This window comes from Porphyromonas levii, from assembly GCF_018206105.1.
Lineage (GTDB): Bacteria > Bacteroidota > Bacteroidia > Bacteroidales > Porphyromonadaceae > Porphyromonas_A > Porphyromonas_A levii.
Genome location: NZ_JADRGN010000018.1, coordinates 1 through 42,655 on the forward strand (window position 1 = coordinate 1; position 42,655 = coordinate 42,655).

The window sequence follows — 42,655 nt, forward strand, 5'->3', positions numbered from 1 at the left end:
TTTCCCATCGTTCACCAAACTTCTATCAGCAAGAAGCGGCATGGAGTAGTCATGAAAACAAAATAGCATAAGCTATTACAGACAATGGATTTGTCTTATAACAAATTAGTGCAGTGTACGACAGGCTCGGTTGAGGGCAAAGCACGAGACCATGGATAGGGAGCTACGCAAAATAGTCCCCCTTCCTCCCCTCACGCAGTGCGGCAGAGCCGCACTGCGTGAGGGGAGGAAGGGGGAAGGAGGCACGCCTTCACCACGCCCTCCTTCGTCGTGGATCTTATAGCTCCACTCCTCAGTTCAGACGAGGCTAACGAAAACTGCGCTAATGTAATCTGATAATATTCTATTTATCAACATGTTGCCCTTTTAATATTTACACCACCGAAGAACGCATTATCTAGAATCATCCTTCCAGTATATAAAATAACCCTCTATCCCTACGAATACATTTGCCTCCTTTGTAATAGTTCATTCGTATTCAGTGGACGTAATGAAGAGAATTGGGGAAGCTATCCAACTTTCATTGCTGCCTCTCCCCCAAAGTAGAAGTCATACACATTGTATATATAGAGCATAACAAAATAAAGACCCGAGCAGGACAATTACTATTGTCGCTACTCGGGTAGTTTACATTGCCTCTTCTCCGTATGCCGACCTCATGCCCATAAAGGGACTTGAGTCATTTAGCACAAGAGAGACTTTCCCTGAATCTATCGCTTATCCGAGGGAACTAGGGATGGTTCAGAGAGGATCAGGGAGATTGAAAGTATCGCCTTCTTCGAGTGTTCCCACCTTATACCCCTTACTGAGCCATGCCATACGCTGCTTTGAAGTACCATGGTTGAAAGCATCTGGCACGGTATAGCCTTGCGCTTCCATCTGTAGCTTGTCATCGCCAATGGCATGTGCCGCATTGATACCCTCCTCTAGGTCTCCAGGCTCCAGCGAACCGTACCTCGCATTATCGTGGTGTGCCCACATCCCTGCAAAATAATCGGCTTGTAACTCTAGGCGTACACTCACCTTGTTGGCATCCGTCTTACTCATCTGAGCCATCTGCTGGTGCGCTTGGTCTAGGATGCCCAATAGATGCTGCACGTGGTGTCCCACTTCGTGCGCAATCACGTAGGCATAGGCGAAGTCACCACCTGCTTTGAGCTGCGTCTTCATCTGCTTAAAGAATGAAAGGTCGATATATACCGTTTGGTCTGCCGAACAGTAGAATGGACCGACCTGAGACGAAGCACCGCCACATCCGCTCTGCACCGCATCGGTAAACATTACGAGCTTTGGTGGCTGATATTGTAGCCCTTTCTCGGCGAATACCTTAGTCCACACATCTTCTGTACCAGCGAGAACGACTTTTACGAGTCTAGCCAGTTCCTCCTCCTCAGCCGTAGGCACATACTCCTGGGTTGTCCCTTGCTGTCCTTGTATTATCTCTCCAGCGCCCTCCTTGAGTACGTCAAGAGGGTTGCCGCCCATAAACCAAGTAATCAAGCCCACAATGATTAGGCCACCTATACCCATCGAAGCACGCTTGACGCCCTTTCCACGGCGATCCTCTACATTACTACTCTCTCTTCGTCCATCTAGTTTCATATAACTCTATCTAACTCATGAATGATTCTACTGAGACAAAGATAAATAAAAAGCGCATACCCTCCCACGCTTAGGAAAGAACACATGACCGCCATCGTGATATATCACAGTGGTGTATAGTGGTTAGATGATGCCGACGGAGAAGTAGACCATTACTCCTGCCAGCACGATATAACCGATGGCGTATGGTAGTGCTGAGGCAAGAATCTTGCCATCCTCGCCCTCCATGCTACATGCGGCTGTTGCGATAGCGATACTCTGAGGTGAGATAATCTTACCTCCTGTTGCTCCCGCTGTATTCGCAGCCACCAACCAATTGTGGTCGGGGTAGCTGATTTGGGTCGCTACATTGGATTGTAGTTTACCAAATAGGATATTGGAGGAGGTATCGCTACCCGTAACGAAGGTACCAATAGCACCAATCAGTGGCGCGAAGAGCGGATAGAGACTTCCTGTAGCTGCTGCAAGTGTAGAAGCAATCACCACAATCATACCAGCATAACCCATCACAGAAGCAATAGAAACTAGGCTAAGAATCGTGACTATGGTCTTTCTGAGCCCTACTACCGTCTTGGCGAGTATCTGCATCAGTTCCTTGAAAGAGAGCCCCTGGATAAGTCCTCCTATTACGCTACCAAGGAAAAGCATCAGACCAGCATTGGAGAGCCAACCGAAAGTAAAGAATTTGCCCTCCGGATATATAGGTAGGTGTACTTGGCTCACGAGGTGGCTCTTCAGGAAAGCACTCACTGGAGGTACTAGTGGTCCACTCAACACAATGAATACTAGGATGAAGAAGTAGACACTCCAAGCACGCAGGTTGGCGCCTAGTGATGCCTTATTGCCCTCCTCTCTCGTGCCCTTCTTGGTAAAGAGCTTTGCGTAAAGGATAATCACGAGTATTGCTGCCACGCTACCGAAGATTGCCGGTGTCTCCGCCCCTAGGTAACGTGCCGATACGTATTGCACCACGAGGGATACCACTCCCACGAGAAGTGCCAGCACGATATTTTTCACAAGCGCTTTGCGGCTACTATCGGTGAGGAATAGGATTATGAAGGGCAATATAATCATCAGGGGTGATAGCTGTAGTACCACCTTGGAGGAGATATCTAGTAGATCCTCATGCGTAGCGGCACCATTGGCTGCCACTTCGTTGGCGAGTGTTGTCACCGGCACGCCTACAGCACCAAAGCCTGTGGGCACACTATTGGCAATCAGCGATACAAGGGCGCTAAACCCTGGCTTAAAGCCTAAAGACATCAGGATAGCAGCGGGGATAGCAACAGCGGTACCGAAGCCCGCCATACCCTCGAGAAGCCCTCCGAAGCCCCAAGTGAGGAGAAGCACCGTGATGCCCTTATCATCGGAGAGCGAAGTGAACTGTCGTTTGAGGAGCTCTATATCGCCACTCTTGAGTAGGATATTGTAGCTATAAATAGCCATCAGTATGATGATAAGGATTGGGAAAGTAGCTTTAAGTAATCCCTCCACCACAGCCCACCACACACCGCCTTGGGTGTAAGCAGCAGGGGCGAAGTCCAATCGCTCAGGCAGGAATAGTGCTACCAGCACGGTAACTACCAGCGTAATAAAAGCGCTCTTGTGCCCAGGCATCTTGAAGCCCAGCATCAGCACAAATAGGAGGATAATCGGGAGGATTGCAAATAATATGTCCATATTACACCTTTGTATATATTACGTGAGTAGCACTATTGTTTCCTTTGCTCCATGAGCACCCTTTACAAGTGCTTGTTCGATATCTGCCGTCTTGGATGGACCAGAGATAAAACCTCTATACTCAGCAGGGTGGTTGGCAGGGACGCGCTGGTAGGCTTCGTGCATTGTATTTACCAGTTCGTTCCTATCCAGGAGTATCAGCATCGCTTCCGAGATGAAGTAGATAGCACGTTGGCGATAGCTCTGTTCGAAATAGACAGCGCCATTTTCGCAGACGCCAAACTTGCCTCTCATTACCACTAGGTCGGTGCCATTGAGTTCGGCTGGAGTTGCGATGTCGTCGGGGTTATAAGTAGCTACACCCACCTCAGGTAGGTTGCAGGCAATGCGCTGAGCATCGGGGTAAAGGCGTCGGATAGCTTGGTCTATGGTCTCTCCCTCTTGGAGGAGCTCAGCTCTACCTCCTACTCCTGCCGAGATATCGATAAACTGCTGTAGCTTGTCGATATACGACGTGTGGTTGATATTTATCTCGGGCAAAGGATAGCGCTCGCCTGTATGCCGACGCAGGCTATCCAAGATATATTGTTTACTATTACTCATAATGTTGGATTACTTCTTGTGATTTTCCTTCCACCAGTTATTGAACGACTGCTTGGCAAACTTCGGTAGCTCTCTTGCCTCTCCCCACGCATTGAGCTTATTGTACAAGAGTGGGCGAGGTAGTTTATTGGCAATAGGTGCCAATCGGAGTGCGGTATTGAAGAGCCCAGGGCTATTTAGCACTGGTGTCATGGTCTGAATCATCAGTTTCTTTTCCTTATTAGCCTCTCCGAGCCTATCGAGCTTCTGTCTCCATACATAGATCTGCTCGCCTAGATCCACCTTTACAGGGCAGACATTAGAGCAGGAGAGACAGAGCGAGCAAGCAGAGACATTGCCCGAATGCTCGTGTGCATCATGGAGCATCCCTAGGTTGATACCTATAGGACCAGGGATAAAGTAGCTATAGGAGTAGCCACCACTACGACGATACACTGGGCAGGTATTCATACATGCGCCACAGCGGATACAATTGAGTACCTTGCGGTGCTCAGGCTGAGCGAGAATCTCCGAGCGCCCATTATCTACTAGTATAAAGTGCTGCTCCCCACCCTCATGAGGTCGACCAAAGTGTGCAGTATAGGTCGTACTGGGCTGTCCTGTAGCCGAACGTGCCAGCAATCGGGTGAATACAGCTAGGCTATCGCGGTTGGGAATTAGTTTGTCTATACCGAAAGCAGAGATATTGAGCTTCTGGCACGCCATACCCATATCGGCATTGCCCTCGTTGGTACAGACCACCACCTCACCTGTCTCAGCAATGGCGAAGTTGCCACCAGTCATTGCGGCATCGGCATTGAGGAAGTCCTGCCTGAGCGATTTGCGCGCTTGGTGGGTGAGGTAGGTAGGATCCGAATTGCCCCTCTCGCTCCCAAGTTTATTTTCGAATAGTTGTCCCACGGCTTGCCTCTTGATGTGGATTGCAGGCATCACGATATGGCTTGGATGCGCGCCCATTAATTGCAAAATGCGCTCGCCGAGGTCGCTCTCCACTACATCTATCCCCCTCTCCATCAGATACTCATTGAGCTCGCACTCCTCCGAGAGCATGGACTTGCTCTTGACCATCTTCTTTACTTCGTGCTTCGCCAAAATCTCATGGATAATTTGGCGATACTCCTCCGCATCCTTAGCGTAGTGCACAAAGCATCCATTGGCAGTTGCCTGTGCCTCGAACTGCTCTATCAGTTCGGGCAGATGCGACGTACTGTACATCTTGATATCATGGGCGAGTTGGCGGAGCTCCTCCCACTCTGGGATGGCCTTGCTCAGGCGGTCGCGCTTCTGTCGTACGAGCCAAAGGGTCTCGTCGTGCCACTGCGCATTATCTTTATTCTCTTGGAAGGCTTTGGCAGCCTTAGCGTGACGTGTACTCATAAGTTAGCTGTTAGGATTTGTAAGAAATGGATAGTCTGGATAGGTAGATGCTCACGATCGATGACGCCCTGCATGTGCATGAGGCATGAGCTATCGGCACCTGTGATATACTCTGCACCTGTGGCCATGTGGTCACGTACCTTGTCGTGCCCCATACAGCCCGATACATCAGGCTCCTCCACAGAGAAGAGTCCTCCGAAGCCGCAGCACTCATCGATGCGCTCTGGCTCCTTCACCATGATGCCTTCTACCTTTTCTAGTAGCGCACGTACCTTATTGAAATACGGCATGGTACGCTCCGATGGTGCCGAGAGCCCGAGCTCGCGTACACCGTGGCAGCTATTGTGGAGGCTTACAGTATGAGGGAAGCGACTAGGGAACCGCTCAGGCTGTACGATATCGTGGAGGAATTCTGCGATGTCGTATATATACTGAACCGAGTGACACTCGTGCGGCTCACGCCCTAGTATACCAGGGTGGAACTCCTTGACAAAAGCAACGCAACTAGCTGATGGACCTACGATATAATCATACGCCAAGAAAAGTCGTTCGAAGCGCTCAGCCAACTGAAGCGACTTTCCTTCGTATCCACCATTAGCCATAGGCTGCCCGCAGCAGGTCTGGTCGAGTGGATAATCTACATCCAATCCCAACGATTTGAGTAACTTGTAACACGCGATACCCACCTCTGGGTACACAGCATTGATATAACAGGGGATAAACAACCCTATCTTTTTCCCTTTCAATTCATTATTCATATTCAGCAGTGATGATTCATTAAATATAGGCGACCATTCTCAATATCCCCAAATGTAGGTATTTTCTAGAAAATACAATAGAAAATAGCAAATCAAACGATGTATATTTCTATTTATCCTAATATTATAGGACAAATGCCAAACATATCTGGGTATTTACTTGATAACAGATAGGACTTCGGCAAGGGATAACGACTGTGGAACTAAAATAGGGCATATAGGGGGAGCGCTGGATACCACCTTTGTCTATTAGGGGGGAAATGGGTATTTTTGTTTGGTATGAATGATAGGGAGGGCTAACTGAGACGACAAATTGATAATGAAGCAGGTCAAGCGAATAGGTATTCTATCTTCGGGCGGTGATGCGCCTGGTATCAATGCCACCATTAGAGCGGTGGCAAAGACAGCGATAACAGCACACGGCATGGAGGTATTGGGATTTCAGGGTGGTTTTACCGGCATCACCAATAAGAACTATGTAGAGCTCAATATGATGAACCTCTCTAGCCTACTCAGTATGGGGGGCACTATTCTGGGCAGTAGCCGCGACAAGGCTTTTCGTAAAGCATTACTCAAGGATAGCGCTGCACTGGAGGAGTTCAAGAAGTCTTGGAAGGAGCTAGGGCTCGATGCTATTGTCTGCATCGGGGGGAATGGCACGCAGAAGACTACTGCAGTAGTCTCCGAACTTGGCTTCCCTGCAGTGGGTATCCCCAAGACGATTGATAATGATGTGTATGGTACAGACATCACGTTTGGATTCGATACCGCAGTAAGCATCGCGACCGAACTAATCGACCGCATCCATAGCACAGCACAGAGCCACAACCGCGTGATTGTGGTGGAGGTGATGGGGCACGAAGCAGGGTGGATAGCGCTCCACTCTGGTATGGCAAGTGGTGCGGACGTTATCCTACTGCCTGAGCTTGGTTGCGAACTCGATATCGTCTTCCGTGCTATCCGAAAGCGCTATGAAGAGGGGAAGAACTATGCGATTATCGTGGTAGCGGAGGGCGTTGTATTTGATGAGCAGAAGGAGATCCCAGAAGAGCAATGCGAGTCGGCAGGGCGCTACCTCTCCCGTAAGCTCCGAGAGGAAGCGGGTATCGATAGTCGGGAGACTGTCCTCGGTTATGTACAGAGAGGCGGAGCGCCCTCATCGTTCGACCGCAACCTCTGTACCCGATTTGGCGGGCACGCCTCTCAGCTCCTTGCCGATGGGATATCGGGCGTTATGGTGAGCATGAAGGGAGGTAAGATTACCCATGTACCGCTTAGTCAGGTAAGAGACAAGCTCAAGCTCGTACAGCCCAATGATGAGCTCATCCGCGAGGGACGCCGTATGGATGTCTGCTTCGGGGTGGACTTCGCTGATATTCGCACTAAGCTAGAAAAATAGTAGAGATAGGGACGTACCATGCTTGAGATACAATTTAAGATACCCTATCATATAGGTGTAGCAGGGCAGGCACTTCAGTGGGTGGGGCGCATCAACGGCTCCGAGATGACCTTCAACCTGAAGCCCGATGATGCTAACTACTATTGGATCCTACTCCTCAGTGTACCAGGGGAGTCAACGACTGAATTGATTTATAGTTATCGTGTAGTGCAGGGCGATTCTATCATCCGCACCGAACCCCCTCTTGTGCCGCACTCTCTTAGGCTCTCGCTGGCGCAGGGTGAGACCAGCGGTAGGATTGCTATCGATGACCGATGGATAGATACCACTGCAGAGCACCGAATGAGCGACGCTCCCCTAGCCGAGCTACTGGGGCGCACCGACCTTTCGCGCCTTAGGATACCCTCTTTCGATACGGGGTCGGGCGATGTCTTCCTCATCCATAGTTTTCAGGAATACAAGGGAGAGCTACTCGTAGTAGGTGCTGACCCCTCTATCGGGGCTTGGTATCCGGAGAAAGGGCTGACGCTTGCCCTGAGTCGTAAGGGCTATCTCCTCCAATTCCCTAAGCGGGTAGCCACTGAGTACAAACTGGTGTGGCGGCTTCCCTCGGGCGAAGTACGCTGGGAGCTAGGCGAGAATAGGTACTATCAGCCGGACGATGACGGTATCTTTACCTTCGGTCACCTCGATCTGCCGCACTTCGAGGGCGCAGAGCCTATGCACCGACAGCTAACGGGGACGGCGGTACCGCTCTTCTCCTTGAGAGGAAGGCATACCCAAGGGGTTGGCGACTTCACTGCCGCCACTGAGCTACTTGATTGGATGCAGCGTACTGGGCAGTCTGTCCTACAATTGCTCCCTATCTACGATACCACCTTCACCCGTACCGACCGAGATTCCTACCCCTATAGTGCCATCACCACTTACGGCATTCATCCTATCTACCTCGACCTTCGGGCATTGCCAGGCTTTGCCGAAGCGCCTGAGAAAGAGGAGTGGTTGCGCACCGCTCGAGCGCTAGAGGCGGAGCCCAAGGTGCAGTTTGCGAAAGTCTTAAGGTTCAAGGAAGAAGTGATAGAGTGCCTATTCCAAAGATGGAATGAGCGCCCCAAGAGTCGGCAGTTTAGCCATTTCTTCCGTACAGAGCAGGCACAGCTATTACCCTATGCCCTCTTCTGTGCCATCCGAGACCGCTACCCCGACACCCTCGTGGCGCATTATCCCTACTACGCTGAGGTATTACTCAGTTGGGAGAAAGATAAGAGCTATCTAGGGGAGAACCTAGAGGAGGCTGTATTACGGTGTGCTTTTGTACAGTATCACTTGTATAAACAATTGGGGCAACTAGTGGAGGAGGCGCACAAGCGAGGGATATTGATTAAGGGCGATCTCCCCATTGGTGTAGCACGTAATAGCGTAGATGTCTGGGTCGAACCCCATCTGTTCCACCTCCATCTAGATGCAGGGTCTCCGCCCGATGCCTTCTCCCCTACAGGACAAGACTGGGGATTCCCTACTTACAACTGGGCGGAAATGGAGCGGGAGGGCTTCGCATGGTGGCGTAGACGGCTACAGAGTATGAGCCGTCACTTCGATGCCCTGAGGATAGACCACATCCTTGGGTTCTTTCGTATCTGGAGCATCCCAGCAGGGTCGGGCGATGCCTCGCTCGGGTGGTATGTCCCCGCTCTTGGCTATACCGCTGAAGAGGTTTCGGGGGTGGCAGACTTCTGTAATAGAGATGAGCAAGGGCTCTACCACCCGCTTATGGAGCCCCAGCAGCGTAAGCGTTATGCGCTCCTCTCTCACGAGCTGAAACAAAAGATAGCAGCTCTCTCCGACGATTACTACCATCACAGGAACGAAAGCTTATGGCGAGAGACCGCACTCAAGAGGCTTACCAAGGTGATGACCGCCAGCGATATCTTGCTGTGTGCCGAAGACCTTGGGGTGTTGCCCAAGAGTATTCAAGAGGTGCTCTCCTCTCTAGAACTCCTCTCGCTCGAGGTGCTCAGGATGCCTAAATGCCTTGGCAAGCGCTTTGTGGAGCCACAGGATATCCCATGGTTATCGGTGCTCACTACGGGGACGCACGATATGGCTTCGCTTAGGTCTTGGTGGGCATCCCTTTCGAATAGTGAGCGCCAAGAACTAGCGGAACTGTATCACTTTACAGACGAGGTAACGCCTCGGGGTTTGGTGAAAGCCTTACTCCGAGAACCTCGGGCACTCCTTTTGATATTGCCCCTACAGGATTGGTTCACGCTTACAGGCTATGGCGCTGAGATTGATCCACAAGATGAGCAAGTCAATATACCCGAAGACCCTCGCCATGTATGGAATTACAGGGTTCCCCTGCCCCGCTAATAATAATAGGAACGCCTCTGCAGTCTAGTCGCTAGACCCTAGAGGCGTTCCTATTATAAGGCTATTGCAAGAAACAACATTCTCATTGTTGCGAGCGATCCCGTAGTGATATAGTCTCTATGCCCTAGGTTACTCGCCCTTAATTGTATTGATCTTAAGCGCTTTGAAGAGGTTTACAATCACCAGTGGTGCCACCATAAGGCCACCCACATACCACCAATGCTTAGCATCGAGCATCTGTAGGTGGAAAATCTCACGAAGCCAAGGCACGAAGAGTACCACCAGTACTAGGGCAATCGAGATCAGCATAGCCCACAGGATAGATGGATTGCGAAAGGGTGAAGTCTTGAAGCTAAACTGTGTGTCGGAGTGGAGGTTGCGGATGTGAAGTATCTGAGATACACAGATCGCAATAAATGCCATCGTCTGCCCCATTGCTTGTCCGCCATCTCTGTAGCCAATGAGGAAGGCTGCCAGACCAATACCACCTATCATAATCCCTTGGTAGATGATTCGCCAGATAAACCCTTTGGTAAAGAAGCCCGCCTGATTATCTCTCGGTGGGCGCTGCATAATGTCTTTGTCGATAGGGTCTAAGCTAATCGCCAGTGCGGGTAGACTATCGGTAACCAGGTTAATCCACAGCAAGTGGATAGGGAGAAGTGGTGTGCCGAGGTTGAATATCGTGGCAATAAAGATGAGTGCGACCTCTCCTATATTAGTAGAGAGAAGGTACTGAATAGACTTTACGATATTCTTGTAGATACGGCGTCCCTCTCGCACCGCTTGCACGATGGTTGCGAAGTTGTCATCGGTTAGTATCACATCGGAAGCCCCCTTAGAAACCTCCGTGCCAGTGATGCCCATTGCCACTCCGATATTGGCTGTCTTGAGTGCTGGGGCATCGTTTACACCGTCTCCCGTCATTGAGACTATCTCGCCATGTTTCTGCCAAGCCTCTACAATCTGTACCTTATGTTCAGGCGCTACTCGGGCATAGACCGAAGTATGTGGTACCGCCTCATAAAGCTCTTCAGGCGAAAGCTGCTGAAGCTCCTCCCCAGTGAGCACTTGGTCACCTTCATTGAGAATCCCCATCTCGGCGGCTATGGCAGTAGCTGTTACCTTGTGGTCGCCCGTAATCATCACTGGCTTAATGCCAGCACTACGGCACTCTGCTACGGCATCGATAGCCTCAGGGCGTGGTGGGTCGATCATCCCAAGCAGTCCTATAAAGGTGAGTCCCTGCTCCACAACCTCTGGCGTAGGCTCTGTAGGCACACTAGAGACCTCGGCTGTAGCCACAGCCAATACCCTCAGAGCCTGCTCAGCCATGGCGATATTGCCCCGCTTGATCTGCTCCCGAATATCATCGGTGAGTGGTAGGCGTTCGCCATGGGCGTAATAGTGTGTGCACACCTCGAGTACCTCGTCGGTACCGCCTTTGAGGTGGGTGACGAGTTGCCCCTCTGGTGAACGATTGATCGTGGACATACGCTTGCGGTCGGAGTCGAATGGCACCTCTGCCTCGCGCTTATAGGTGGCTTCCAGCTCGTTTTTATTCATCCCTATCTTCTCCGCGAAAGCGATGATGGCTGTCTCTGTAGGGTCGCCCGAGAAGCGGTTCTCGGCATTCGGATCATCCGACATATGTGCTTCATTGCTCAGCGAACCGGATAGAATCATTTGCTTCATAGCCTCGCTCTCAGGGAGATCCCCCTTAGAGACATCTAGTTCTTCATCGAGTGTCCATAAGCGCACTATGGTCATTTTGTTTTGCGTGAGGGTACCTGTCTTATCAGAACAGATAACCGAAGCACTACCTAAGGTCTCTACCGAAGGTAGGGTGCGCACAATCGCATTTTGCTTGGCAAGGCGCTGCACACCCATGGCGAGCACGAGGGTAGAAATCACCTGTAGTCCCTCGGGGATAGCTGCTACGGCAAGCGAGACAGCCATCATAAACATATCCAGAATAGAATTACCGTAGATGATACCGAGGGCAAAGATAACGACACAGATACCCAGCGCTACGTAGCCCAATACTCTGCCGAGCTGATTGAGGCGCACTTGCATAGGCGTAGCTTGTACATTGGCACTCTCCAGCATGCCAGCTATCTTGCCCACCTCAGTATTCATACCCGTATGCGCCACGATTCCCTTACCGCGTCCGTAGGCGATAAGACCGGTAGAGAAAGCCATATTATTCTGATCCCCTGGGGAAACCTCTTGCTGAGCTAGGATAGCTTGGGCATCTTTCTCTGTTGGTACCGACTCGCCAGTGAGTGCCGACTCTTGTATCTTGAGGTTGACACTCTCTATCAGGCGCATATCTGCGGGTACAATATCGCCTACATCGAGAATGACTATGTCGCCCGGTACGATCTCCTCCGAATTGATTTCCTGTACATTGCCACCCCTGAGGACCTTGGAGTGAGGAGCACTCATGGCATTGAGTGCTTCGATAGATACCATCGCCTTATATTCCTGCCATGTGCCGATGATAGCGTTCACGATAAGGATGGCTAGGATAATGATACTATCGGTATAGTTACCCGTATGCTCCAAGATACTGACCACAGCCATCACGACTGCCGCAGCGATGAGTACGAATACAAGGCTGCTATTGAACTGCTGTAGGAATAGGCGCCAAAGAGGAGTCTGTTGCTTCTGGTTCAGTTTGTTGGGACCATATTGCTCCCGTCTCGTCTCTACCTCATTAGCTGATAGTCCCTGCTCTACCGATGTCTCCAGATGAGTAGCTACCTCGCTAATAGGGCTATTATAAAAGTTCTCTGATTTCATATCTATTTATTTATCCTTCAATATTATGCTTTCCTGCAAAGGTACACTAAATAAAATTGCTATCAGATAATAGCCCTCTATTCACCAACAGTATTCCAATTATTTATGAGCGTAGTAGCTCAATAGATTAGACATTATCTTCGGGAGGGCGATGTGAGGAGTTTATCTCGTTGTCGCCAATCGGGGAGAAGCCGATCCATCGCCTGACGGAAGGAGGCTCCGTGGTTGTGGATATGAAAGTGCAACAACTCGTGCACCACGATATACTCGATCACTTCGGGTGGGTAAAAAGCAAGGCGCATGGCGAAGTAGACCTTCTTGGTATGGGGTAAGCACTTGCCCCAATAGCTACGCACGGCTTTAATATCTGCCCTCCGTACTTCCACTTGGAGGATTTTAGACCACTTGGAGAGAAAGAGGCTTAGCTGCGTCTCTAGATAGGTCACATCCTTGTCTTCGATGGTCTTGGAGTGCTCAGCCATCACCATTTCCCCTTTGGCAGCAGCCTGAGCTATCCAACGTGCCTTGGCGGCGAGGACTTCGGCAACCTCCGCTTCGGTAGCCTGTAGTGGGGCGGACAAATGCACCTGTCCCGTAGTGTGGGATAGGCGCAAGGTGAAGTGCTTCACCGCCTTCCAAGTCACGACTACGGGACAGGTGCCTGAGAATAAAGTCTTGATCACAGATTTACCGGAGGATAGAGGGTATTCCACCATGTAGGGTCATCGTGGAGCCAGCGTTGGAACCAAGCCATAGCGCTTTGCATCCAGCGGAGGCGCTTAGCTGGGTCGTAAATACCATGATCCTCGCCATATATCTTGATAAACTCTACCTCCTTACCAAGTATCTTGAGGGCATTGTACATCTGTACGCTCTCTCCGATAGGCACATTGACATCAGAAGTACCATGAAGCAGGAGGATAGGGGTATTGATTTTATCAGCATTGAAGATGGGGCTTTGCTTAGCGTACAGCTCTGGATTGTTCCAAGGGTAGCTGCCGTAGCTCGCTACCGTACTGTAGCCGATACCCCAGGTACCTTCGCCCCAGTAAGAAGCGATATTGCTAATACCTGCGTGGCTAACAGCAGCTGCAAAGGTATCGGTAACGGTCTGCAGGTACATGGTCATAAAGCCACCATAGCTAGCACCGATACAACCAATCTTATCGGCATTGACGTAAGGATGCTGTGCACAGAAGCCCTTCACAGAAGCGATAATCTCATCTGCCGTACGCTGTCCCCAGGCATTGATGTGCCTAGCAGCGTACTCCTGACCCCAGCCAGTAGTACCACTAGGGTTGAGTGTGAGGACTACATAGTCTTGGGCAGCAAACATAGGGAGAGAGTAAGAACCCTCAAAGGTGCGTGCTGTAGGAGAAGTACCGCCATAGTAGTAGACAATCATAGGGTACTTCTTATTGGTATCAAAGTTAGGTGGCAGGTAGAAGCGCCCTGGCACTACGTCACCATTAGGCATCGTAAAGCTCCACTCTGTAGCGGTGCCTAGCTGTAGGTCTGCCATCTTTTTGCTGGCAAGATCATAGATAAGACGCTCGCGCCCATTGCGAATCTGGTAGAAGCGGTCGGAGTTGAGCATGCTTTGTCCAGAGTAAGTAATGAGGGTGCCTCGGTTGTCCACTGCGAACCGGCGTACCACCTCCTCTTTGGTAGGCACCTGAGTGATGCGTCCTGAGCGGAGGTCTACACGGTAGAGCGATACGTAGTCTTTGTTTTCGGCTGTGAAGTAGGCTTCGAACTTATCGAAGAGTGGCTCCACGCTCTTTACACTTGGGTCGAAGTCTCTAGTGAGTGCCTTGGCAGTCTTGGTCTGTCGGTCGTAGAGGAAGAGCTGGTAGTCGTAGGTATTGGCGATGCCATCTTTAGGCAGATTGCGCCCTATGCCATTGAAGGCATTGGCAGTACCAGTGATAAGGAGGTAGCGAGGGTCGGAAGTGTAATTGACCGAACTGATATCGCTGGTATTGCTAAAGAGGGTATCGACCTTTAGGGTCTGGAGATCCATTGTCATATAATCGCCAGCCGAGAAAGGTATCTCTGTAGTGTTGTGGTTGTTGCTGAAGATGATCTCCTTGCTATCCTTAGAGACGCCCTGCAGTGAAGTATCACGGTACCCATAGGTGAGAGGCTGATAGATGCCAGTACGGAGGTCGAAAATAGCTAGGAAGTTACGGTTACGGTAGCTACCCGTGGTATCGTAACGGTCCATAACACGCTCTACAAACTTCTTATTCTCTGGACCCTTGTCGGTCGTGACGTAGATGAGTTTGTCCTCGGTAGGGGTGAAGAAACAATAGCCATCGCTGGGGATAGATGGGTGAAGTACTTCAGTGAGCATAGTAGAGGGGTCAAGGGCGATCAGGCGCTTACCGGTGTCGCTATCCATAGTCACCCACAACTTATCACTACAGGGCATCCACTGCGCAGAGATATAGGTACCATCGAGGTGTGCAATAGGTTTGTCCCCATCGTAGAGGAGGACTGAGTAGACTGGCTTATTATCGACCTTCTCACTAATTGTGAGGGTCGAGTATCTGCCTGATGGGGAGACAGTGGTACCACCTACGCTTTCGCCAGTAAGCATATACTGGATGCTAAGGTAGCTGTGGTCGTCGGTAGGGAACGTAACCTTGGTGTGCTTACTCTCGGGCACAAAGCGAATACGCCACTTAGCCTGCCCGCCAGCATTCGATAGCAGACGAAGCCCTAAGGTATGTGATACACTGGGTTGTAGTTGTACGGGGAGGGTACGGGTCGCCTTTTCGTCGGCCTGCCCTATCTGTTTGCCGTCGAGGAATAGGCGGAAAGGGGCATCGCTCTCAATAATCAGCTTGCCTTTCTCGAAGTTAGTACTTAGGAGCGAGACCAGGTAGGTCTGGATGCTCTTCTTGCCATCGTGGAGGGTGGAGTCGGTAACCATGTAGCCCTCCTTTGTAGCCGAGACATCTCTCAGTAGGCTGTTATCCAAGCGGGTCTGAGGGAAGGTAGCTAGCGTGCTCGTCATATCGAACGCCTGGCCACTAATGTTGACACTATCGCTCATAAAAGGAGCGTTGGCTACCACTGGTTCGAAAGCTCTGTACTTCCCGATGGTCAGGGTATCGCTCTGTGCTGCGGCACCAACCGCAATAAGTGCGCACCCTAGGATTTGGATGATTCTATTCATGCTGTATTATAATGTATAAGTTAGTTGTGTGCCGTTCCAATGTCGGATATCTAGCGGTTGTTCGCTGATTCCGAATAGTGTGGAGCCGCTGCCACTCATAGCAGCGTAGATGGCTCCTGCCCTATAAAGCATCTCTTTACCCTCGGCAAGCGTGGGGTGATGGGCAAATATATGTGGTTCGAAGTCGTTGACTAGCCTATGGCGCCACTGATCCAAAGGGAGCTGAAGTGCCTCAGCCACATCTTCCCCTTGCTCATGGGGCTGCACGCCGCCATAAGCCTCAGCGGTGGAGACATGAATATCACTGAGAAGTAGGGTGAGGACTTTGCCGCTCAGGTCTACCCCATAGGGTGTGAGTACTTCGCCTATGCCCTCTGCCATCTGTGGCTCGTCCCGAAGGAAGAAAGGGCAATCGGCACCCAGTCGGGTGGCGAGTGGGTGGAGGTCGTCGTAAGAGAGCCCGAGCTGGAACTGCCTATTAAGCAGCATCAGCATATTAGTAGCGTCCGACGAACCGCCCCCAAGTCCGGCGCCAGTGGGCACCCGCTTACGCAGGATAATCTCTACCGGTGGTAGCTCGGGGCGCACCTCCTGAATCATCCTATAGGCACGCACCACGAGGTTGTCCTCAGCTGGCTCTCCCCAAGTGCCGAAGTCGTAGCGCATACGATCGGCAGGGAGGATCTCCAGACTATCACGTAGCGGAATCGGATAGAGTAATGTCTGCAAGTCGTGGTACCCATCAGCCCGCTTGCGAAGTACCCGAAGACCGAGGTTGATCTTGGCTTTAGGAAATACAATCATAATACGAAAGTGCGGAGCAGAGCTATCTCGCTAGCCCAGAGGTCAGGGTTTGGTGTCTCGAGGATAATAGGGACATCGTCGGTACGTGGGTCATTCATGATAAGCTCGAATAGGGTCATACCCATCACGCCTTCGCCTACCGAGGCATGACGGTCTACACGGCTCGCTAGTGCTTTCTGTGAATCATTGAGATGGATCCCACGAAGGTAGCCTAGCCCCACTACCTTATCTAGTTCCCTAAAGGTCTCATTATACCCCTCCTGTGTACGGATATCGTAGCCTGCCGCTAGCGAATGGGCGGTATCGATACACACACCCACACGGCTCTTATCCTCCACCTGGTCGATGATCTCTGCCAAGTGCTCGAAGCGGTGCCCCAGATTAGTGCCCTGCCCAGCGGTATTCTCCAGCACGGCTGTAACGCCCGAGGTCTTGTCGAGTGCGCGATTGATCTCCTCGGCTATCTGAGCCAGACAAGCGCTTTCGCTCATCTGCTTCAGGTGACTTCCTGGGTGGAAGTTCAGCATCGTCAGTCCTAGCTGCTCGCAGCGTTGCATCTCGTCGAGAAAAGCATCCCTACTCTTCTTGAGGTTCTCCGCATCGGGATTCCCTAGGTTGATTAAGTAGCTAGCATGCGGCAGGATATACTTCTGCTCGAACCCTAGTTCTACCATCAGCTCCTTGAACTTCTCTATCTCTGCCGCCTCCATAGGTTTGGGGTACCATTGCCTTTGGTTGCGAGTAAAGAGTGCCAACGCATTGGCGCCAATCTCCTTGGCATTGGTGAGGGCATTTGATACGCCACCCGAAGCCGATACGTGAGCACCGATGTATTTTGTGCGCATAATTATCTTAGAAAATATCAAATTCGTCTACCATTGCAACAATATTCGTACCCGCTTGGTTCGTTCCCGAGAGCCGAACAAAACGGACTTCCTTGGGCTCCGATAGCTTGCAATACTGAGGAATAGGGTTATTCACGATGTTGCCAAACTCTCCGCTCTTAGCGCTGTCCCAGTGCTCGCCATCGGCACCCACCGATAGATCGTAGTGGGTCATCAACTTGTTGCCCTCTCCTTTGGGGGAGTAGACAAAGCCATTGACCATAAGGGTATTGCCGAGGTCGATGGTCAGCCCATCACCGTCTACCTTCTGCCAGCCATCCTTCGCTATAAGGGTCACTTGCGAAGCATCGACCGTAGGCGTTACCTCGGGCACTTGGTGCGCAGACACACTATATATATAGGCCATACCTCGGCTTTCTAGGAGCTTGAGCCTTAGCTTGGAGGCACGGAAAGGCGCCTCGCTCAGGATAATCCTCTTGTGACCTATCGTAGTACCCTCGCCTACCTTCGTCCAGCCGTTACCTATCATTGCCTCTAGCTCGAAGTGCTCTACATGCTGCCCCTTGGCAATATCCTCTTGGAGTACCACGGCAGAGATTAGCTGCTCCTCGTCTAGTTCCCACTCGGCATAAGTACCTGCTTCGAGGGTAAGTGGCTCGAAGCCCACTACTGCATTCTGTGCATTGAAGTCTCTTACAAAGTGACCAAACTCCCTGAGGCGAGCGACATCCTTATCGTCGAGTCGCCCCTCCCTATTGGGCGGGATATTGAGGAGCAAGGAGGAGTTCATACCTACCGAACTGAAGTAGATATGCGCCAATTGCTCCAGACTCTTAGGCGCTTCACTCTCGTGGTAAAACCACCCTGGACGGATGCTCACATCCACTTCGCTAGGATACCAAAATAGCTCCGTTGCCTCCTCGAGCATAGCACGGCTACCTAGGTCTTGGCTCACGGCATCTATGCCAAGAGCTTCCTCTATCTGCTTGCTCCTATCTAGCGAACTTGGCGGTAGTACGGTAGCGCTCCACTCTGTCTCCCTCCCTAGTCCACGCTCATTGCCTACCCAGCGTACGTCACGCCCCATGATCGCTGTAATCGCATTGGGCTGCAGCTCACTGATCAGCGAAACCACCGCATCCCAATCGTACTCCTGCCGCTTACCATTCGGACCTTCGCCATTGGCACCATCGAACCACACCTCATCTACTTCGCCATAATTGGTGAGTAGCTCTCGGAGCTGCTCCAGATATACTTTATTGTAGGCTTCACCTGCACCATAGGTAGGGTGATTACGATCCCAAGGCGAGAGGTATAGCCCGAGTTTCAACCCATACTTCCTACACGACTGAGCGAGGTCGCCCACGACATCGCCTTTACCCTCGCGCCAAGGCGAACTCGCCACACTGTGCTCCGTGGTCTTGGTAGGCCATAAGCAAAAACCATCGTGGTGCTTAGCGGTGAGTATCACCAGCTTAAAACCCGCCTCAGATAGCTCCTTACACCACTGGTCGGTATCGAGTCCCTCAGGATTGAATAGTGCTGGATCCTCGGTACCATCGCCCCACTCCCTATCGGTAAAGGTATTGATACCAAAGTGGATAAAGGCAGTGATCTCCAGCTTCTGCCATGCCAATTGCTGAGGTGTAGGCACGAGCCTACTGGCTAGGTCTACCTTCTCCTCGAAAGACATCGATTTGGGAAACTCCAGATGCTTCTCGTAAGTCGTTGTTGTCTCCTTCTGCGTTCCGCAGCTCGCCATGAGTAGCGTAGCTGCCATCATCGCGCATGCTTTGCCTAATCTATTCATACTATATCTTTATTCTCAGTAGTCGCCTTGTTCTGAGCGGCTACCCTCTTCATATACCTTAGTACCAAAACGATAGCAGGGAGGGCAATCAGAATCACCCACCATATACCATCCACTTTGTCGATATCCGGCAGGAGAAGGGCTAGGAGGTTATTGAGGAAGTGGAAGAGTATCGCCATCCACAGTCCTCCATAGATCGCCACATATCCGAGCATGCCACCTATCAGTAGACGACCAGGAAAGCCAGTCCACTGCATGTGCACCGCACTGAATACGAGTGCCACTATCCAGATAGCAACATGCTTATTCTTCATCTTGGTAAGCAACCACCCCATGAGTGCGCCCCTGAAAAATAGCTCCTCGCCAAAGGGCGCTGCCACCACTGTACCTAGCCAAATGAGGATGCGTTTCACGGGCTCACGCTCCGTCATAATCTGCTCGTACTGCTCTGTGGTTGCCCGCTCTAGTTCCTCGAAGAGCGCCGGCACGGGTAGAACCTCCATGGCAGAGGTCAGCGCAGCTACCCCAGCAAGCGTGCTGATAAGTAGCAAGAGCATCGGCGCAATATTGCGAGGGACAACATCCTGAGTCCTCAAATGCCACACCTCTTCCATGTGGCTCCGTCGGTAGTAAGTCTCCACCAACCATGCTGGTAGTGCAAAGAGAACAAAGCCCTGCAGCAAAAGCCCTGCATACATAGCCATTTTGGCATCCGATAGCAGCACCAATGCCGGTATCATAATAACGGTGAGCACAATCCCCATAAGCACTAAAAACCCCCAGAGGGAGAAGAAGTAGCCTCCCTTGGGTGTCGCACTGGGGTTATAACTATTCCCTATCCATTCCATACTATTCACGTATTTTGAAATCATTAGCCACAAACTTACCAAAATCTCCTCTTCCATCCACCCATTGCGCTGTACCGCAATCCAGAATAGGCATAAGCCCCCCTAAACCGAAGGTAGCCCCTAAACCGGAGTTAGCCCCCAAACCCCCTAAAGGGGGCTTTTGCTCCGCTCCTCAGTTCAAGCGATGCTAACGAAAACTGCGCTACAGTTTCATCCCATTAACAGTCAGTAATAGAGAACATTAGCGCGGTTATATCTCATACCTTTTTCTAATACCCTATATCAGCAAAATTTATTCCTAGGAATAAATTTATTTATCTGTACAAATAAATATATTTATCTCTAGGAATAAATTTCGCTGATATAGGGTATCAGAAAACGGCATGAGCGATAACAATTTTTGGGAGGGCTATAGTCATGAGAAGAGTAAGCCCCCAAACCCCCTAAAGGGGGCTTAGCTCCTCTCCTCAGTTCAGGCGTGACTAACGAAAACCGCACTATTGTTTCACCCAATCCCCAGCCCTATAACAATAGGATACATTAGCGCGGTTTTCGATAGCCTCGGTTAAGGGCAAAGCCCGAGGCCGTGGAGAGCTAAATACCGTTACTCACGCATGAGTTGCTCGATATCTACGGTCTTCTTATTTTGCTTACGCCTAGCGTGTATCAGTTTATAGACGGCTGGTACCACTATCAGCGTGAGGAAGGTAGAGACTGCCATACCTCCGATGATTACCCAAGCCATACCGTTGCGAAGCTCTGCGCCTGAACCCTTGGAGAGGGCGACAGGGAGCATACCTATAATGGTAGAGAGGGCTGTCATCAAGATAGGTCGGGTACGGATCCTTACTGCCTGAATGAGGGCATCGTCCATGGTCTGACCTTCTCGGAGGGCTTCATTGGTAAAGTCGACCAGAAGGATAGCATTCTTCGCCACCAGACCAACAAGCATCACGACTCCCAGCATCGCATAGATACTCATGGCGGTATTGGTAAGCGCCAATGCCAATAGCGCGCCTACGATAGATAATGGTATGGAAATCATCACCACAATAGGGTCGGTCCAGTTATTGTACAAAAGCACCATGGCTAGGTAGATGAGCATAAGCGATAGGAGAAGGGCAGTGGTCAAGACACTCATAGAGTCCGACATCTTTTTCATGTCTCCTGTAGCTTGTATCTTTACGCCCTTCGGCATATCACTCTCTTGTAGCTTACTCATAAACTCCTTGGAGACGGCTCCTGCAGGTACGCCATAGACCTGAGACCTTAGGGTGACCGAACTATTACGGTTGTAGCGTTCGAGTCGGCTAGGACCTGTTCCCAGCGAGATGTCGGCGAACTGTGCGAGTCGCACATTCTCACCACGAGGATTGACGAATCCCATATTCGCTACATCATCTGCCTGCTGGCGGTAGGACTTATCGGCGCGGATATTGATAGCATAGTCATCATTGCCCTGGGTGTACTTCAGCTGGTTGTTCCCTTGGAAGTGCATCTGCATGAGTACGCCCACATTGTCAAGCGTGAGCCCTAGCTCTGCCATCTTATCGCGGTCTACCTTTACGATAATTTCGGGGGTGGCATTCTCTACCGATAGTCGCTCTTGCATCACGCCCGAGATAGAGCCAAGGATTTGTAGCGCCTTATCGGCATACCCCATCACGGAGTCGTTGTCGCTACCAGTGATGATATACTCAATGGCTGCCTTGGCAGCTGTACCGGTGAGGTTGACACTAAATATATTTACCTTGGCATCCACAAGATAATCCGAGAGCGGTTTGCGAATACGGGTAATGTACTCCTCTGTCCCTTCTTTTTGCTTATGCAGTTTTACATTGAGTTCGGCGAGGTAAGGCGTTCCCTTGGTGCTCTGGGTATTGTCGCTGGTGAGTCCTACCATGGTTACGACTTCTTCCACCTCGGAGCGCTGCATAAACCAGTTCTCGGCCTTGAGGACGAGGGCATTGGACTCCTCCATGGAGATGTCTTTAGGCATCTCGAGCTGGACGATAAACTCTCCGCGGTCTATGTAGGGCTGGAACTCGAAGTTGATAAACCCTAAGGGGAAGAGTGCAAGTACGGCTACTGTAATCAAGCCCACAATAAGAGCGAGCTTGCCTTTGTGCTTCAGCCCCCATTCAGAAATATTGGAAATCCAATGGGCGAACTTCGAGATAGCCTTCTCGAAGCTAAGTAAGATGCGCTCGAAGAAGTTCTTGCCCGTAAGTTCGTAGATATTACCATACCTAGAGGTAAGGAGCGGCACCAAGGTGAGCGCAGCCAAAAGGCTGAAAAGGATGGCTATGACGATAACGGCACAGAACTGCCGTAGGATGTCAGAGACCAAGGTATCGGTGAAGATAACGGGAAGGAAGACGACCACCAGCACCAAGGTGACGGAGACCACCGTTAGCCCGATCTCTTTCATCGCATCATAGGTCGCCCGCACTCTATTCTTGCCCATCTCGATGTGGCGGTACACGTTCTCAATCACCACGATTGCATCATCCACAATGACACCTATCACGAGTGAGAGTGCGAGGAGCGACATGAGGTTGAGTGTGAAGCCGAAGAGCTTCATGCCGATAAAGGAGGAGATAAGGGAGACAGGTACGACAACCATTACGATGAGGGCGTTCCTAAAGTTGTGTAGGAAGAATAGGATCACCACCGATACCAGTATGATCGCTAGTAGCAAATCGATGAGTACGGAATTGATAGACTGGTGGGTGAAAGTGGTAGTATCCTGTGCCACATTTATCTTTAGCCCGTCATTGGCGTAGTCCTCTTCGAGCTGCGCAATCTTATCATTGACTTGCTCGCTCACCTTGATGGCATTGGCATCGGACTGCTTGAGGATATTGATAAGGATAGCATCCTGACCATTGACGCGCCCTATCTTCACTGGATCCTTGATATCATCGATCACCTCAGCGATATCACCTAGACGAACCAAGGCGCCTGTCTGTGTAGTCCGGACAACGAGGCTACGAAGCTCCTCAATAGAGGTAATCTTACCCGAAAGGCGGATGGCTGTCTGGGTCTCATCGTTATGGAGATAGCCGGTAGGGAAGTCGAGATTCCCCGCACGGATAGCGCCCTGTACCATGAGTGGGGTGAGCCCAAACTCTCTCAACTTTGCCTGATCTAGGTTGATTTGTATCTCGCGCTCAGTACCGCCGACTAGTCCTATCTTGGCTACGCCATTGACATGCGATAGCTCGGGCACTATACGCTTATCTACCAGCTGGAAGAAGTCGGTAGGCGCCATATTGGAGACCGCCGAGAGGATGAGTATTGGCTTCTCATCTACCGAAATCTTGGAGATAGTAGGGGAGAGGATATCTCGTGGCAGCTCCATGCGCTTGGCATTGATGAGGTTCTGCGCATCGGTCATGGCTTTATCGATATTCGTACCAAAGTTGAACGACACTAAGATCATGGACATCCCCTCGAAGGAGAAGGACTGAATATTATCAATGCCTTCCATGCTCGAGAGGGCATCCTCTGCCTTGCGTGTGAGCGAAGTCTCGACCTCGCTAGGGGAGGCGCCTGGGTAGATAATCTGCACATTTAGCACCGGCGGAGTAAACTTTGGCATCAGTTCCGCGCTTAAGCTCTTATAGCTTAGGTAGCCCAATACGGTCAGGAGTATAAATAGTACGGTGACGAATATAGGCCGCTTGATAGATAATTCTGTTAGTTTCATATCGCTTCCCTCCTATGTCACTTCACGTTCTTCACCGGTGTACCATTAGTGATATTGATAAGGCCGGCTATCACTATGCTATCGCCCTGCTGTAGTCCCTCAAGCACCTCGATACGGTTGCCGATGATGCCGCCAGCGACGATAGGCTTTTTCGTGGCTACGCCATTCTGTACCACATATACACTAGCATCTTTTACGCTACCGCTGATGGCACTGCGTGGGATGAGGATGCCTGTCTTCTGCGCTTCATTTCCGAACGAGATACCTACGTACATACCAGGGAGTAGGTCCAGCTCTTTCTCCGTAATGGTGACCTCTACAGGGAAGTTGAGAGAGCGATCCGCTTTGTCGCTTACGAAAGTCACCTCTCCAGCTATCGTCTTGCCTGGATATAGGTCGCTAGTCACCACGACAGCCTGACCCTTGGTGACGCCAAGTCTTTGCTTTTCCGTGAGGTAACCATTGACCTTCAGCTGAGAATCGTCGATGATATCGAAGAGCTTGGCTCCGGGATTGAGGAAGCTACCGACCTCTACATACCGCTTGTAGATCTTACCCGACATTGGCGCCTTGATAGAGGCATCTGAAAGGCGTCTACGGCTAGCGATGTAGCGGCTCTCGGCAGCCACCATCTGGGTATGGATAGCGGCGAGCTGCTGATCCGTGACACCGCCTTGGGCGTTGGCGTTCTTAAAGCGCTCGTAATCCTTCTGTGCGGCTTCGTAGGCTACGCGGGTGGATTCGACATCTGCCCGAAGGGTCTCCGCATCTAGCTGTATCAGCACTTTGCCCTTCTGCACTTGGTCTCCTTCGTTGGCGTAAATCTGCATCACACGACCGCCCATATCGGAAACGAAAGAGAGGTCGTGCGCAGCCTCGAGCACGCCATTGGTCTCGAAGTTCGTAGCATAGGAGCTACTATCCACCACCTCGGTACGCACCGCTACTGCCGATGCTTCGTCCTCCAGCATCTGTGTTTTGGAGGCGGTAGATCTCTTATTGAGTATAAGGATGAGCACGACGAGTGCCACGATAAGTATACTCGCCACGATATAAGTTATGCGTTTCATAAGTACTTGTATTTATTTATTGTCATTAGTTCCCTTATCTCTCCATTGGCTTTCTTGAGGTCGATGTACGCCTTCATATACTCATTGAGGGCATTGGCATACGACATCTGTGCTTGTATCAGTGATTGGCTGGCATTGAGTACGTCCGATAGCGAAGCCACACCGAGTACATAGTTATTCTGTGCGATATCAAAGACTTGCTCGGCTAGCTGCTGATTATCTTTCTGTAGTGCAATCGTTCGTCGGGTATCGCTTAGCTTGAGCTCAGCATTCTTATGCGCCATACTGAGGGATTGCTCTAGTATCTTGATATCCTCTTGGGCTTTCATGAGTTCGAGATTGCTCTCCTTAACCTTCGAACGGCGACTAAAGCCGCTGAAGATAGGAATCTTTAGGCTTAGCCCAATCATCGCAGTAGGATACCAGTAGTTGGTTTCCCCTCTGAAAAACTCATCGCAGACACCATTGTACTGCGCATTGAACATCAGGGATATCGTAGGCATATACTCGTAGATGGCTGCTTTCTTCTGGAGCTTCGCCATCTCTTTCTTCTCTAGTAGTAGCTTGTAGGCGGTGTGCTGGGTGAGCGCAAAGGGCTCCAGTGATACCTCTTTCGCCTTGTCCTCTACGAGCGAGAGATCCATAGGCGCTATCGAGAGCGGTGACTCTATATCCAATCCCATCTGTAACTTCAGAAGATTCTTCTGCACCTCTACCACATTCTGTATTGCGGACCTCTGGGTGAGGAGGTTGGTAAGGTTTACCTTGAGGCGGTCTACATCTACCTTCTTCACCAAGCCATTGGCGTGATTGACCTCCATCATTTTGAGCATCTTCTCTACCAGCTCCACGCTCTTGCTCATCCCGCCCATGGCATATTCGGTACTCTGGATGCCGTAGTAGAGCGTGGCGGTCTGGGTAATCACATCTTCCTCTGTGGACTCCGCCCCTAGTGCTGCCATACGCTCTGCCACCTTGGATATCTTCACGGCATTGAAGAGCGAGAGGTTGAGAATCTGCTGAAACGCTTGTATCCCCACATTGGCAGTGTACTGTGTACCCATCTCCACCGTCATATACTTAGGTGCATTAGGGTTCTGCATATTGGGGGGTAGCATGCTATTCATGAAGTTGGGCATCACGAACTTTGCTTTCTTAATATTGTCATTAAGATTGGCGGATCCATTGATCTGAGGCATCAATGCACCCAAGACTTCCTTGCGTGCATAATTTGCCTTCTCCTTGTCGTAGCCCGACTTCTTAATGTTGAGGTTATGCTGAAGCGCATACTCTAGGCAGCTCTGCAGCGAATAGACCTCTTGCGCATGGGCATCTGTCCCCAGAAACGATAGACCGAAGCTTGCCACAAAAGCAATCGCCACACACCATACAGATGATTTACTCCTTAGTCCTTCCATAGTTATTATCAATTATTTTTTTCCCTTTGTCCGACGTTATAGCTCTTAAGTGATACTCGAGGATATCCTCGAAGTAGGTCTTGGGTATTAGTGGATTACTATTAACTATCCCATTGATATAAAATCCGAAGATGGAATAAGACATATAACTCCCCACAAACTCGATATCCAGATCCTCACGGTAGATACCATCCTCTATCCCTTTGCTTAGGTTAGCTTCTATCTTCTGCTTGAAAAAGCCCGAACCCACTACGTGCTCCAGCATAGCTTGGTTGGGGTTATCGCGCATGAGATCGGAGAAGAAGACGGGGTTGACCACCATAAAGAGATTGGTGACGCTGAAGAAGGTGCACCTCATGTTTTCAATGGGCGAATGATGAGGATCGTCTAGCTTAGAGAGCGCATACCTGAAATCGCTCGAGATGGAGCGGATACACTCCTTCAAAAGCTCTTCTTTCGAACTAAAATGGTTGTACAACGTCTTCTTTGTTACCCCAATCTTAGTTGCGATCTCATCCAGTGATAGCCTCAGACCATCTCGCTTCAGTACTACGATAGCCTTATCTATGTATTTGTCTTTTCGGTTACTTACATTCATATACTCTACCTAGCTCTAATTGATTACACGGCAAATATACACTTTATTTACTTACATAGTATAATTGTTGAATTTTAATTTGTTTTTCGATGCAGGTATTTGCTCCATGCACCCACTCAGGGTTGACGACTTTGAAGAGTTTATATGTTGAAGTTCAGAGTATTGTAAAAACTCATTTCTATTGTATGATAAGGAGTATATGGTCTCGGTAATCGTGGGTATATAATATAGAGCGGCAGTTGTTTTATGGCTCAATAATCTCTGGTATATAGAGAATGTTGCACGAAGTGCCCATTCTCGCCGATTTGCAAGCAAATCGGCTGAGACGTTGCACGGTGGTGAAATACAAGGCACTGAGAATGAAGCTGACGGGAGCGTACTCACGTACGTGACCGAAGCTGAATGTCGAAAGTAACGCAGTAGTTCGCCACCGTGCAACAGTCTCATATAGTCTAGTAGGAATTGATTCCATAGGGGGGATATTTCGTTGTTAGCCAAGCTGTTTTTAATACGTCAACTCTGGCAGTTTGTTTTTAACACTTGTGTTGTCCCCCGAAATGGGCTCCTATGTGTCATAATAGTACAAAGCGAGAGTTAGACAATTTTATTTGTTTTATGACGATAAAATCTGAATATAATCAAAAAATAAAGAGACGTCTCTATGCTCTTTTAGTCGCTAAGAAAGTAGGTGCACTGAAAGATGTAGAAATAGTGGAGTTGCGTCAGCTACTGAAGGAATTCCCAGAGATGCAGCCTATTCATGATAAGCTCATAGAGGATGAGTCTATTTCAATGCAATATAGGTTGTGGAGAGAAACTCGATGGAGTTCTAAAGAAGGCAGAAGTTTAGCATCAAAGGTCTCTTGGCAATTTAGGTTTTTAGAGCAGTCTAAGATTTGGCGACCAGTAGCTGCTGTGTTGTTCCCCGCATTGTTGTTAATGGGAGGTTGGCTATTGTGGCGGCATGATGTACCGGATGATGTAAATGAGCCAAAGAAAGTGATATATGCGTCTTTAGATAGTACTAAATGGCTTGAGAGTGTTATTCTCAGTGAAGTAGAACAGAGTGGGATTCCGGATGTTGCTGGTTCAGTTTCAAGAGATCATCTTGAAGAGGGTAAGACCTATGAAGTCGAGGACTCTGGACATCGCAAGCAATTTAGTTCAGATGAAAAGGAGTTCTTGGTAGTCCTTGAGGATGGGACAGAAATGCACTTGGGATATAACACGGTATTGACTTATCCTCCTCGCTTTAATGGTCCTACACGTGAGGTCACTTTAAAAGGAGAAGCATATGTAAAAGTTGCAAAAGAGTCTCGCCCATTCATCATACATACAACAAATGGTAAAATTAAGCAGTTTGGGACAACGTTTTATGTGTGTGCTAAAGCTGAAGACACGAGTACGGAGGTGGTATTGATAGAGGGAAGCGTGGGAATACAGAGAAAGAGCAGCACTTCGTCTGAGATGACTATGCTAAACCCTAAGGATAGGGCAATTTTTGGAGATGCTGGATCTATTTTTATAGAATCAATTGACCTCCTTCCTTATACATCATGGGATGCAGGTAGTATACTATTTGATAAAATGCCACTGGTGCGTCTGATGAATGTATTGTCGCTCTGGTATGATGTAAAGGTTTCGTTTGCCGATACAATAACCAGCCAGAAGACTGTCTCGGGATCACTAAGTAGAAAGTCTGGGATTACCGATGTGCTTCAAGCACTGTCTGCGACTTCTGATATAGAGATGGAGTTGAAAGATGGAGTAATTTTGGTAGGACGTAGCAAGTAAGTTTGTTCGATGCAGTATAATAAACGTAGATGAGTAGTGGAATTAAATATGTCATAGATGTACTCTATATTATTTCCTATATTCAATGGGTTATAAGATTAGTTGTCTGCTGTGATTAGTATTCTAAATAACTTCAATAAATGAAAATGAAAAAATCATTGCTTTTTAAGGCGGTTGTGTGCCTCTACTTGGTACTTTGTCTGCCTCTTCTGGCTGATGCTTATGCATCGGCATGGAGATTTGACCTTCAGCCCCTATCTCCAATGTGTCAACAGCCTCATAATCCGAAGGTGACTCTTAACCTTGAAAAGGCTTCTGTTGCTACTTTCTTTGAAGAATTGAAGAAGCAAACATCAGTAGATTTTGTTTATTCAACCGAACTCTTTGATAGGAACGATCGTATATCCATTAAGGTAAATGCCGTTCCCATGTCTGCTGTGTTGGATGATGTCTTGACTCCTCGCGGGCTAACTTATATGGTGACAGGTCAGATTGTAACCATAAAGAAAAACTCTTCTAAAAGGAAGACTCGTATAGTAAGTGGTCTCATATTGGACGACAAATCGGTACCATTAACGGGCGCAATAGTGGCAGATAAAAAGACAAAGAAATATGCTATTGCAGATGCCGACGGCCGATACCAGTTGGAGATTCCTTGTGATGAGGAGGTGTCTCTTAAGTATTCCATGGTTGGTGTGGAGCCTACAGAGATAAAGATTAAATCTGGAGACAAGGATGTAGTGAATAATGTTACGTTATCCGAGAGTGTAACGCTTGAGGAAGTAGTGGTAACAGGTGTGTATACTCGTCCAGTGGGTAATTATACTGGCTCTGCACTCTCCATTGCAGGAGACGATTTGCGGAAAGTGGGAGGAAATAATGCCCTTTCAAGTCTCAAAAATGTAGATCCGGCTATATATATTCCAGATAATTTTTCACTAGGATCAGACCCAAATAAACTCCCCGACGTGTCACTCCGCGGAACATCAAGTATCTCGATGACTGAGGGAAACTCTCTGAAGAGTGGCTATACCAATAATCCTAACCAGCCACTGTTTATTCTTGACGGTTTCGAAGTAAGTATAGAGACGGTTATGGATATGGATATGAATAGAATAGAGTCCATGACTACTCTAAAAGATGCATCAGCCAAGGCACTCTATGGTTCTAAGGCTGCAAATGGTGTCATAGTTATTCAAACGAAAAAGCTTAAGGGAGATGAGCATCGGGTAACCTATTCAGGAATGATGACATTGGATGTCCCTGATCTCTCCAGTTATAATCTAACGACCGACGGAGTAGAAAAACTGGAGGTCGAGAAGCTTGATGGCGTGTACGAAAACAAAACATCAGTGCGAGGGCAAGAAGTGAAAGATCAGCTTTACAATAAGAGAAAGCTTCTTGTATTGCAAGGGCTCAGCACAGATTGGATTTCGAAGCCTATTCGTGTGGGATTTGGTCATAAGCATAGTATCAGTGTGGAGTTAGGTGACTCTAAAAGCCTTAGGGCTACAATCGATTTTACCTATCGGCTTCTTAATGGTGCTATGAAGGGGTCATCCCGTAATAACTTATCTACCTCAATGAACCTCTCATACAGAAAGAATAATCTCCTCTTTCGAAATGTACTGACCGTCACGTCTAATGTAGCGGAGGATTCTCCTTATGGTAAATTCAGCGACTACGCACGTATGAACCCGTATTGGCAAGCACAGGATGCAAAGGGAAATGTACTAAGGTGGGCAGAGGAGAATATTCCTAATCCCCTATATGATGCCACAATTGGGACTTCGCTGAAGAGCAAATATTTGCAGATGATTGACAACTTCTTTACTGAATGGACAATTACCCCTAACCTCAAGGCTAATTTCCGACTCGGTGTGATGGCGAGAAAAAATGAACTGGATCATTTCTTACCACCGCTGCACTCTTCTTTTGCACTTATCTCAGAGGATAAGCATGATACACGAGGAAGCTATACGGTAGAGAATGGCTCGAACAGCAATTACTCTGGAAATCTCAATATAAACTATAATACCTCTATAGGAAAGCACTCTTTCTTTACTAATGCGGGCGTATCTATGTCTGAAGCAAAAGGAAGTACATATCAGCATATAGCCAGAGGCTTTGCCAATGCTTCTGCTACTGATATCACCTTTGCTAAGGGATACCAAGAGGGAACGAAGCCAGTGGGGTACTCTACACTTACGCGCGATGCAAGTATGCTACTATTTGCATCTTATGACTATGATAGCAGATACTTACTTGAAGGAACATTTCGAGAGAGTGCATCATCACTCTACGGGAGAAACAATAGGTGGTCACCTAGTTGGTCTATTGGACTTGGCTGGAACATGCACAATGAGAAATGGTTGTCAAATAAAAACCTGCAACGTCTAAAGGTTAGAGCGTCTCTTGGACTTACTGGAAATCAGAACTTTACTACCAATTCGGCAATTCCAACATATAGATACTACTCTGGTGTAGTATATGGAAATCAAACAGGTGCATACCTCAGCATTATGCCTAACCCGGATCTCAAATGGGAGCAGAAGATGGACTATAATGTTGGAATGGACCTTATGCTGAAGGGTCTTTCAGTTACATTTGACCTCTATACTTCTGACACACGAAACATGCTTACTGACTTAGCAATACCTACAATTACAGGGTTCTCTGTCGTAAAAGACAATCTTGGTCTGATACGTAATTCCGGTCTTGAAGCTCGTTTCTCATACAATATATGGCAGAGTGACAAGGGCTTTTTCAATGTGTTTGGCTCTGCTGTGACTAATAAGAACTATATCGTTCGTCTGTCAGATAGTCTTCGAGAGTACAATGAGCGTATGATGAAGAAGTCCAAAGAGTCAAACTCATCCTCTCCTGTACCATTATTTCAGGATGGTCAGTCTATGACAACTATATTCGCTATAAAGTCTGCAGGAATTGATCCTACTAATGGTAAGGAGCTTTTCATTAAGAGAGATGGGACACTGACTTATGACTACGATCCTACGGATCTTTGTCCAGTGGGGGATACAGCTCCTAAGCTAAGAGGTACTTGTGGAATCAATGCAGAATATAAGGGATTCGGCTTAAATCTAACGCTTGGCTATCTAATGGGAGCTCAGGCGTACAACGCTACTTTGGTGGACAAGGTAGAGAATGCAAATATTACCTACAACGTGGATAGACGATTGGCACAAGGTAGATGGCGCACTCCAGGGCAGGTTACGAAGTTCAAGAAATTTGACTCTCACTCTAGGACCAGACCTACAACCAGATTTATTCAGGAGCGTAATGAACTTACTATTTCGGCTCTGTCACTTTACTATGACATTCCCTTGAAATTTTGTAAGCCACTTCATATGCAGCGACTGAAACTTTCTTGTAATGCGAACAATTTACATACATTCTCGAGCATAGAGATTGAGAGAGGTACAGCTTACCCTTTTGCACGTCAGTTCTCATTCTCCATGATTGCAACATTCTAATCTAGTCGGATGAATAATATGAAAAAATATAACTTGATTCCTCGAAAGATAGACCTGACACTGAATAGAGCCAGGCTCTTGGTCTTATCACTTACCGTCACATTATTATTCACCTCATGTGAGAAGTGGTTTGATGTGACACCGACCTCGGAAATGCGAGGCTCTCAGCACTTCGATAATGTTCTTGGTTTTAGGCAGTCTTTGACAGGATGCTATATTGCAATGGCTCATGAGAAAGCCTATGGCAAAAATCTAACTTGGTTTGCCACTGAGTTAATGGGGCATCAGGTGCAGAATAAGATTAATCCCCTCTCTAGTGCACTTTCTGCACATGCATACGATAAGAATGAAGTTATCCCCGTCGTAGAAGAAATATGGAGTCAGTTGGCTAATGTAATTGCGAATGCGAATGATGGTCTCTATAATCTTGAACAGAAACAGAAAGACCTATCGCCTATAGACTATGCTGTACTGAGGGGAGAATTCTTGGCTGTACGTGCATATGTGCATTTTGATCTCCTAAGGTTGTATGGCTATGGGAACTATGGGAAAAGAAGTACTGAACTAGATGCTAAGAAGACTGTCCCATACATAACACGTGTACATAAAGATATGGCTTCTCAGGTTACCGGTGCAGAGTTTTATGCTGCTTTGATGAAGGATATTAAGGAAGCAGAGGAACTGCTAAAGCCCAATGACCCAGTCTCGGCAGAAAAGGATCTTTCCTATATATCGGAGGTGAATGCGGAAGGATTTTATAAGTTTCGTGATCTGCACCTAAACTATTTTGCAGTAAAAGCTCTTGAGGCAAGGGTACACCTCTGGTTTGGAACTCCTGATGCTATGGATAAGGCGTTGGAGGCTGCAAAAGAGGTCATTGCCTTTGTTGAAAAAGGAGATGGCTATAAGGAGCCTAAACTACAAACGGAGATAAGACTTCTTTCGTCAAGTGAAGTAAATGAGAAAAATTCTTCAATGACTCCTGAAGCTCTCTTTGCTCTTCAGGTACAGGACTTGGGAAGTAAGACTGATAAGTACTATGTACCTTCATTTGCTGGAACTCACGGCTCCGCTCTTACAATTCCAGAGGATAGGGTAAAGGATTTGTATACAGATTTATCTAGTAAGGATGTTCGTATAATTAAGCTTTTAACTCGTAATCAAACTAGTAGCCCAGTTTCGTATGTCTCTATGAAATATGATCAGTCTTCATTGTCGAATACTAATAGAGGTCGTGTTAACCTAATTCGAATCCCCGAGGTATATTATATTGCTGCAGAGGCAAGCCTTAACAAAGGAGATATTCCTAAAAGTATTGAATTCTTAAACAAAGTTCGTGCGAAGCGAGGTAATGACTCTCTAGGAAATGAGTTAGATAAGGGGAAAGTACTCGAAGAGATAAAAAAAGAGTACGAGAAAGAGTTTGTAGCTGAAGGAGTACTATTCTTCCAGTACAAGAGGTGGGGTACAGATAAACTCCCATTGAGTAAAGAGGCAGAGACGATGACTAACAAGGAGTATGTTCTCCCATTCCCAGAGATAGAGAAGAAAAGTGGTTATGTGCAATAAGTTAAATATAGTAGAACTATGAATACTAATACCATAATGAGGGTTTATCCGTGTATACTTTTCCTACTGGCTTTCTCAATCAGTAGTTGTAAGAAAAGTGAGATCTCCGAATTTAATAAAGCATACGCATCGGTGAGATTCCCTCTAAAGACTCACGACAATAAGGAGCCAGGAGGATACAACGATGGAGACAAGATGTTCGTAGTCTCTCACTCATTTGTAGCTACTCCCGATAGCCCATACACTCACGTGGATATTCCTGTGATGCTGGTAGGGCCTACAGAGGATAGGGATCGAACAATACCTGTAGAAGTGCTGAAAGATGAGACCTCAGCTACTGCCAAAGAGTATGAGATAGTATCAGCTATTATTAAGTCCAAGGAGTATCAGGGGAAAATCAGAGTAAAACTGATCAATACCCCCCGACTAAAAGAGGAGGATCTTAAGATAAGATTAAAATTGGGTTCAAATGATTTCTTCTCTGGATCGGTAAAGGACTATGGCGATGCTACTGTCTACTTCGGTATCAAGGTACCTACTCCTACTTATACTGAGCACATTTATACCTACAATCGACTAATCAAAGGGGATAATGCTTATTCCTCTAGTCTCGACTATTATAGCCCTGAAGCTATGCGCGTTATTGTGATGGCTCTAAAATGGAGTGATTGGGACAGTAAAGAGCAACATGGAAATGAGTTCAATGGTGAAAGCTATGGAAAGTATAAGTATCTCCCAAGATATAGCGTTATTGCTCAGGGTAATAAGGCTTCGGCTTTTGCCAAGATTTTAGATGATTATATCAAGAAGTATAATAAGGAAAATCCAGATACTCCACTTGTGCATGACGCAGGTAAGCTGAAAGGGGAAAAAATAGAGGCTAGGCTCTGATGAGTTTAGACGGATTTGATGATTTAGAAAAGAAAGTTTTATGAATATCATAGCAAAATACGGCAGTGGTTTAGTATTATCCTTGATATGCCTTTCTCTAGCTTTCGGGCTCGGGAGTTGTGTTAAGGATCGAAGTACGTTACCTGATTCCACCTCTATTCCACTGGTGGAGATTGAAGGAGGTGAGAACAAAGATTTGACGGTAGAGTATCAGGGGACCTTGATTGTGGAGCCAAAGGTAAAGGCTTCCGAATCTACGAACCTCGCATATCGATGGACATTGACCACAACGTCGAATCCAAATAAGATTGATAAGGATACTATAAGTGAGGCACCAATTCTTGATTATGTGATGAAACGAGAAAAGTCCACATCTCCTTATACCCTCACATTCACAGTCATTGATAAGGATCATAACAACCTTGAGTACAGCACTTCATGGAACGTATATGTCAATGGCATTATCATTAGCGGACTTGTAATTGCGGATACAGATGATGAAGGGACTACAAGCAATCTTAGTTATATCAAAAGTTCTCACCTTTCACGCACCTATTCAGGGGAAGAGAAAAAAATGATGCACCTTTTTGGGTCTGAATCTCATAAAAAAATACAAGGTTCAGTTTCAAGGCTTACCTATAGTATCGAAGGTAATAGTCTCTTCGCATATACCCCTCGTCTCTGGACAATAACGAAGGATGGGAAAGTGACTCTCTACGAGGTCGACAATGATAATTTCAAAGTAAAACATACATCTGAGGATCAAAGTATATTTTTATACAAGTCGAATCCATCGTCTTTCAAAGTACATAATCTTTTAGTTACGGGTTCTTTACTTTCTGCATATACTTCAGAAGGAATCTATACGCTTAGTCCTAGAAGTCGTACGGGCCAATTCTCCCTTCCTATTTCCGAGAAATCTAATCCAAGCAAAGGTATAATTGCTGGACAAAGTATTACAAGTTCCAAAGATGATGTAGCATGCTGGTATGATGAGGATAAAGGAGCTTTTATGACCTTAACAAAAACAGATAACTGGGGCAATGTTTTTGGATTTGGAGTCTTTGATAGTTCGAACAGCTTTGATCCCAATAATCTTCACAATCATGAGGCTTTAGCAATTGAGATAGAGGATTACTCAAAACCTATTTCGATGTATGCTCTTCTTAAGAATAAAGGAGATGGTAAGCATGCTATTTATGAGTCTACTCTTAAGATAAAAAAGGATGAAAAAGGTAAAGCTGTAGGGAAGTATACTTTTGATGAGGCTGGAGAATCTACTCTTAAGGAAGCAAAGTCGTTATTTTTTGCAAAGAAAGCCAAGGTGCTCTATGCTGTCACCGCTACTGATGTATTTGCTTTCTCTTTTGGAGGAGCGCAGTCTGTTGCTAAGCGGTCAGAATCTCTTTATAAACTTCCACAAGGGGAGAAGGAGTTTCGGTTTGGGAAACTTTTTATACAAGGAGAATATAGTGTAGAATCCCAGTATTTAAGTATGCTCAAGCCAAAACCTGCAGAGCTACCGCTGAACCTCCAAGCTATTATCTTGGTCTCTGGCAAGACTGACAACAAAAACACTATTAGGATTATTCCAGTGGATAAAGAGAAGTTAGGGACAGGAACCTTGGTAACGGAGGCGGATAAAATCCTGACCTACGATGGATTTAATAAAGTACTTGATGTGATACATATTGGACAATAAATAATTATTTTCAAGGATATGTGACTAACTTTAGGGAGCTTTGTCCTTTGCAAATATAGCATTGGTTAAGCCCTAAGGGGTTATGTGTGCTTGAGGAATTAACCTCAATAAGATAAGAAATTATTATGGTAAAAAAGTGGTTCGTTGCACTGCTCTTTGTTGCTATATCCGTTGCGGGTTCAGCACAGACTGCGTCTCATTATGATACGATGAAGCAATTCACAAAGAGCGCGAACAAGAAAAAGTCAGAGAAAAAAACTGACGCAGACAAAAAGGAAGAGGGAGAGAAAGACAAGGACAATGAAGAAGAGGAGAAGGAGGAGGATAATAAGGTTGAAGCCTATTCCAATCTCATCAAGAAAGCAAAAGTCACCCGTCGAGGTGTGATGGATTTGCACATTATTGAGGGACAGGTATATCTCGAATTACCATTAGATCTATTGGGAAGAGAGATGCTCATCGGCTCTACCGTAACGCGAACTTCTGACAATGGTCATAGTATTGTTGGCTCCAAACCCAAAGACCCCTTGCATGTGACATTTACACTTGAGAATGATCGTGTGCAGATGCGACGCATGAGTAGCCTTTATCTCACGGATGATCAAGATGTGGCTGAGGCTCTGAAGACTGGGATGTCCCCAGCTATATTGTCTAATATGAAGGTGAAAGCTTATAATCCTGATTCTACTAAGGTCGTTATTGATGTAACAGATTTTTTTGTTAGTGATAATGACCTAATGACTCCATTTGACACCGGAGGTGGTCTTTACTCATCTTTGAGGTTAAATAAGAGCTTCAGAAGGGACTTGTCTTACGTAAAGGGTATCAAAGCATTCGAAGATAATGTCTCTATTTCATCAGTTCTTTCCTATAACTCTGGTCTTAGTACGAGAAAAGGGATTACTTTAACTAAAGATGTCCCTTTTACAATAGAAATGACCAGATCTATTATTGTATTGCCTGAGAAAACTTATCGTCCGAGATTGGCAGATTACCGTATTGGTGTATTTTTCAGTGGCCGGGAGTTTATCTCATCCGATCCCAATAATGGAAATCGCAAGTTCTTTGTGAATAGGTGGGATATACAGCCCAAAGATTCTGTTGCATATCTTAGAGGAGAGAAGGTAGAGCCGGTAAAGCCTATCGTATTCTATATTGACAATACATTCCCAGAGTGGTGGAAGCCTTACGTCAAGGAGGGTATTACTCAGTGGAACGAATTATTTGAAGAGATTGGATTCAAAAATGTAGTACAAGTGCGTGATTTCCCTACAGATGATCCGACTTTTGACCCAGATAACCTGAAGTATTCTTGTGTTCGCTATGCTCCGATTAGTATTCAAAATGCTATGGGTCCCTCTTGGATGGATCCAAGAAGCGGAGAAATTATAGCCGCATCGGTTTATGTGTACCATGATGTTATCAAGCTATTGGGAAGTTGGTTGTTCACCCAAACCTCTCAGGCAGACCCAAGCGTACGTAGCTATGATATTCCTCGTGAGAAGCTAGGAGATGCTCTTCGCTATGTTATTTCCCATGAGGTAGGGCACTGCTTAGGACTAATGCACAATATGTCTGCATCTAGTACCATTCCTGTGGATTCACTCCGTTCGCCATCATATACCTCTAAGTATGGTACCACCACAAGTATCATGGACTATGCCCGTTTCAATTATGTTGCACAACCAGGAGATATGGAGCGTGGTGTAAAGCTAACTCCACCTCGATTTGGAGTCTATGATAAGTTCGCGATTGAGTGGACTTATAAGCCAATTTTTGAGGCTAAAACACCTGAAGAAGAGGCTATAATTACTTCTAAGATAATTACAGATGCTGTAGCACAAAATCCTATGTTTAGGTATGGTAAGCAACAGTTTGGAGGTACTGTAGATCCACGTGCTCAGTCTGAGGACTTGGGTGACAATGCAGTACAGGCTACAAAGTATGGTATCAAAAACCTAAAGTATATTCTTGGGAATATGCATCTATGGTTGGCTGATAACGATGAGGACTATAGGAAAGTAACCAATCTATACAATAGTATCCTCCGACAATATACACTATACATTTCGCATGTGGCAGGGAATATTGGGGGGTGTTATATGAATGAAGTGAAGTCAGATGATAAGATGCCAAAATACGCCCCTATCTCACGCGCACATCAGAGAGAGGCGATGAGGTATCTCTTTGAGATGTGTGATGATTTGGCTTGGCTTGATGAGGCTCCAATACGTAAGCGAATGTCTATTACTGGTTCTGTTTCCAACTCATTCAGGAATATGATTTTCTTCCAGATGATAAATTCGCTTATCATGACCTCGAAATATGAGTACTTAGGAGACGATCCATTTACATTTGAAGAAGGGATGGGTTTATTATACGATTATGTATGGAATTCAAAATCTGGTCGAAATCTTACTGAAGGGCACATGAGTCTTCAGGAACAGTACCTTAATGTTATGTTGCAGCTTGGAGGACTAAACAAAGGGGGAGCTGGCGGCTCTAAGGCTCTCGTAGATAATTCTACTTACGACACATTGTTAAAAAACATTGGTGTTGAGCCGGCTATGGCTTCCTCTTTTCAGTTTGAATTAGAGAATAGACCAGTATCTGGATTTGAATGGCTCCCTGATAATAGGTTCCTTACTTCTTCTATTACTCCAGCACATATATATGGTTACCTCGTTAAGCTAAAGAAGCACCTTGCTCAGAAGAAATTCTTCTCTTCTGGCAATGCGAAGATTCACTATAAACTCCTTTACGATACACTTGATAAAGCCTTATAGTAATGCTAAAGATAAAAAATAATGTTATGATGATTACTTACATGTTTCCTTTATCAGGACTTCGTAAATCTCTGCTCTTTTTCCCATTCTTAATGTTAATGGGAGTGTTCGCTCAACCAGCATTGGCAGATGGGAAGAGTGTATATGACAAGCTCTTCAAGGATAAAGCTAAACTTAAGACAGAGAAGGGTTTTGTCACGGTTCACCAGTATGACGAAAAGATTTACTTAGAGATTCCGAAAGCTCTGATGGGTAGAGACTTTCTGATATCTTCTGTCATCACAAACAGTAGTGAGCTCACACTCGCTGGAGCCGAGGCTGCTCCACAGCGCTTTCTGACTATAGATTGTACAGACTCGCTTGTCATCTTTAAGCAGCTGCGTCCTACCATATTCTATAAGAAAGATAACATAGAGCTTCAGAATGCTCTTAAGTTGTCCCAGGCATCAGCTATTCTCCAGACATTCCCAATTAAGGGATATTCAGAAGATTCTACCGCACTGGTCTTTGATTGTACATCTTATATAGATGCTGGCTCTAAAAGTGTATTCGACTTAATCGGGAGAAATTATGGAGGATATTTCACTACGATTGAGAGCGCAGAGGTCGATAGAAGAGCTTCCTTCTATCGAGACTTTAGGATGTTCGACTCTTCTGTTGCCTTTTATAGCACAGTAACAGCGACTCTCACAACTAGTATGCTTGGTCTTCAGACAACGAAGTTACCAGTACATACTTTTGAGTGTGCATCGTATTTTCAGCTCTTGCCTGAGGAGAAGATGCCTATTCGTATTTATCATCCCGAAATAGGTTCATTAAATGTTGGATTTGATGATTACCGAGATCTATCGGATGTGAAAGCGAACTTTATGGTTAGTCGCGCCGACCTACAGCGCAAAAATGAGTTAGTCTACTACGTAGATACACTTTTACCTCCCTCTTGGCGTGATCTTATCGGTGTGGCTATTGAGAAGTGGAATCAGGCATTTGAGCAGGAAGGACTTGGATCACCGTTAAAGGTTAAGCCTTTCCCCTCTGACCCCTCGTTTGATGCTCTCGACCCTATGAATTTTAAGATCGTATCCCATCCAAATCCATCTAAGGGAACCTCATACTTCAGTGTTACAGACCCTCGTACTGGTCAGATTATGGGAGCAACGATTACTTTAGGTCAAGGCATTCATAGTGCTATTCGCAGTAATGGAATGATAAGAATGTCTGCTGTAGATGAGCGTTTCCGAAATTACTATATAGATGATAAGGCAGTTGAAGATGTACTAATTACCTATTTGCTTAAAAACATAGGTCGTTCGCTTGGCTTAACTACCAACCTCGCTGGGTCTATGGCGTACACTCCAGAGCAGTTGCGTTCGCCTGAGTTTACACAGGCTAATGGTATTTCTGCTTCTGTCATGGATGATGTATTGTTTAACTCTTTAGCGCGTCCTGGAGATAAGGAAAGAGGTGTCAATCTATTTATGAATGTAGTAGGATCTGCCGACAGACTCGCTATTTTCTATTTGTATGCAGATATTCCTAAAGGTGAGGACGAAACTGAATATCTTCATAGGAAGGTGCGCTCTCATTATGGTGATCCAGCTTATCGTTTCCTACAGTTAAGCAATCCTTTGCTTCAAGACCCTAGGGGTCAATTCTCTGACTTGTCTAGTGATCTTATACAAGCTGCTTATAATCGAATTGACTTACTTCGTTACGTAACTAAGAATGTAACTTCTTGGCTTAGCTCCGATGAGATCCCTGCAAATTATAAGGAAACATTGCCAGCCTATATATTCTCAGAGGCATACTTCAATTCGATGATTCCACTTCTATCATATATCGGAGGTGTATATACAGATGGTAGAGCTACTGTGGATGGCAAAACACAGTTTAAATCAGTTAGCAGAAAGGATCAGAAAGTAGCTATGCAGACTTTTTGTAAGATCTGGGATACTCTAGACTTCTTGAATGAAAACAAAGAACTTCTTGAGTACAATGGAGGTGGAGACTCTATGACTAAATGGGCAGTTTCCGTAGGGTTGCCAATACGGGATGTTTTTGATAGAGTAAAAGCTATGACCGTTAGTGTAGCTTATGCTGAGGACGGTGATATCTACACGGAAGAGGAGATGCTAAAAGACTTTGAGGATTTCTTATTTAGCGATGTGAGGAAGGGCAATCCTTTGTCCGATAATAAACTGAATATGATCAATCAGTATATAACTTCACTCATTACTCTTTCTCCTAAACTGAAAGCCATTTTCCTATCTTCATCAATGAACAACAAACGCTCATTCGTGTCATTAAGTGATAAGGAGAAAGTTTCTGGCATGAAGCTGCTATCCGCAGATATAATGCCTAAAACTTACGATATAGAAGAAAGAAGAGGTGCCGCCATTAATTCTGTACCTTTCTATGTCCCTAATGACCTTACAAAGGTGGGTTATAAGATGCTTCAAAGTCTTGAAAAGAGACTTAAGAAAGCTCGTTTTCTGTCAAATAACACAACGTATAAGTCAAGGATTGATTACAATCTTAGAATGATATCTTTTGCTTTGGGTGTAAATTGATTGTGACACAGAGCTTAAACTCTGCGTATTTTACTTGTAACAATGAAAATATGACAGCATGAAAGAGCCGTTTAATAAGAGGGGGAAGGAGAGGAAGGCTCCAGCTAGTTGAATGTTAAGTGGATTACGAGGCATTTTATTAAGTTTGTACCTTCGTTACAACTTTTCAGAATAGGGAAATACTGCTTGCAGTATTTAGATAACTCATGGCTAGTGATGACAAATTCAGCATGAATGAATATTTGTTCCAGCAGATTTATTCGGCACATTTTGCTGAACTTGTTCGTCATGCCATGAGGTATGTTCAGAAAAGAGAGGTTGCAGAAGACATAGTACAGGATTTATATACGAAACTTTGGGACAATCGTGACAGTCTAATCGATGTTGAGACTATAAGGTCTTATCTTTATCGCTCAGTTACAAATAAGTGTCTGAACTACGTTAGAGATTTTGAGAGCAGAGTGTCGACAATTGATGACAAAGAGATAGTTATTGCACAAAAAAGCATTGATGAAACCAATGCTAAAGAGCAGGAAGATGAAGAAGCTCAAGTGTACGAAGAACTCTTCCTCTCTTTTGATCAACTTTCTCCGCGTGCGCGTGAAGTAATACTCTATGCTTTGGATGGTTACACCACTACCGAAATAGCTGAACAGATGGGAATCAGTTATGAAACAGTGAAGACATTGAAGAAGCGAGCATATGCCTCCATTCGTGCATACTTAGGCTTGGACTAAGTTCTTGTTAAAAGTCAAATAGCAGTGAGATAACGTTCTCAAAGCGACGTATAGCAAAAAAGAAACAGAGCCTGTAGAAGGGAATAACTTCTATAGGCTCTGTTTTTAATGTGAATTCAATGGTAACTCTCCCTAAACGAGACTGTTGCACAGTAACTCTCCCAAAACGGGCGTATTGTGTCGGTTGTAACTCTCCTTACACGCCCGTTTTGGGAGAGTTACGTTGCAG

General features: G+C 46.9%; 26 protein-coding genes. 10 read left to right on the plus strand and 16 right to left on the minus strand.

What is annotated here, in order from left to right; genetic code table 11:
* Window positions 1–741: 741 nt before the first annotated feature.
* The 5 genes from ypfJ to IX315_RS05195 all read right to left on the minus strand — a co-directional run bounded on the left by ypfJ (window position 742) and on the right by IX315_RS05195 (window position 6,020).
* Complete coding sequence (ypfJ, locus tag IX315_RS05175; protein WP_018358386.1) at window positions 742–1,602, minus strand: KPN_02809 family neutral zinc metallopeptidase; 861 nt, start codon at window positions 1,600–1,602, stop codon at window positions 742–744.
* A gap of 123 nt (window positions 1,603–1,725) precedes the next feature.
* The gene (locus IX315_RS05180) at window positions 1,726–3,282 is read right to left on the minus strand and encodes an L-lactate permease (RefSeq protein WP_134849697.1); all 1,557 of its coding nucleotides are present in this window, start codon (window positions 3,280–3,282) and stop codon (window positions 1,726–1,728) included.
* An 18-nt stretch (window positions 3,283–3,300) separates the two neighbouring features.
* On the minus strand, window positions 3,301–3,885 hold the full coding sequence (locus IX315_RS05185; RefSeq protein ID WP_018358388.1) for a LutC/YkgG family protein: 585 nt from the start codon (window positions 3,883–3,885) through the stop codon (window positions 3,301–3,303).
* Between the two features lie 9 nt (window positions 3,886–3,894).
* Complete coding sequence (locus IX315_RS05190; RefSeq protein WP_018358389.1) at window positions 3,895–5,262, minus strand: lactate utilization protein B; 1,368 nt, start codon at window positions 5,260–5,262, stop codon at window positions 3,895–3,897.
* Complete coding sequence (locus tag IX315_RS05195; RefSeq protein WP_211635750.1) at window positions 5,259–6,020, minus strand: (Fe-S)-binding protein; 762 nt, start codon at window positions 6,018–6,020, stop codon at window positions 5,259–5,261. The genes IX315_RS05190 and IX315_RS05195 overlap by 4 nt, the downstream gene beginning before the upstream one ends.
* Window positions 6,021–6,339: 319 nt before the next feature.
* Between IX315_RS05195 and IX315_RS05200 the strand changes: the two genes are divergently transcribed.
* Both IX315_RS05200 and IX315_RS05205 read left to right on the plus strand, forming a co-directional pair.
* Complete coding sequence (locus IX315_RS05200; protein ID WP_134849698.1) at window positions 6,340–7,419, plus strand: 6-phosphofructokinase; 1,080 nt, start codon at window positions 6,340–6,342, stop codon at window positions 7,417–7,419.
* An 18-nt stretch (window positions 7,420–7,437) separates the two neighbouring features.
* Window positions 7,438–9,789, plus strand: coding sequence for a 4-alpha-glucanotransferase (locus IX315_RS05205; RefSeq protein WP_211837249.1), 2,352 nt, complete (start codon window positions 7,438–7,440; stop codon window positions 9,787–9,789).
* A gap of 129 nt (window positions 9,790–9,918) precedes the next feature.
* Here IX315_RS05205 and IX315_RS05210 read toward each other — a convergent pair whose 3' ends face one another.
* The 11 genes from IX315_RS05210 to IX315_RS05260 all read right to left on the minus strand — a co-directional run bounded on the left by IX315_RS05210 (window position 9,919) and on the right by IX315_RS05260 (window position 26,883).
* The gene (locus IX315_RS05210) at window positions 9,919–12,594 is read right to left on the minus strand and encodes a calcium-translocating P-type ATPase, PMCA-type (protein ID WP_211830462.1); all 2,676 of its coding nucleotides are present in this window, start codon (window positions 12,592–12,594) and stop codon (window positions 9,919–9,921) included.
* A gap of 134 nt (window positions 12,595–12,728) precedes the next feature.
* Window positions 12,729–13,277: a M48 family metallopeptidase gene (locus tag IX315_RS05215; protein ID WP_018358394.1), complete on the minus strand. Its 549-nt coding sequence runs from the start codon at window positions 13,275–13,277 to the stop codon at window positions 12,729–12,731.
* Complete coding sequence (locus IX315_RS05220) at window positions 13,274–15,778, minus strand: S9 family peptidase (protein ID WP_211638538.1); 2,505 nt, start codon at window positions 15,776–15,778, stop codon at window positions 13,274–13,276. The genes IX315_RS05215 and IX315_RS05220 overlap by 4 nt, the downstream gene beginning before the upstream one ends.
* A 6-nt stretch (window positions 15,779–15,784) precedes the next feature.
* Window positions 15,785–16,582: a 4-(cytidine 5'-diphospho)-2-C-methyl-D-erythritol kinase gene (ispE, locus tag IX315_RS05225; RefSeq protein ID WP_018358396.1), complete on the minus strand. Its 798-nt coding sequence runs from the start codon at window positions 16,580–16,582 to the stop codon at window positions 15,785–15,787.
* Complete coding sequence (nfo, locus tag IX315_RS05230) at window positions 16,579–17,427, minus strand: deoxyribonuclease IV (RefSeq protein WP_018358397.1); 849 nt, start codon at window positions 17,425–17,427, stop codon at window positions 16,579–16,581. Before nfo ends, ispE begins: the two co-directional genes overlap by 4 nt.
* Window positions 17,428–17,434: 7 nt before the next feature.
* Window positions 17,435–19,237: an alpha-L-fucosidase gene (locus IX315_RS05235; RefSeq protein ID WP_211837250.1), complete on the minus strand. Its 1,803-nt coding sequence runs from the start codon at window positions 19,235–19,237 to the stop codon at window positions 17,435–17,437.
* Window positions 19,234–20,085 carry a CPBP family intramembrane glutamic endopeptidase gene (locus IX315_RS05240; protein ID WP_244973097.1) on the minus strand — a complete coding sequence of 284 codons (852 nt, stop codon included), beginning with the start codon at window positions 20,083–20,085 and terminating at the stop codon, window positions 19,234–19,236. The genes IX315_RS05235 and IX315_RS05240 overlap by 4 nt, the downstream gene beginning before the upstream one ends.
* A gap of 604 nt (window positions 20,086–20,689) precedes the next feature.
* Complete coding sequence (locus IX315_RS05245; RefSeq protein WP_134849704.1) at window positions 20,690–23,797, minus strand: efflux RND transporter permease subunit; 3,108 nt, start codon at window positions 23,795–23,797, stop codon at window positions 20,690–20,692.
* 17 nt (window positions 23,798–23,814) lie between these two features.
* Complete coding sequence (locus IX315_RS05250; RefSeq protein ID WP_018358401.1) at window positions 23,815–24,867, minus strand: efflux RND transporter periplasmic adaptor subunit; 1,053 nt, start codon at window positions 24,865–24,867, stop codon at window positions 23,815–23,817.
* Entirely contained in the window at window positions 24,864–26,285 is a 1,422-nt protein-coding gene (locus IX315_RS05255; RefSeq protein WP_018358402.1) for a TolC family protein, read from the minus strand. The genes IX315_RS05250 and IX315_RS05255 overlap by 4 nt, the downstream gene beginning before the upstream one ends.
* Window positions 26,266–26,883: a TetR/AcrR family transcriptional regulator gene (locus tag IX315_RS05260; protein WP_134849706.1), complete on the minus strand. Its 618-nt coding sequence runs from the start codon at window positions 26,881–26,883 to the stop codon at window positions 26,266–26,268. Before IX315_RS05260 ends, IX315_RS05255 begins: the two co-directional genes overlap by 20 nt.
* 615 nt (window positions 26,884–27,498) lie before the next feature.
* Here IX315_RS05260 and IX315_RS05265 point away from each other — a divergent pair.
* The 8 genes from IX315_RS05265 to IX315_RS05300 all read left to right on the plus strand — a co-directional run bounded on the left by IX315_RS05265 (window position 27,499) and on the right by IX315_RS05300 (window position 42,426).
* Complete coding sequence (locus IX315_RS05265; protein ID WP_211833607.1) at window positions 27,499–28,677, plus strand: FecR family protein; 1,179 nt, start codon at window positions 27,499–27,501, stop codon at window positions 28,675–28,677.
* Window positions 28,678–28,823: 146 nt separating this feature from the next.
* Window positions 28,824–32,171, plus strand: a complete 3,348-nt coding sequence (locus IX315_RS05270) for a SusC/RagA family TonB-linked outer membrane protein (protein ID WP_244973098.1) — start codon at window positions 28,824–28,826, stop codon at window positions 32,169–32,171.
* A gap of 18 nt (window positions 32,172–32,189) precedes the next feature.
* Window positions 32,190–33,740, plus strand: a complete 1,551-nt coding sequence (locus IX315_RS05275) for a RagB/SusD family nutrient uptake outer membrane protein (protein WP_169333160.1) — start codon at window positions 32,190–32,192, stop codon at window positions 33,738–33,740.
* Between the two features lie 18 nt (window positions 33,741–33,758).
* Entirely contained in the window at window positions 33,759–34,631 is an 873-nt protein-coding gene (locus IX315_RS05280) for a DUF4843 domain-containing protein (protein WP_211635736.1), read from the plus strand.
* Between the two features lie 40 nt (window positions 34,632–34,671).
* A complete protein-coding gene (locus IX315_RS05285; protein ID WP_018358794.1) occupies window positions 34,672–36,333 on the plus strand; it encodes a hypothetical protein in 1,662 nt (553 codons plus the stop codon).
* Window positions 36,334–36,458: 125 nt separating this feature from the next.
* Entirely contained in the window at window positions 36,459–39,119 is a 2,661-nt protein-coding gene (locus IX315_RS05290; protein WP_211837251.1) for a zinc-dependent metalloprotease, read from the plus strand.
* 26 nt (window positions 39,120–39,145) lie between these two features.
* Complete coding sequence (locus IX315_RS05295) at window positions 39,146–41,689, plus strand: DUF5117 and DUF5118 domain-containing protein (protein ID WP_211640869.1); 2,544 nt, start codon at window positions 39,146–39,148, stop codon at window positions 41,687–41,689.
* 206 nt (window positions 41,690–41,895) lie between these two features.
* On the plus strand, window positions 41,896–42,426 hold the full coding sequence (locus tag IX315_RS05300) for an RNA polymerase sigma factor (RefSeq protein ID WP_211642667.1): 531 nt from the start codon (window positions 41,896–41,898) through the stop codon (window positions 42,424–42,426).
* Window positions 42,427–42,655: the final 229 nt, after the last annotated feature.

Coding starts and splice junctions, on each gene's coding strand:
- ypfJ (WP_018358386.1), bottom strand. CDS start 1,602: ATGAAACTAGATGGACGAAGAGAGAGTAGTAATGTAGAGGATCGCCGT.
- IX315_RS05180 (WP_134849697.1), bottom strand. CDS start 3,282: ATGGACATATTATTTGCAATCCTCCCGATTATCCTCCTATTTGTGCTG.
- IX315_RS05185 (WP_018358388.1), bottom strand. CDS start 3,885: ATGAGTAATAGTAAACAATATATCTTGGATAGCCTGCGTCGGCATACA.
- IX315_RS05190 (WP_018358389.1), bottom strand. CDS start 5,262: ATGAGTACACGTCACGCTAAGGCTGCCAAAGCCTTCCAAGAGAATAAA.
- IX315_RS05195 (WP_211635750.1), bottom strand. CDS start 6,020: ATGAATAATGAATTGAAAGGGAAAAAGATAGGGTTGTTTATCCCCTGT.
- IX315_RS05200 (WP_134849698.1), top strand. CDS start 6,340: ATGAAGCAGGTCAAGCGAATAGGTATTCTATCTTCGGGCGGTGATGCG.
- IX315_RS05205 (WP_211837249.1), top strand. CDS start 7,438: ATGCTTGAGATACAATTTAAGATACCCTATCATATAGGTGTAGCAGGG.
- IX315_RS05210 (WP_211830462.1), bottom strand. CDS start 12,594: ATGAAATCAGAGAACTTTTATAATAGCCCTATTAGCGAGGTAGCTACT.
- IX315_RS05220 (WP_211638538.1), bottom strand. CDS start 15,778: ATGAATAGAATCATCCAAATCCTAGGGTGCGCACTTATTGCGGTTGGT.
- ispE (WP_018358396.1), bottom strand. CDS start 16,582: ATGATTGTATTTCCTAAAGCCAAGATCAACCTCGGTCTTCGGGTACTT.
- nfo (WP_018358397.1), bottom strand. CDS start 17,427: ATGCGCACAAAATACATCGGTGCTCACGTATCGGCTTCGGGTGGCGTA.
- IX315_RS05235 (WP_211837250.1), bottom strand. CDS start 19,237: ATGAATAGATTAGGCAAAGCATGCGCGATGATGGCAGCTACGCTACTC.
- IX315_RS05240 (WP_244973097.1), bottom strand. CDS start 20,085: ATGGAATGGATAGGGAATAGTTATAACCCCAGTGCGACACCCAAGGGA.
- IX315_RS05245 (WP_134849704.1), bottom strand. CDS start 23,797: ATGAAACTAACAGAATTATCTATCAAGCGGCCTATATTCGTCACCGTA.
- IX315_RS05250 (WP_018358401.1), bottom strand. CDS start 24,867: ATGAAACGCATAACTTATATCGTGGCGAGTATACTTATCGTGGCACTC.
- IX315_RS05255 (WP_018358402.1), bottom strand. CDS start 26,285: ATGGAAGGACTAAGGAGTAAATCATCTGTATGGTGTGTGGCGATTGCT.
- IX315_RS05260 (WP_134849706.1), bottom strand. CDS start 26,883: ATGAATGTAAGTAACCGAAAAGACAAATACATAGATAAGGCTATCGTA.
- IX315_RS05265 (WP_211833607.1), top strand. CDS start 27,499: ATGACGATAAAATCTGAATATAATCAAAAAATAAAGAGACGTCTCTAT.
- IX315_RS05270 (WP_244973098.1), top strand. CDS start 28,824: ATGAAAAAATCATTGCTTTTTAAGGCGGTTGTGTGCCTCTACTTGGTA.
- IX315_RS05275 (WP_169333160.1), top strand. CDS start 32,190: ATGAAAAAATATAACTTGATTCCTCGAAAGATAGACCTGACACTGAAT.
- IX315_RS05280 (WP_211635736.1), top strand. CDS start 33,759: ATGAATACTAATACCATAATGAGGGTTTATCCGTGTATACTTTTCCTA.
- IX315_RS05285 (WP_018358794.1), top strand. CDS start 34,672: ATGAATATCATAGCAAAATACGGCAGTGGTTTAGTATTATCCTTGATA.
- IX315_RS05290 (WP_211837251.1), top strand. CDS start 36,459: ATGGTAAAAAAGTGGTTCGTTGCACTGCTCTTTGTTGCTATATCCGTT.
- IX315_RS05295 (WP_211640869.1), top strand. CDS start 39,146: ATGATGATTACTTACATGTTTCCTTTATCAGGACTTCGTAAATCTCTG.
- IX315_RS05300 (WP_211642667.1), top strand. CDS start 41,896: ATGGCTAGTGATGACAAATTCAGCATGAATGAATATTTGTTCCAGCAG.